Raw genomic sequence first — 55,261 nt, 5'->3', positions numbered from 1 at the left:
GCTGATCGGCACCTCGCTCGCCTGCACCGCGGCGGCGATCGCGATGTCGGTGGCGGCGCGCGCGGTGCCCGCGACTGTGCGCTCCACCGTGCTCGGCATCGTCTCGGGCGCGGGCTCGCTGGGCGCGCTGCTCTCGGCGCCGCTCGGGCAGATGCTCAACGAGGGATTCGGCTGGCGCGTCGGGCTCGCCGGCTTCGTGGTGATGTCGGTGTTGATGATCCCCGCGGCCTGGTATGCCGGGCGCGTCGACGCGGTTCCGCTGCCGAAGCCCGCGACTGACGAGATCGTGGACGCCACGGCGTTGATTGCAGCGAAGACCGCTTTCGGCAATGCGTCCTTCGTGGTGATGACCTGCGCCTATCTGGTTTGCGGCATGCAGCTCGTGTTCCTCACCACGCACCTGCCGTCCTATCTCGCAATCTGCGGCCTCGATCCGATGCTGAGCGCGCAGACGCTCGGCATGATCGGCGGCTTCAACGTGCTGGGCTCGCTGTTCTTCGGCTGGGCCGGCCAGCGCTGGAACAAGCTCGCGCTGCTCGGCGGCATCTACGTCCTGCGGTCGCTGGCGCTGGCCTGGTACTTCATGCTGCCGGCGACGCCGGCCTCGACCTTGCTGTTCGGCGCGATCATGGGCTTCCTGTGGATGGGTGTCGGCCCGCTGGTCGCGGGCGCGGTCGCCGAGATGTTCGGCCTGCGCTGGCAGGCGATGATCCAGGGCCTCGCATTCATGAGCCACCAGATCGGCAGCTTCCTCGGCGCCTACGGAGGAGGGGTGCTCTACGACGCGCTCGGCTCCTACACCATGGCCTGGCGCATCGGCGTGGCGCTGGGATTGGCCGGCGGCATCATCCAGGTCGCATTCGCGCTGATCCGGCCGTCGCAGCCGCCGGCGCCCGTGTTGCGGACGGCGTAGCGGGGCGGGCGTGTCCTCATGAGCCTCCGCTTTGGAGTTTACAGCGGACGCCGCGCTGCTTCGTCGTGATCGGCCCGCTTGTGACCCCAAACGGACATTTGGGCTCGCCGCTGAGCGCTAACGGCTCTATTTTGGAGCGCCGGTCTGGTTACCCGAACCGGTGGTCTGTTCGCTTTCCGGCCGGCCCGGAGGGTGCGCAGAAGCGCCCGGCTTGTCTTGATCTGCCACGAACCCGGACTGTCCGGAATTGCGTGTCTTGAGCCCCTTGTCCGCATCACGCTGCATCTGCTCGTTGGGCTCGCTAGTCTTGAGCCCACTGTCTACACCACGGTGCATCTCCTCCTTCGTTTGCTCACTAGGTGCGGCCTTTTGCTGTTGGGCCACTGCTTGGAAGGCAATCGCGCTTCCGGCAACGACTATCATCGCGAGAGTTGCTGTTCGCATGCTTTCCTCCAGTGTGATGCCCCGTCTCGCTAAACGCGCGGACTTCCCAGTGTTTCCTAGTTCCGATTGTTATTTCAGAAGGTACGCCGAACGATGGGATGGGATGGGCTCACATGTCGCCTTGGCTCATCTGCGACCTCGAAGGCCTTCAGGTCTGCGGCCGATGTTGGCGGTAAACCGGACATCTGGCGGGCGGCCGCTTAACGGGTACACGCCTAGGCAGGGCGGAAGCGCACGCCTTCGTCTCCATCGCGGCGGATAATTCAGCGGGCATCCGATCAAGGGAGCTGCCCGTTACTTACTGAAGTGTGTTCGCACTGTCCTGAGGGCGCGACCAAGAAGAAACTCGCCCGGCGAAGACGTGCTTGCGGAATTCGCGATGACGAAACCGGAGATGACAAAGAAGATTTCGACCCCGACCCAGCCGAACCATGTGTAGGGCGCCGCGGACGGGTAGAGAACATCGGCGGCGACGGTGCGCTCGAAACCCGGGACGCCAATCGACACCCATGCCCAGGACCAGAACATCTGGTGAAACATGGCGACGCCGAGGGCGGCCGCGAAGCGCAGCGGATCCAGCAACGGCAAATGGCTCTTCACGGGAATGGATCAGGTTCATACAACGATCCCGCTGGAGATATTGAAACCGGTCACGGCGCTCTGCGAGGTGGGTCACACTTGGTCTGTCCCGGGCCAAATGAATCAATTCCGCTCATTGATCGAACTCGGTCAATTTTGCTCGATCCCGCAATATGATTTGTCGCTGGGACTGCCCGATGAAGCTGAGAATGTCACGATCCCTGAGTTGTGACAGAGCACGTGACACCGTCTCCAGTGTCAGCCCCAGATAGTCGGCGATATCGCGACGGTTCATGGGGAGGCTCATCACTCCAGCGGCAGTCAAGCGGACGTCCATCTCGATCAAGAAAGCCGCGACTTTCTCGATTGCCGTTTTCCTCCCGAGTAACAGCATGTGAGTTTCGGCATGTTGAAGGCTGCCCGTGACAAGCCTGAGTACATTGTTGGTCGCGGTCGCACTGCCACGCTCCCGCTCGGCGACATTCTGGTGATCGGTCAGGCGGACAATCGTTTCCACAATCGCCTCAGCGGTAAATCGGTGAACTGAACCGTTCTCGACGCCGAAGATGTCACCCGGCAGGTGAAACGCCATGATCTGTCGCCGACCATCAGCCAACAATTTATAGCTTCGAACCGCTCCGCTCTTGACCTGGTAAAGATATTGGATCGGCTCCGCCTCTCCGAAGATCTCGGTGCCGCGTCGATATTTGAATTCGCTGCAAAACACAGCGTGCCCGACGAGCGCATTCAATTCGCTCGAGCTTGGCCGTTGAGGCACAATTTTTTGCTTTCTTACGAGCATCGTTCCTCCCCGGCGTTGCGCGGAACCAAGCTGAGGCTATGGGAAAGAACGGCAAGCAAGGTTGAGGGAGATCAAATTCGATTTGATGAGCGCAGCGGTACTGGAGCAAGGCGAAAAGAACAGCCGCCAGCGCTTGGGGCACTGGCGGCTCATCGGGGAAGTGACAGTGTTCGCTAGGCAGGCAGCATGGACTAACGGGTGCGTGCTGACCGCTTGAGATCGGCGACCTTGAACCTGTTGCCGGCCGCCAGGCTGCTGCACAACCAGTGGGCCTTGTTTCGGTTTTCGCCCAGGAACGTCTTGGTTTCGACGCAGTCCAGGTAGGATTTGTGGGTGATGGTGTCTCGGCAGGTCGGCGAGAAAGGTCCGTATTCTATGTTGCCGCCCGACTCGCTGCATCCAACCCAGGGCTCCTTGCCCTGTGGGAAGCTTGATGCGCAGCCACCGTTGCAGCTGCTGGCGACTTTCTCCAGGCTGGCAATTCTCCCCATCACAGAACCCGGCGCATACGAAGGCGTTCGCGCGGCTGACGTTTGAGCTGTTGAGGCAGTCCGACGCGGCGCAATTGTGTTTGATCCCAGCTCCGACACGTGCGGCCTTGCCACCTGTTTCGGTGCGTCGACCGTGACGGGGGGAATCGTGGCGGCGGAGCCGGTTGGGATTTGCGACGCTGCCGGCGCGCACAGCAAGACGGTCGACAAGACAGCCATGGTTGAAGGCACGACAAGGCTTGATGGACATTCCGCCCGGCAAGTGCACGGTAACATACATTTCGGAGCGAGCAACCGAGGGTTGATGGAATGTCCGCCCATGACTCGCCGCGCCGAGCTCAGCTCTCGTGCCCCGGATGCAGCGCAGCGTCACTTCGACGGTGCGCTGCCGAGCGTCCGGGACACGAGAGAGGGGCCAAAATAGAACGGGGCCCGAAAGGGCCCCGCAAAAGTCTTCTACGTTCCGCGATCTTGCTTACTTGATCTTGGCTTCGCGGAATTCGACGTGCTTGCGCGCGACGGGATCGTACTTCTTCTTGACCAGCTTGTCGGTCATGGTGCGCGAATTCTTCTTGGCGACGTAGTAGAAGCCGGTGTCGGCCGAGGACACGAGCTTGACCTTGATGGTGACCGCTTTGGCCATGTTCAGAACCTCAGGAATGAAGGGAATCTGGAGCCGGCCAAATGGCCCGCGTTGGCCGGCAACCTAGCCAGAAACGGCCTGATGTCAAGATTTTAGGGCTCGAAAACCGCTCAACTCGGCCTGATTACGCCTCGAAGAACCGGTTTTTAGGCCGTGGCAGGCCCAGATTCTCCCTCAAAGTGGGCCCTTCGTACTCTTTCCGGAAAATCCCGCGGCGCTGCAGCTCCGGGACCACCTTGTCGACGAAATCGTCGAGGCCGGCGGGCAGGAACGGGAACATGATGTTGAAGCCGTCGGAGCCGCGCCCGACCAGCCACTCCTCCATCTGGTCGGCGATGGTTTTGGCCGTGCCGACGAACGATAGCCCGCCATAGCCGCCGACGCGCTGGGCGAGCTGGCGCACGGTGAGCTTGTCGCGGGCGGCGAGGTCGACCATGCGCTGGCGGCCGCTCTTGCTGGCGTTGGTCTCGGGGATTTCAGGGAGCGGTCCATCCGGATCGAAGCCGGAGACATCCGTGCCGAGGATGACCGAGAGCGAGGCGATGGCGCTGTCGTAATGCACGCGGCTGTCGAGCAGCGCGCGCTTCTCCCTGGCTTCATCGACGCTGTCGCCGACCACGACGAAGGCGCCGGGCAGGATCTTGAGGTGTTCAGGGTCGCGGCCGACCTTCTCCATGCGGCCCTTGATGTCGGCATAGAGTTTCTGGCTGTCGGCAAGGCTGCCGCCGCCGGTGAAGACGGCTTCCGCGGTCTCGGCGGCGAGCTGTCTGCCGTCCTCGGAGGCGCCGGCCTGTACGATCACCGGCCAGCCCTGGACCGGGCGGGCGATGTTGAGGGGACCGCGCACTTTCAGATATTTGCCCTGATGGTCGAGCACATGCATCTTGGCGGGATCGACGAACACGCCGCTGTCGACATCGCGCACGAAGGCGTCGTCGGCAAAGGAATCCCAGAGGCCAGTGACGACGTCGTAGAACTCGCGGGCGCGCTTGTAGCGCTCGGCGTGCTCCATGTGGTCGTCGAGGCCGAAATTCAGCGCCGCATCCGGGTTCGAGGTGGTGACGATGTTCCAGCCCGCACGCCCGCCGCTGAGATGGTCGAGCGAGGCGAAGCGCCGCGCGACGTGATAGGGCTCGTCGAACGTGGTCGAGCCCGTCGCGATCAGGCCGATCCGCTCGGTGACGGCCGAGAGCGCCGACAACAGCGTGAATGGCTCGAACGAGGTGACCGTATGGCTGCGCTTGAGCGCATTGACCGGCATGTTCAAGACGGCGAGGTGATCGGCCATGAAGAAGGCGTCGAACTTGCCGGCCTCGAGCTTCTGGATCAGCGTCTTGATGTGGCCGAAGTTGAAATTGGCGTCCGGCCAGGCCCCGGGATAGCGCCAGGCGCCGGTGTGGATGCTGATCGGGCGCATGAACGCGCCAAGCTTGAGTTGCCGTTGTGCCATCGCCCGGTGTCCGTTCCTGGTGTCGTTGAGGAAGACATAGGCATGCCCAGGAACTCCGCCATCGGGGGAGGCGGGAAGATTATTTTGTTTTTCGATGTCAGCTCAGCACATTCGCGTCATTCCGCGGGGCGCGCCCGGAACGACGGAGGAGTCCCATCGAACCGATCCACGGCACACTCCGACCAAGCCATGACTTTCGCTCACGAGGAGACCTTCGATGGCAGGTGCAATGACCGTGGACGGGCGCATCATCCGCATCGACCGGCCCATGCCCTGGGTCGGGCGGCTAATGTCATTGCCCCTGCTGGCTGCGAGTTTCTATCTGCTGTGGAATGTCGCGCTCGGCCTGCGCCAGGATTTCTCCGGCTTCGGCAGGCTGGCCGACGATCTCGTGCCAGTGTTGGTGTTCACGGGGCTCGGACTGCTTGTCGGCGTCCCCGGCCTCATCCTGCTCACCTTCCGCACCTTCGTCGTACTGAACGATACGCTGCGCCAGATCGTCATCACCAGGCAGTTCGGCCCGCTGAACATTCGCAGGCATCGTGATCTCGCCGACTATCATTTCATCAGCATCACTGACGACTACGATCCTGAGCTGACGGCCTATGACGTCAATCTCTGCGGCAACAAGGGCACCGAGCCGATTACGTTGATGAGCTTCACCAGGCGCGAGGAGGCGGACAAGCTCGCGAAGGAGATCGGTCGCGTCCTTAAGTTGCCGGCGCGCGACTATGTCGGGACCGAGCCGGACGCGGACTGAGATTCCAGCTTTGACGCGTGTTCTTGAAACGCCTCAGCTCAAAATGTCCTTCTGCATCTTGCCGCCGTAGAAATGGAAGAACGGCACCGGCGCATCATGGCGGAGCGGGCCGGTCGCAAGGCGCGCGTCGAGCTCGTTGAGCACGTTGCGCGTCATCGGATGCAGATCGGCGAGCGGCTTTGAGCCGAGCTCGACCCAGACCAGCTCGACCAGCTCGGCATCGGCATGGATCACGCCATCGACGCGATGGGTGATCGCGGAGGCGTCCGCCGTGAAGAAGCGCGTGTCGAACCGCTTGACGCGGCCGGGCGGGGTGATCGCGCGCGCGATCAGGAACAGGCTGGAGGGATCGGGCAGCAGGCCCGCATCCGCGAACGGCTTCCAGGGGCCCTCAAGTTTGGCCTTGCCCTCGGCTTTGCGCCCGAGGCAGAGACCGGTTTCCTCGCAGGCCTCGCGGATCGCGGCGATCGCGAGCGACTTGGCACGTGAGGCCGGCGTCTTCGGGCTACCCTTGGCGAGATTGGCTTCCAGCTCGGCGGTGACAGGGGCGGCGCACGGCACACGGTAATCGTCCTTGTCGACACGGCCGCCGGGGAAAACGAACTTTCCGGGCATGAACACCACCTTGTCGTGGCGCTTGCCGACCAGGACCTTTGGAATGGCTCCGCTGCGATCGACCAGGATCAGTGTCGCCGCATCCCGCGGGCGGAAATAGGGATGATGGTCGGCTTCCTTGCCCTCGTGGATTTTTGCCTTTTCCGCCTGCGCCGTATCCGTCATTTCCTCACCCAAACCACTTCTTGTTTATTTTGCCTACACCGGCGGAATACCATCCGTCGGGTTCTCGTCAAACCCGTGCATGCGCAGAGCCCATTGCAATCCGACCACGGCTCCCTTCACCGGCTGCAGCAGTGCCAGCGAGGCGACGAAGGTGAAGGGCAGATAGGCCGCGAAGCTGATCCAGACCGGCGTGGTGTAGTTGGTCTCGATCCAGAGGACGGTGGGCACCACGATGTGGCCGACGATGACGATGACGAGATAGGCGGGCAGATCGTCTGCCCGATGCGGGGTGAAATCGAGGCCGCAGACCGAGCAATTGTCCGCGGTCTTCAGGAAGGCGCGGAACAGTTTTCCGTCGCCGCAGCGGGGGCAGCGGCCGCGAAAGCCGCGCTTCATGGCAGCAAAGACGTCGCGCTTCTCGACGAGGCCGGTCTCGCGGTTCCAGATCTTCGGGGCTGTGCTCACCATGCCTTGCCCTTCTGACCCTTGCCCTTGCTTTTTCCCTTGGCCTTTTTGCCCTTGCCGGGCTTCTTCGGCTTGTCCGGCTTGCGCTTCTTGTCGGGACTGCGCCCGGGGTGCGCCTTGAACGAGGGACGGCGTTGCGGACCGGATCCCCTGCGGCCGCGCGGCGCGGCCTCGCCGGACGATGACAGCAGCTCGAAGCGCAGCGCGCCCGCGATGGGAGCCGCTTCGATCAGGCGGACGTCGACGACGTCACCGAGCTGATGCATGGTGCCGCTGCGCGTGCCGACCAGGGCGTGGCGGCCCTCGTCATAGTTGAAATATTCCGTGCCGAGGGACCTTATCGGGATCAGGCCGTCGGCGCCGGTATCAGTGAGCTTGACGAACAGGCCGGCGCGCGTGACGCCGGAGACGCGGCCCTGGAAGCTCGAGCCGATGCGGTCGGCGAGGTGATGGGCGATCAGGCGGTCGACGGTCTCCCGCTCCGCTTTCATCGCGCGCCGCTCGGTCACCGAGATGTGGGCTGCGACTTCGCTCAACGTTTCCGGCGTCTCGGTGTCGGGCAGCGCGCCTTCGCCGAGGCCGAGCGCGCGAACCAGCGCACGGTGCACGACGAGGTCGGCATAGCGGCGGATCGGCGAGGTGAAATGCGCATAGCGGCGCAGGTTCAGACCGAAATGACCGTAATTCTCCGAGGAATATTCGGCCTGCGCCTGGGCGCGCAGCACGACCTCACTCACCAGCGGAAAATGGTCGTGGCCTTCGAGCTGCGCCAGCACGCGGTTGAACAGAGCGGGGCGCAGCGCGCCGCCTTTCGCGAACGGAACGTCGAGCGTCTGCAAAAACTCCGCGAGCGCGTGGACCTTTTCCAGAGTCGGCTCGTCATGCACGCGGTAGATCAGCGGCAGCGACTTCTTCTCCAGCATCTCGGCTGCCGCGACATTGGCGAGGATCATGAACTCCTCGATCAGCTTGTGCGCGTCGAGCCTGTCGGGCACGACGACACGGTCGACCGTGCCGTCCGGCTTGAGCAGGATCTTGCGCTCGGGCAGATCGAGATTGAGCGGATCGCGCTCGTCTCGCGCGCGCTTGACGCAGGCATAGGCGGCATAGAGCGGCCGCAGGATCGGGTCGAGCAGGGGGCCGGTGGTGTCGTCCGGCCGGCCGTCGATCGCGGCCTGCGCCTGGGCATAGCTCAGCTTGGCTGCGGAGCGCATCAGGATACGATGGAAGCTGTGCGAGCGTTTCCGCCCGTCGGGGGCGATGATCATCCGCACCGCGAGCGCGCCGCGCGGCTGGCCCGGCACCAGCGAGCACAGATCGTTGGAGATGCGCTCCGGCAGCATCGGCACGACGCGGTCGGGGAAATAGACCGAGTTGCCGCGATCGAGCGCGTCGCGGTCCAGCGCGGTGCCCGGCCGCACGTAGAAGCTCACATCGGCGATGGCGACATCGACGATGAAGCCGCCTCTGTTGTTCGGATCAGGATCCGGCTGTGCGTGCACCGCGTCGTCGTGATCCTTGGCATCCGGCGGATCGATAGTGACGAGCGGCACGTCGCGCCAGTCCTCGCGCCCCTTCAAAATGGCCGGCTCCGCCGCTTCGGCTTCGCGCTCCGCCGCGGGGCGGAATTGCAGCGGGATGTCGTGCGCGTAGATCGCGATCAGGCTGATCGCCTTCTCCGACTTGACCGAGCCGAGCTTCTCCTTGACCCGGCCTGACGCCAGCCCAAAGCCGCGCGAGCGGATGATATCGACGCTGACGAGATCGCCGTCCTGCGCGCCGTGTGTCTCGGTGGGCGCGATGTTCAGCTCGCGGTCGGCGGACTTCTTGTCCACGGGGATGATCCGTCCGCCGCCTTCGGGCAGGCTGCGGAAGACGCCGAGGATGCGGGTCTTGGTCTTGTCGAAGACCTTGATGATGTGGCCGCGATAGGCCGGGCCTTCGGTCTCGTCGGAGCGCTCGACGCGCAGCAGCGCGCGATCGCCGACGCCGGCCGCGGTGCCGGGCTTGGGCCGGCGCGGCATCGTGATGAGGATCTTTGGCGGTTCGCCGCTTTCGACCTCGTCCCATTCGGTGGGGGAGGCGACCAGCTCGCCGTCAGCGTCGCGGCCGGTGATGTCGGCGACCAGCGTCGGCGGCAGGCTGTCCGGCTCTGAAATCGTATGGCGCTTTTTCTTGACGAGCCCGTCGTCGGCGAGCTCGCGCAGCATGCGCTTGAGCTCGATGCGGTCGGCGTTCTTCAGGCCGAACTCGCGCGCAATTTCGCGGGTTCCGACCTTTCCGGGATTTGCCTTGATGAAGGCGACGATGGCTGCCCGGTCGGGAAAGCCACGGTCATTCTTGCGTTTCACTTAACCTCTATTTGGTGCCGGCACTCTTCTTGGCCGGAGCTTTGGCGCCAGCTGCCTTGGTCGGCGAAGTCTTGATGGCCGAAGTCTTGGCCGTCGACGACACGGCGGCGCGCGCCTTGCTGGTGGATTCGGATTTGGGTTTGGCCGCCTTCTTCGCGGCCGGCTTTTTGATTTTTGGCGCGGCGTCATCGCCGTCGGCGGCCTTCGCCGCAGCCTTCTTGGCCTTGGCCGGCTTAGCCGCCTTCTTCGGCTTCTTGCCGCCGCCCTTGGCCGCGCGCTCGTCGATCAGCGCGATCGCCTGCGGCAGCGTGATGGCGTCTTTCTCGATGTCGCTCGGGATCGTCGCGTTGACGCCGCCGGCCGTGACGTAGGCGCCGTAGCGGCCGCCCTTCACCGTGACGGTGCCGAGGGTCGGATGATCGCCGATCGCCCTGCCGGGATCGGCGCCGAAGCGGCGGCTCGGGCCCTTGGCGATCTTCTCCGCGATCAGCGTCACCGCGCGGTTGATGCCGATGTCGAACACTTCGTCGCCGGCCTCCAGGCTGGCATAGGTCTTCTCGTGCTTCACGAACGGCCCGAAGCGGCCGAGACCTGCGGTGATCGGCTCACCGGTTTCCGGATGCTTGCCGATTTCGCGCGGCAGCGACAGCAGCTTGAGCGCAAGCTCGAGTTCGACATCTCCAGGGGACGTCCCCTTCGGAATGCCTGCGCGCTTCGGCTTCTCGCCCTCCGCATAATCCTTCTGTTCGCCGAGCTGGATGTAGGGGCCGAACCGGCCGGCCTTGACCCAGACATCGCGACCCGTATCAGGGTCCTGGCCGAGCGAACGATCGGCCGTCGCCTCACCGTCGGCGGCGAGCTGACGGGTGTAGCGGCATTCAGGATAGTTCGAGCAGCCGACGAAGGCGCCGAACTTGCCGGCCTTGAGATTCAGCCGCCCGTTGCCGCAGCTCGGACACTGCCTGATGTCGCCGCCATCGGTGCGGGGCGGATAGATGTGCTGCCCCAGCATGTCGTCGAGCACGTCGAGCACCTGCGCCACGCGCAGATCCTTGATCTCGTCGACCGCGCCGATGAAGCCGGTCCAGAAATCCTTCAGCACCTGCTGCCAGGAGATCTCGTTGTTGGAGATGCGGTCGAGCTGCTCTTCCAGATTGGCGGTGAAATCATATTCGACGTAGCGGGCAAAGAAGCTTTCGAGGAACGCGACCACGACGCGGCCCTTGTCCTCGCCGTGCAGGCGCTTCTTCTCGAGCTTGACGTAGCCGCGGTCCTTGAGGACCTGGAGGATCGAGGCATAGGTCGAGGGCCGGCCGATGCCGAGCTCTTCCATGCGCTTGACCAGCGAGGCCTCGGAGAAGCGTGGCGGCGGCTCGGTGAAGTGCTGGGTGACGGCGAGCGACTGCCGCTTCAGCGCGTCGTTGGGGCTCATCGCGGGCAGGCGGCGGGAGTCCTCGTCCTCCTCGTCGTCGCGGCCTTCCTGATAAAGTGCGAGGAAGCCGTCGAACTTGACGACCTGGCCGGTGGCGCGCAGGTCCAGCGTGCGGCCGCCGACCTTCGCCGTGATGTCGACCGTGGTGCGTTCCAGCTCGGCCGATTCCATCTGGCTCGCGATGGTGCGCTTCCAGATCAGTTCATAGAGTCTCGCCTGGTCGGACTCGAGCTTGCGGCTCATGCTGTCGGGGCGGCGCGACATGTCGGTCGGCCGGATCGCTTCGTGGGCTTCCTGGGCGTTCTTGGCCTTGGCCTGGTACTGGCGCGGTGCGTCCGGCACATAGGCGTTGCCGTAATCCTCGCCGATCACCTTGCGTGCCTGGGTGATCGCGGACGGATCGATCTGCACGCCGTCGGTACGCATATAAGTAATGAGTCCGGTGGTCTCGCCGCCGATGTCGATGCCTTCATAGAGCCGCTGCGCGATGCGCATGGTGTGCGCCGGCGCAAAACCGTATTTGCGGCTGGCTTCCTGCTGCAGCGTCGAGGTCGTGAAGGGCGCCTGCGGATTGCGCCGGGCCGGCTTGGCATCGACCGCGGTCACGGCGTAGGCGGCTGCTTCCAGCGCCTTCTTGAAGTCTTCGGCTTCCGCGCCGGTGCCGATGTCGAGGCGCTGGATCTTCTTGCCGTCAGCGCCGACGAGACGGGCCTCAAAGGCGTCGCCGCGCGGCGTCAGCAGCGTCGCGATCAGCGACCAGTATTCGCGCGCGACGAACTTTTCGATCTCGAGCTCGCGGTCGCAGACCAGCCGCAGCGCCACCGACTGCACGCGGCCTGCCGAGCGGGCGCCCGGCAGCTTGCGCCACAGCACGGGGGAGAGGGTGAAGCCGACCAGATAGTCCAGCGCGCGCCGCGCCATATAGGCGTCGACCAGCGCACCGTCGATCTGGCGCGGATGCTTCATGGCGTCCGTGACCGCCTGCTTGGTGATGGCGTTGAACACCACGCGCTCGATCTTGTGGTCCTTGATCGCACGCTTCTCTTTCAGGACCTCCAGCACGTGCCAGGAGATGGCCTCGCCCTCGCGATCAGGGTCGGTGGCGAGAATCAGGCGATCGGCGTTCTTGAGGGACTTGGCGATGTCGTTGAGCCGGCCGGCCGCCTTGGGATCGACCTCCCAGATCATCTTGAAATTGGCGTCGGGATCGACCGAGCCGTTCTTCGCGGGCAAGTCGCGGACATGGCCAAACGAGGCCAGAACCTCGTAGGACGAGCCCAAATACTTGTTGATCGTCTTGGCTTTCGCCGGCGACTCCACAATGACGATATTCATGTAGTTCCAGTAACTTATGGGGAAATTTGGGGCCGAATTCGATGAGATTCGGGTCGGCCCTTTCGTCCCGAACATGGGTGGTGAGGCCCTCGCTGTCAAATCGAGGGGTGTTGAAAGCCATCCCGATGGGAAAAGTTTCATATCGAGAAAGTTGCAAAATACCACCTTTGAGTTGCGGCCGATGTCGGCGTAATGTTTCTGCGGGGCGATGGATTCGGGTGGGGGCTGGTGACTAAGCCAGGAAAGAAACGGGCGGGCGCCGCATCGCGCGCGGCTGGAGGCTCGCGTCACGAGGAACCGGGGGAGGGCGGCGTCGAGGAGGCGGTCGCCTTCATCGCCGAGCAGGTCGGAGCGCTGCGCAAGCTCGCCGAGCGGCACAAGCTCGACGTGCTGCACTATCTCCTGGGAATGACCAAGCTCGAGGCCGACGAGCATCTGCGGCTGCGGAGCAAGCGCAAGCTGTCGTGAGGGGTGTGGTCGCTAACCCGTCATCCTGAGGTGTGAGGCTTGAGATGCGAATGCATCGCAAGCCGAGCCTCGAAGGATGAGCGGCCTCGCTGATGCAGCCGGGCCGTCGCCCTTCGAGGCTCGCCGAAGAGGCGAGCACCTCAGGGGGACGGTGAGAGGTTGGGGCGCGCCGCTTCAACAATCGTCATTGCGAGCGCAGCGAAGCAATCCAGAGTCTTTCCGCGGTAAGATTCTGGATTGTTTCCGCCTTCGCCGGGGCTTCTGCGGACAAGTCGCTCCGTTCGCAATGACGGCGTCGTTAGCCGTTGCGGTTTGCCATTTTGGCCAATCGCTGACCGAGATATTCGGCCGTGGCGAGGTCGCCCTGCGGCAACGAGCCGTCAATCAAGTGTGTTGCCAAGCCAAGCTGGCTGCCTAAACGATTGCGGCCGCTCGGATCCTCCCCACCGGGAATATCCAGCCCGCACCAGAGCATACCGTGCTGCGCGGCCAGAATGGAAAAGTAGGACAGTGTGTGGAGTTGATGGCCGCTTGCGCAGGCGCCCGTGGTGAATCCGGCTGCGATCTTGTTGGCCCATTGTTGCCGGCTCCATCGATCACTTGAAGCATCGGCAAACGCTTTGAATTGAGCGGCTGGTCCGCCCATATAGGTCGGGCTGCCAAACGCAATTGCGTCGGCGCGGTCGATCGTCTCCAGTAAGCTCTCATTCTGGAAGCGGCCTGACAGGATGTCGTCGCCGGCGATGCGACAGAGCGTGACCTGCGCCTTGCCATCCGCTCCGCGCCCAACCGCATGCGCCAGCTTCTCGGTGGTGCCGGAGGTGGAAAAATAGACAATGGCGAGCAGGGGCATGGTGGCGCCACTTTGGTGGACCTCGCCATCCTTCACGCTGGCGATGTCTTGTACAAGTCCTGCCGCGCCACACTCGCTCTCCCTCCGGTGTCGTCCTGGCGAAAGCCAGGACCCATACCGCAAGGTCTATCGACCTGAGCGCGGTGCGAATTCCGGGTGACGAGCCTTCGCCAAACTCCTCCTTGGGGTAATGGGTCCTGGCTTTCGCCAGGACGACGTTGGAGAGATAGAGCGCCGCTATGCCATCGATCGCCGTCGCGGCGCAGGGCGCGGCTTCAGCGTGGTATCGGCTTGCTTCAGCAATCGCCCGTCCTCTGCGCGCAGCTCCAGCTTCTTCACCGGGCGGCCTTTCTCGCGATCGACTAGGATGGTCGCGATCTCCGACGGGCGATCGTCGAATTCCTCGCTCCATTGGCGCAGCGCTACCAACACCGGGAAGACTCCGCGGCCCTTCGGCGTCAGCACATATTCCTCGTAAGGGCTGCCGTCGGAGGCGGGGGCGGTCGCCAGAATGCCGTGGTCGACCAGCGCGCGCAGCCGGGTCGACAAGATGTTCTTGGCCATGCCTAGCTTGTTCTGAAACTCGCCGAAGCGGCGCAGGCCGAACAGCGCCTCGCGGATGATCAGCACCGACCACCGGTCGCCGATCGCTTCCAGCGATCGCGCGATCGGACACGCGTCGCCCTCGAAGCTCGTCCTTTTCACCACGGTCTCGTCCTTTCGCGATCGCACGGTCCCGTCGCCGTTCACGTGCTTGTGTGGTTGCATCATAAAACCAAATGCCCTAGATGGCAATCATAGTTTTATGATGCAACCACTGGAGGCGAACGTGAGACTGAAGAACAAGACGGCCCTGATCACCGGCGGCAATAGCGGCATCGGACTGGCGACGGCAAAGCTGTTCGTGGCCGAGGGCGCCAGAGTGGTGATCACCGGACGCAACAAGGAGACGCTCGAGGCGGCCGCGAAGGAGCTCGGGCCGAACGCGCTCGCGCTGGCCGCCGACGCCACCGACATTGCCGCGACCGAAGCTGCGATCAAGAAGGGCGCCGAAAAGTTCGGCAAGTTCGACGTCGTGTTCGCCAACGCCGGCATCGCCGGCGGCACGCCGCTCGGTTCGACCACGCTGGAGGATTTTCAGAGAGTCATCAGCACCAATCTGACCGGCGTGTTCTTCACCGTGCAGTCGGCGCTGCCTTATCTCAACGACAACGCTTCGATCATCCTCAACGGCTCGGTAATCTCCGTGCTCGGCATTCCCGGCTACTCGGCCTACGGCGCCGCGAAGGCCGGCGTGCGATCGATGGCGCGAACCATGGCCTCGGAGCTGTCGCCGCGCGGGATTCGCGTCAACGTAGTCGCGCCCGGTGCGATCCGCACGCCGATCTGGGGACCTGCGACCGCGACGCCCGAAGCCGAGAAGGAGTTCGAGAAGCGGATCGCGCTGACGACGCCGCTGGGCCGCATTGGTGAAACAGATCACGTTGCAAAGACGGTGCTGTTCCTCGCCTCCGACGATTCCGCGCATGTGCAGGGCCAGGAAATCTTCGTCGACGGCGGCGCGGTGGCCTCGCCGAGCGGCGCGCCGATCTATCGCGGCTGATCAATTGAAGTGAAAGTGAATCGGTCGGCACAGCAGCAAGCGGTTGCGCCGACCGGTTCCCACGTCTCGCGAGCTGTATTTTCTGAACCTTGCGTGAGACGTTGAACCTTCGCTTGCGCTGCCAAGACACTTTTACGGGCAGGGTCACGAAGACTCATTTTCAAGGGAGCCCGATATGCCAAAGGCAGCTCGTATTATTTCCCCGATTTCAGCACCGCGTATTTACACCGAAAACTCCGCCGTTCCCGCCAAGCGTTCCGATACCTCCGAGTTCATCGGGGTCGCTCTTTTCTCGGGCATCGGCCTGTTCGTTTCCCTCGTCGCCGTCATCCTCGGCATTCAGGGCGCCTGGTTTTAGCTTCGCCGATCGCGCACCGGTCGATCAGCCGCCGCGACGAGTTGCGGCGGCTGACGATGGTCCGTTCGCTCAGGCCGCGCGCAGCGTGGTCGCCGCCTGAAGCGCGCTTGCGAGGGACTTCTCGCGATGCTCGGGCCCGACCTGGATGCCGTCGGCACTGATGAATTCGGGATGAGCGATGCCCATGAAGCCGAATACGCCACGCAGATAGCTTTCGAGGTGCTCCAGCGACGCGGCGGGCGTGCCCGCGCCGTAATAGCCCCCGCGCGAGATCGCGAAGATCACGCGCTTGCCGCCGGCAAGGCCCTGCGGGCCGTTGGCCCCGTAGCTGAACGTCTTCCCCGCCACCAGGACACGGTCGATCCAGGCCTTGAGCTGGCTCGGAATGGTGAAATTGTACATGGGCGCGCCGATCACGACGATGTCGGCGGCAAGGAACTCCTCCAGCGCGGCCTTGCTGGCGGTGAGGTCGGGGCCGAGTTCCGCCGGCGCAGGCGCGCCTTGCGCGGCCGCCAGATGCGAGCCGGAGAGGTGGGCGAGCGGGCTCTGTGTCAGGTCGCGATAGACGATGTCGAGCGATGGCGTCGCCTGCCTGAGACGGTCGACGATGGCGGCCGAGACCTGCCGGGAAACGGAGTGGGGGCCGAGCACGCTGGAGTCGATGTGGAGAAGTTTCATTCGGGATCACCCTGGTATAAGTTTGTAACCAGAGCTACATGAGTGACTATCGAAATCCCCGCAAGAACGCACCTTTTTGAGCCATGGGCACATCCCTGAAACCTGCGCACATCGATTTGCCCGCCTCACCAAGGCCGGATCCCAACCATGCGGACTGCCGCGGCGTCGCCTCGATCCTCGCGCGCGTCGGCGACAAATGGAGCGTGTTCGTCATCATGATGCTGAGCGATGGGCCGAAGCGCTTCAACGAGCTCAAGCGCATGATCAACGGCATTTCGCAGCGGATGCTGACCCTGACGCTGCGCGGGCTCGAACGTGACGGCCTGGTCACACGCACGATCTTCCCGACCATTCCGCCGCGCGTGGATTACGAGCTGACCGATCTCGGCCGCGGACTGCAACAGCCGGTGAAGGCACTCGGCGAATGGGCGATCACGCATCAGGAGCAGATCGCCTCCGCGCGCACGCGCTTCGACGAGCGGAACACCCCTTAAAGCAGCGAGACCAAGCCACCGCCGTGGCGTTCGAGCCGGCCGGCGAGTTCGAGCTCCAAGAGCACGGTGCGCACGATGGCCGGCGAGGCGCCGGACATCCGCACGAGATCGTCGATCGTGACAGGGGCGGGGCCGAGCAGGCCGGTGATCTGATCGCGGTCGTATCCTTGCGGATCGCTTTCGAACGGCTCGCTGTCGGGCTCGCGCGCGGTACGCATCAGCGGCCGCTCCATGATCGGTGCGACCGCGTTGACGACGTCGGCGGCTTCGGTGACCAGCGTCGCGCCCTGCTTGATCAGATCATTGGTGCCGGCGGCGCGCGGATCGAGCGGCGAGCCCGGCACCGCGAACACTTCGCGGCCCTGTTCGGCGGCCATGCGCGCGGTGATCAGCGAGCCCGAGCGATGCGCCGCCTCCACCACGACCACGCCAAGCGCGGCGCCCGAGATCAGCCGGTTGCGGCGAGGGAAGTCGCGGGCGCGCGGCTCGTGGCCGAGCGGCATCTCGGAGATCGCAGCACCCTTGCGATCGAGGATCGAGGCCAGCAGATCGCCATGCTCCGGCGGATAGATGCAGTCATGGCCGCCGGCGAGCACGGCGATGGTGCCGCTCTCGACGCTGGCGCGGTGCGCGGCCTGGTCGACGCCGCGCGCGAGCCCGGAGATGACGACAAAGCCGGCTTCGCCAAGCTCGCGGGCGAGCTGACCGGCGAATTTCAAGCCTGCACCGGAGGCATTGCGCGAGCCGACGATCGCGATCATCGGCCGCATCAGCGTTGCACTGTCGCCGCGCACGGCGAGCAACGGCGGCGCATCGTCGAGCGTCGCCAGCCGCGCCGGATAGCCGTCCTCGCCGGGCGCGAGCCAGGCGATACCGAACTTGCGGCTCGCGGCGAGCTCGGCTTTCGCCTCGTCGGCGCCACAGATGCGCGCCGATCGCTGCGCACCGCCGCGGCGTGCGAGATCCGGCAGCCGCTCCAGCGCCGCGCGCGCCGTGCCGAAATGATCGACCAGCGACCGGAACGTGCGCGGCCCGACATTGTCGGACCGGATCAGCCGCAGGCGGTCGATCCTGTCGGCCTCGGTCAGCTCTACGCTGGGATTGATGGCGTCCACGGCAGCTCCTTGCAGGCACAGCATGGAACAACCTGAGGGCGTGGGCAACAGCGACGTGCGCTTGCACAGCTTCGGCGCGATGCTAAAAGCGATACCAATAAGAAGGGTATTGCCATGATCTCACTTGCCCACCTCCAGCGCCGCATCGAAGCGGGCGAGCTTTCGCCTGAGGACGCCATCGCCCAGTCGCATGCGGCGATCGAGGCGCGGGAGAAGGACGTGCGCGCCTTCGTCCGTCACGACAAATCCGCGAAGCCACAAGCCTCCGGGCCGCTGCGCGGCATCGCGGTCGGGATCAAGGACATCATCGACACCGCCAATATGCCGACCGAGATGGGCTCGGAGATCTATCGCGGCTGGCAGCCGCGCGCGGACGCGCCTGTCGTGATGATGTTGAAGCGGGCGGGCGCCACCATCATCGGCAAGACCACGACCACGGCGTTCGCCTCACGCGATCCGACCCCGACGCTCAATCCGCACAATCTCGGCCATACGCCGGGCGGCTCGTCCTCGGGCTCGGCCGCGGCCGTCGGCGCCGGCATGATCCCGCTGGCGCTGGGCACCCAGACCGGCGGCTCGGTGATCCGGCCCGCGGCCTATTGCGGGACCGCCGCGATCAAGCCGTCCTTCCGGATGCTGCCGACGGTCGGCGTCAAATGCTATTCGTGGGCGCTCGACACGGTCGGCCTGTTCGGCGCGCGCGCGGAAGATCTCGCGCGCGGGCTGCTGGCGATGACCGGCCGCACCGAATTCGCCGGCATCGTCCCGGCGAAGGCGCCGCGCATCGGCGTTATCAGGCAGGAGTTTGCCGGCGCCGTGGAGCCGGCCGCCGAAGAGGGGCTGCAAGCCGCGATCAGGGCGGCGACGCGGGCCGGCGCCAGCGTGCAGACCATCGATCTGCCGGAAGCGGTGCAGGAGGCCTGGCGCATCCATCCGATCATTCAGGACTTCGAGGCGCATCGCGCGCTCGCCTGGGAATTTTCCGAACGCCACGACGAGATCGCGCCGATGCTGCGCGCCAGTCTCGATGCGACGGTCGGTCTCACACCCAAGGACTACGACGACGCACGCCGGATCAGCCGCCGTGGCCGTCGCGAGCTTGGCGAGTTGTTCGAGGGGTTCGACGTGCTGCTGACCTATTCGGCGCCGGGCACGCCGCCGGCCAAGGAGCTAGCGAGCACCGGCGACCCCCGCTACAACCGGCTCTGGACGCTGATGGGTAACCCTTGCGTCAACGTGCCGGTGCTCAAGGCCAATGGCCTGCCGATCGGTGTGCAGGTGATCGCGCGCTTCGGTAACGACGCGCATGCGCTGGCGACGGCGTGGTTCCTGGAGCAGGCGCTGGCGAAATCAGGCTAGCGCAGGTTCGCGGGCGACGATGCGCTGGCCGGGTGCGGCCGGCGCTGCACTGTGATCGGTATCTTGCTTGAGCCAGCGCCCGGCGGCTTCGCGGCCGCTGCGGTGCAGCGCGCGAATGAAACCGCGCCCGAGATCGGTGGACGAGCGCTGCGCCAGGCCGTCGACGAAATCTTCCGCTGCGATCCTGGAGAGCCGCAGCGCCGATGCGGCCTGCGATTGCGCCCATTCCATCGCCGCGATCTCGGCATTGAGGGCGGCGTTGGCCGCGATCTGGTCCAGCCTGCGGTCGATCGCGGCGAGCGTGATCGGCACGTAGCTGTCGCGCGCCGGCGTGACCTGGACGAGCAGGATCTCGGTGCTCGTCGTATCCCGCACGAGCCGCAGCAGGGGCGGATTGCCGCCGAGGCCGCCGTCCCAATAAGCCTCGCCGTCGATCTCCACCGCGCAATGAACCAGCGGCGGACAGGTCGAGGCCAGCGCGACGTCTGCGGTGATCACGTCGTTGCAGAAGATCTGCTGCTGGCCGTCGCGGATCCGGGTTGCTGCGATCAGAAGCTTCGGGCAGCGCGGGTCGCGCAATGCGGAAAAGTTGATGTCGCGGGACAGCGCCTGCCGCAGCGGATCGAGATCGAACGGATCGAACTGGCCGGAGCGCAGCGTCGGACCGAATGCGACCGAGCTTCCTGCCGGCGAGAAGCCGCCGATCAGCATCAGCGATCGGAACGAGGCTTCATGCATCAGCCGGATCCAGAACCGGTTCAGCCGCGCGCGCGCACCTTCACGGCCACCCTCGGCGAAACCGGAAGCGAGCAGCAGCGCGTTGATGGCGCCGGCGCTGGCGCCGCTGATGGTGTCGATCGCGATCGATGGCTCTTCGAGCAGCCGCTCCAGCACGCCCCACGTGAAAGCGGCGAAGGTGCCGCCGCCCTGAAGCGCCAGCGACAATTTTTGCGGAGGCCATGGGTTGGCGCGGGGCCGCGCGGGTGCAATTGGTGCCGCAGCGATCACGGGCTCAATTGTCAGAGGAGCTTGCGCGATGCGAGCAGGCTGCGGCGTTGGTGGCGAAACGGGCACAGGCTTGGGAGCAGGAACCGGCGAGGGCGCACTAGACCAGATGTCCGTCGTCGAGAGCAGCCGGCTTGCCGCAGTGCCCTGCAAGCCATCTTCAACATGCGCGCTGACAATCTTCTCGCTCATTCTGAGCAACCGCGTAGAGCCATGCCCATGATCAGGGCCAAGGCCTGGAACCCGTTCGTCCATACAGCCGTGATTCGGCTGCAAGTTGCGAACACCATTTGCGATATAATGCAGAAGGGGTGCCGCGGTATCCGTGGATTCCCGGCTTATGCCTTCTCGCCGATCCGGCTTTCCTTGCCCGATTGCAGCCGCTTGATGTTCTCGCGATGAGCATAGAACAGCAGCAGCGTCAGCACCGCCGCCAGCGCCGCGAGTGCGGGCTGCCCGAACCACAGCAGGAACAGCGGGGTGATGAACGAGGCCACCAGGGCCGAGAGCGAGGAATAGCGGGCGGTGAACGCGGTCGCCAACCAGAGCAGGCAGAACACTACCGCCGCTGGCCAGAACAGCCCGAGCATGATGCCGATATAGACGGCGACACCCTTGCCGCCTTTGAATTTGAGCCAGACCGGGAAGAGATGGCCGAGGAAGGCGCCAAGCCCGGCTAGCATCGCGGCATTGGGACCGGCGATGTAGCCCGCGATCACGACCGCCACGGTGCCCTTGAGCGCGTCGAACAGCAGGGTCGCGGCGGCAAGGCCCTTGCGCCCCGTGCGCAGCACGTTGGTGGCGCCGATGCTGCCGGAGCCGATCGAGCGGATGTCCTGCGTGCCGCCGAGTTTCGTCAGGATCAGCCCGAACGGAATCGAGCCGAGCAGGTATCCGATGACAAAAGCCACCGGCAGGAACAATTCAAGCGCCATGTCTGCAAATTCCCTGTCTGCAAATTCCCTGGCAGCAGCTCCGCACGTCAGACATGCTCGTATACCGTCCGTCCGCCGACAATGGTGCGCACCACGCGGCCTGTAAAGCGGGCCTCGTCGAACGGGGTGTTCTTGCAGGGCGATTTGAGGTCGGCGGGATCGACCACCCAGGGAACATCGGGGTCGATCACGATGACGTCGGCGGGGCTGCCCGTGCGCAGGGTTCCGCCAGGCAATCCCAAAATCTCGGCCGGCCGCGTCGACATCGCCCGGATCAGCGTCTTGAGATCCAGCTCGTCGTTGTGCACGAGGCGAAGGCCCGCCGGGAGCATGGTCTCCAGCCCGATGGCGCCGGGGGCTGCTTCCGCGAAAGGCAGGCGCTTGACCTCGACGTCCTGCGGATTGTGGTCGGACATGATGACGTCGACGAGGCCGGAGGCGACGGCGGCGACCAGCGCGCGGCGGTCGTCCTCGGTGCGCAGCGGCGGCGACAGCTTCAGGAACGAACGGTAAGGGCCGATGTCGTTCTCGTTCAGCGCAAGGTGGTTGATCGAGGCCGAGGCGGTCACGGCCAGGCCGGCGTCGCGGGCGCGCCGGAGGATTTCGAGCGACTCGATGCAGGTCAGCGACGCCGCGTGATAGCGGCCGCCGGTCAGCGCGACCAGGCGCATGTCGCGCTCCAGCATCACGGCCTCCGCCGCGTTCGGGATGCCCATCAGGCCGAGCCGCGAGGCGAATTCGCCCTCGTTCATCACGCCTTCGCCGACGAGATCGCGATCCTCGGTGTAGTGCACGATCAGCGCGTCGAAATCGCGCGCGTAGGTCAGGGCGCGGCGCATCACCTGCGCATTGACCACGCTTTTGTCGCAGTCGCTGAAGGCGATCGCGCCGGCCGCCTTGAGCAGGCCGAACTCGGTCATCTCCTCGCCGCGCATGCCCTTGGTCAGCGCCGCCATCGGCTGAATGTTGACGATTGCGGTGTCGCGGGCGCGCCGCATCACGAAGTCGACGGTCGCCGAGTTGTCGATCACCGGCAAGGTATCAGGCTGGCAGATGATGGTGGTGATGCCGCCGGTCGCAGCCGCCTGGCTCGCGGAGGCAAAGGTCTCGCGATGGCTGAAGCCGGGCTCGCCGACGAAGGCACGCATGTCGATCAGCCCGGGTGCGACGATCTTGCCGGCGCAGTTGACGACGTCGGTGCCCTCGGGGACGCCGGCAGCGCCAATGCCGCGGCGGGTCTCCCGGATGATGCCGTCGGCAATCAGGACATCGCCGGGGCCATCGAAATCCCGGGAGGGGTCGACGACGCGGGCATTGGCAAGCAGGATGGGTCGGCGGTCGGTCAACATGAGCATCACGCGTTCGGCAGGTTGCGGGCGAGCGCTTCCAGCACCGCCATGCGCACGGCCACGCCCATTTCCACCTGTTCGCGGATCAGGGATTGCGCGCCGTCAGCGACCGCAGTGTCGATCTCGACGCCGCGGTTCATGGGGCCGGGATGCATGACGAGGGCGTCTGGCTTGGCGTAGGCGAGCTTCTTCTGGTCCAGCCCGAAATAATGGAAATACTCGGAGGTGGACGGCACGAAGGAGCCGTTCATGCGCTCGCGCTGGAGCCGCAACATCATGACGATGTCGGCGCCGTTGAGCCCCTCGCGCATGTCGCGCGCAACCTCGACGCCCATCCGCTCGATGCCGGGCGGCAGCAGCGTGGAGGGGCCGACGACGCGGACGCGGGCGCCCATCGCGTTGAGCAGGATGATGTTGGAGCGGGCGACGCGCGAATGCAGCACGTCGCCGCAGATCGCGACGACAAGGCCCTCGAGCCGGCCCTTGTTGCGGCGGATGGTGAGCGCGTCGAGCAGGGCCTGGGTCGGATGTTCATGTGCGCCGTCGCCGGCATTGATCACGGAACCGTCGACCTTGCGGGCCAGCAGTTCCACCGCGCCGGAGGCGTGATGGCGCACCACCAGGATATCCGGGTGCATGGCGTTGAGCGTCATGGCCGTGTCAACCAGCGTCTCGCCTTTTTTGATGGACGAGGAGGACACCGACATGTTCATGACGTCGGCGCCCAATCGTTTGCCGGCGAGCTCGAACGAGGATTGGGTTCGGGTGGAAGCCTCGAAGAAGAGGTTCACCTGCGTCCGTCCACGCAGGACGGTGCGCTTCTTGTCAACCTGGCGGTTGAGCTCGACATATTCTTCGGACAGGTCGAGGAGGCCGGTGATGTCGGCCGCGGAAAGGCCCTCGATGCCCAGCAAATGCCGGTGGCCGAGGACGAAGGTCGATTTCGATGTCATTAAAGCGAGAGCTATAGGCGGGGATGGCCGGGGGGGCAAGGGCCAAAGCCCGGGCGGGGAGTTATCCCCCGATCTGTCGGTCTTGTCGCTGGCGTGAGCTGTCCCCGTCTTCTCCGTCATGCCCGGCCTTGTGCCGGGCATCCACGTTCTTCGCGAGTATTTGTTGTAAAAAGGCGCGGATGGCCGGGACAAGCCCGGCCATGACGACTGGGATGTATTTCGTGAAGTTAATTCTGGCAGCGCTCCTGGCGCTAATGACGATCAGCACTGCCCACGCCCAATCGCTTCCCGGCGGTTTCGTCTATTTGCACGACATCGACCCCAGCATCATCCAGGACATCCGCTACGCCACCTCGAACAATTTCGTCGGCCGTCCGCTCGCCGGCTACGGCGCGGGCGAATGCGTGGTGAAGCGGGAGGTTGGGTTGCGGCTGAAGGCGGTCCAGCAGGAACTGGCGACGCAAAATCTCTCGCTGAAGATGTTCGACTGCTACCGGCCGGCGCGGGCCTCGCTCGACATGGTCAAGTGGTCGCAGAACGGCCACGAGACCGCCGCCGAGCGGCGCTACAATCCGAAAATTCCCAAGACCGAGCTGTTCCGCCTCGGCTACATCGCAAGCCGCTCGCAGCATTCGACGGGCGCGGCGCTCGATCTCACTCTGGTCGATCTCAAGGCCGACAATTCTGGCAAATACGACCCGTCAAAGGCCTACGCCGATTGCACGGCGCCGGTCGAGGGGCGATTGCCGGAGGGCAGCGTCGACATGGGCACCGGCTATGACTGCACCGACGTGAAAGGACACACCGCCTCACCATCAATCAGTCCGGACCAGCGCACCTGGCGCAAGCGGCTGGTGGCTGCGATGGCGAGGCAAGGCTTTGTGAACTATGCGAAGGAGTGGTGGCACTTTTCACTGCCGGGGGCGGGAGGGGCGGCCTATGATTTCCCGATCCAGCCGCGGCGGAACTGATTCCGCGCCGAGGACATGAGATGACCCAGCCCAGCTTCGCGACCCACGAGGTCTTCAACCAGTCACCGCCGTTCGAGGACGTCGATCTGTTCGCCGCGGACCAGCCGCTGGTCGCGGCGGTCAGGAGCAATGGCGGTGCGGCGGCCGAACGGGAGCTCTCGGAGTTCGGTAAGCATTGGGGCTCGGCTGCGATGGCCGATCGGGGGCGCGTCGCGAACGAGAACACGCCGAAGCTGCGCAGCTTCGATGCCAAGGGCAATCGGCGCGACCAGGTCGAATTTCATCCGGCCTATCATGAACTGATGGCCCACAGCGTCCGTGCCGGCGTGCACAATTCGACGTGGACCGCGGATGGAAGACCCGCGGGCGATGCCGCAGAGGTCGTCCGCGCGGCAAAATTCTACATGGCCGCGCAGGTCGAGACCGGCCATCTCTGCCCGATCACGATGACACGCGCCTCCGTGGCGGCGCTCGCGATGCAGCCTGATCTGCTCGCCAAGGTGATGCCGGTGCTGTCGACGAAAAGCTACGATCCCACCTTCGCGCGGTGGTGGCAGAAGCGCGGCATGACCCTCGGCATGGGCATGACCGAGAAGCAGGGCGGCACCGACGTGCGCGCCAACATGACGCGCGCGGTGCGCGACGGAGGCGCCTACCGCATCACCGGCCACAAATGGTTCATGTCGGCGCCGATGTGCGACGCCTTCCTTGTACTGGCCCAGGCGGACCAGGGACTGACCTGTTTCTTCATGCCGCGCTTCGCGCCGGATGGGGCGGTGAACGCGATCCAGTTCCAGCGGCTGAAGGACAAGCTCGGCAACCGCTCCAATGCGTCGTCCGAGGTCGAGTTCGTCGGTGCCTATGCGGAAGCTGTCGGCGAAGAGGGGAAGGGCATCCGCACCATCATCCAGATGGTGCAACTCACGCGGCAGGATTGCGCGATCGCCTCGGTCGGCCTGATGCGCTCGGGGCTCGCCCACGCGCTGCATCACGCCCGGCACCGCAGCGTGTTCCAGAAACATCTGGCCGATCAGCCCTTGATGCAGGCCGTGCTCTCCGACATGGCCTTGCACGTCGAAGCAAGCACAGCCTTGGTGATGCGGCTCTGCCGCGCCTTCGATCGGACGCCGCACGATCCGGCGGAGGCCGCCTACATGCGGCTGCTGACGCCTGCGATCAAATACTGGACCTGCAAGAGCGCGCCGCCGTTCCTCTACGAGGCCATGGAATGCCTCGGCGGCAACGGCTATGTCGAGGACGGCATTCTGGCGCGGCACTACCGGGAGGCGCCGGTCAACGCGATCTGGGAAGGTTCGGGCAACGTCATGTGCCTCGACGTGCTGCGCGCGCTCTCGCGCGAGGCGGAGGCGGCGATGGCGGTACTGGAATCGCTTGCCACCGAGACCAAAGGTTTGCCAGGAGCAGGCGAGGCGGTCTCGTTCATCGGCAAGACCTTCCGGCGCGCGGACGGCGAACGCGTCGCGCGCCTTGCGGTCGAGAAGCTGGCGCTGCTTGCGGCCTCGGCCGCGCTCAACGGCGTGTCGCCGCGCCAAGCCGAGCTGTTCGCCACCACAAGCCTCGCCGCCAATCACGCCAGCATGTACGGCGCGGTCGATCTCGAGAGTGGCGATGTACGCGCGCTGCTGGAGCGGGCGCTGCCGTGAGCCTCTCAAACGAAAGCGCTTTAATGGACTCCCTCAATCCCGATCATCCTCCGCTCACCGAGACGCCGGCGCCGCCGCGAGTCTGGAAATTCTGGGGTACGGCGCTGTGGGGCATCGCTATCTTCGCAGCCATGTTCGTCGGGCAGATCGGGGCCATCGTCTATCTGGTCTGGGTTGCCCGCGACCCCATCGACCTCGCATCGATGCAGCACGTCGGCGGCGAGCCGGCGTCGCTCGCGTTGTCGGTCACGATGGGCCTGCCGGCGACGCTGGCCGCCGTGTGGCTGGCGATCCGCATCAAGAAGGCCTCCTTCGTCGACTATCTCGCGTTGTATTGGCCGTCCTGGAAGCAACTCCTGTTCGGCGCCGTCGGGCTGATCCTGATCGTGGTGGCCTGGGAGACGATGTCGCGGAGTCTCGGCCGCGAAGCGACGCCGGGCTTCATGACCGATCTGTTGAAATCCGGCCGCGACAAGGGCGCTGCCGTGATGCTGCTGTTCGCCTTCAGCGTGGCGGCGCCCATGTCCGAAGAGGTTTTGGCGCGCGGCTTTCTCTACCGCGGCTGGTCGGCGAGCTTCCTGCGCGTCCCCGGCGCGATCATCCTCTCGTCGCTGGTGTGGACGGTCGTGCACCTGCAATACGACCTGTACTTCCTCGCCGAGGTCTTCTCCATCGGCCTGTGGTTCGGCTACATGCGCTATCGCAGCAACTCACTGTGGCTCACGATCGTGCTGCATGCGCTGAACAATCTGACGGCGGTGGTGCTGACGATGTGGTTGGGGAGTTAGGCCACCAGCGCGATCGCGATCGGCATGGTGATCGCCGCCAAAATCGTCTGCAGCGTGATGATCTGCGCCAGTAGTGGGGCATCGCCGCCCATCTGGCGGGCCAGCACATAGGCGCTGGTCGAGGTCGGCACCGCGGCGCAGATCGCGACGATGGCGAGGCTGTCGCCGGACAGTCCGAACCAGACGGCGAGCACCAGCGCGACCACGGGCATCAGCACCAGCTTGAACACCACGCCGATAGCTGCCCCCGTACTGGGGCGGAGCAGGCCTTCAAGATGCAGGCCGGCGCCGGTGACGAGCAGGCCGATGGCGAGCGAGGAGCGGCCGAGTGCGTCCGCCACCTCATGCCAGATCTTCGGCAGCGGCAGGTGGATGACATTGATGACGAGGCCGATCGCGCAGGCCCAGATCAGGGGATTGCGGACGACCGTCATGACAATCGCGCGCGCGGATTGCTTCTCCGGCGCTGCGTAGTGCGCGAGCACCGCGACGCTGAGGACGTTGACCAGCGGAATGATCGCCACCATCGCGACCGAGGCGAGCGCCAGCCCGACCTCGCCGAACATGTTGGCGGAGACGGACAGCGCCACATAGGTCTGCCAGCGGATCGCGCCCTGGAAGATCGAGGTGAAGGCGGGGCCGTCGATATCGAGCCGCGACAGGGCGGGGCGGAGCGCGAGGCAGAGCAGCGACATCGCCAGCGCCGACAGCAGCAGCGCGCCGCCGACGCCGGCCACCGGCACCTTGGACAGGTCGGCCTTCACCAGCGTCTGGATCAGCAGCATCGGAAACAGCACGAAATAGGTCAGCCGCTCCAGCCCGTTCCATTGCGTGTCGAGCCGCATCAGGGTGCGCTTCAGCACCACGCCGAGCACGATCAGGATAAAGACGGGGAGGAGCGCCGCGATCACGACGGCCATGGATCAGTCAGGCCCCGGGGCTGCGCGCAGATTGGCGAGGCGGTCGAGCGCGCCTTGCAGGATGAAGATCGCGGCGTGCTCGTCGATCACTTCGGCGCGCTTGGCGCGGCTGACGTCCATGCCGATCAGTTCGCGCTCGACCGCGGCGGTCGACAGGCGCTCGTCCCAGAGGCCGATCGGCAGCGCGGTCAGGCCGGCGAGGTTGCGGGCAAAGGCCCGGGTGGATTGCGCGCGCGGGCCCTCGCTGCCGTCCATGTTGATGGGCAGGCCGAGCACGAAGCCGACGGCCTTGCGTTCACTGGCAATCGCGAGCAGCCGAGCGGCATCCTGCTTGAACGCCTTGCGATGGATCGTCTCTACTCCGGTCGCCAACCGGCGGTCCGGATTGGACACGGCAACGCCGATGGTCTTGGTACCGAGATCAAGGCCGACCAACCCGCCGCGTTCGGGCCAGTGGGTTGCGGCATCGACGAGAGGCAGGATAAGAGCCGGCATGGTGTTAGCGCATATCACGCGTCGCGCTACGGAGTGAACCCGGAACATGGATGCGCTGACATTATTCGGGTTATTCGCCGCGACGGCGATGCTGGTCACTTATGCCCTGGAGGACCGCAGCCACTGGTTCGTACTGATGTTCGCAATGTCCTGCGTGCTCGGTTCGGCTTACGGCTTCCTGCAAGGCGCCTGGCCGTTCGGCGTCGTCGAGGCGATCTGGGCCGTTGTGGCGCTGCGGCGATGGCATCTCAGGCCGGAGAGAAAGGCCGGGCGAGGGCGTCTGCGGACGGCAGGGTCCTCGCCCGGGCATCGGATCAACGGATCGCGATCGGGTTGATCATGGCCTGCACGCCGCCGGTCCAGCGCGGCTGGCCCAGCACGAACAGGAATTCGTATCCCTTGTCCTTGGCAAGCGCGGCCGTATCCATGTTCTCCAGGATGTAGGTCCCGTTCATCGCGAGCAGGATCTGGTGCACCTCGAACACGTTCTTGGACTCGAACGGCAGCACCTCGAGCGCCCAGGTGTCGGCACCGATCGCGACGACGCCCTTACTGGTCAGGTATTTTGCGCCTTCGACGCCGAGGCCGGGCTCGCCGGCCGAATAGCGCTTGTCGTCCTTGCCGATCAGGCTGAGCCAGCCGGTGTGGAAGATGACGACGTCGCCCTGGCGGATCTCGACCCCCTGCTTCTTCGCGACCTCATCGATCTCCTTGACGTTGAAGGCGGTGCCTTCCTTCACGATATCGGTGTTGTAATAGGCGGCCATGTCGAGCAGCACGCCGCGGGTCACGATCGGCGGCACCTTCTCGATGCCGAGCTTCTTCAATCCGTTCGGATCGGCGAAGTCGGCGAGCTTGTTGCCGTTGTAGTAGACGTGCTCGACGCCGAGATGGCCGAGTCCGTCGATCTGGCTACCGATGCCGACCCAGGTGTCGAGGATGTCGTCATTGTAGGTGGCCTTGTTCGGGCCCAAACCCGGGATGCCGGCCTGTCCGGGTTGCACGATGGTGAGCTTGAATGCGCGCGGCGGATAGGCGGGCGTTTGTGGTGTAACGGGAATGCCGAGCGCGTAGGTCTTCCCGGTCTTCACCAGAGATGCGGCCTTCAGCACGAGCTCGGGGGTCATGTAGTTGGCGGCGCCGATCTCGTCGTTCGGCCCCCATTTCGATTTGGTCCAGTCTTGAGCGCTTGCTGATTCGATCGTCGCAGACAACGCGGCGACACAGCACAACACGAGCGTATTGCGCATCGATAGTCCTCCCGATGTTTTTGCCGATGTTTGGCTTCGTTATGATTTCGCGCTGGCCAGTCGCTCATCCTAACGTAGAAAAGCCGCGGGCTTCAAAACTTTTCGCGGTGCCATGCTGCGGCGGCTGAACGCAGCACTCGCCGCGCGCAGCGTCGGTTGAATCAAGTACGACAGATTTGTGACAGTGAATTTCGCGTCGTGGAACGCGCTGGCATCTCAGGCTGCGATGACTTCGTCGTCTTGCTTCAGGCAGGCGGCAAACCCGCTCAGCGCGCTGGTTTGATGTCCGGCACGACGCTGGATGAAGAGCGTCTCGACCTGCGCGTGCGAATGGCTCAGCGCGTGGATCGACACGCTGCCGTTGATCGCGCTGCGTTCGACCACGGCGCGCGGCAGCAGCGTCACGCCCATGTCGGCGGCGACACAGCCGATCATGCCGTCGAGCGTGCCGAGCTCGAAGCGCGCGGCTGACGGCCAGCCGAACTCGACAAAGATCTGTTCCAACCGCTGCCGGTAGGTGCAGCCGGTGCGGAACGCCAGCGCCGTCGGACCGGATTCCGGCGTGCCGGCGCGCAGCTCGGTGAGCGTGGCCCAGCGCCGCGCGCTGACCAGCACCAGCTCTTCGCGGAACGCGCTTGTCGCAATGAGATCGGCATGCGCGATCGGACCTGCGACAAAGGCGCCGTCGAGCGTGCCTTCGAGCACGCAAGCGACGAGGTCGGCAGTGGGCGCGGTGCGCAGGCTCAGCCGGACGGCGGGAAAGCGGTGATGAAAGTCCGCGAGCAATGGCGGCAGCCGCACCGCTGCGGTCGTTTCCATCGAGCCGATCGCGAGGGGTCCCTTGGGCTCGCCGTCGTCACAGGCCGCGAGCACGGCCTCGCGCGCCAGTGCGGACATCCGTTGCGCGTAGGGCAAAAGGCGCTTGCCCGCGCCGGTCAGGGTCATGCCGCGGCTATGCCGTTCGAACAGCGGCGTGCCGATCTCGGCTTCCAGCGCCTTCACGCGCTGGGTCACGTTCGACTGCACCGTGTTGAGCTCTTCGGCCGCGCGGGTGATGCCCCCGGTCCGGGCGACGGCGGCGAAGGTCTGGATGTCGCTGAGTTCCATAATATCGTTTCTCTTTCGAGATGGCAGCGTTCGCAAGAATTCAATTTTAGAGAATGGTATTCGCGCCTAGTCTCGCTGTCCAGACCAGGGAGGAGCCATGCCGATCGCGACGCCGCTGACCACGCTATTGGAGATTGAGCATCCGATCCTGCTGGCGCCGATGGACGTCGTAGCAGGCAGCCGCCTCGTGGCGGCGGTGAGCCGTGCCGGGGGCTTCGGCATCCTGGGCGGCGGCTACGGCGAGAGGATTTGGCTGGAGCAGGAGATTGCCAAGCTCGCCGGCATGAAAGCGCCGTTCGGGATCGGCTTCATAACTTGGAGCCTCGCCACGCGGCCCGAACTTCTCGACATCGCACTCGCCGCAAACCCATCCGCGATCATGTTGTCGTTCGGCGATCCCGCACCCTTTGCGGCCTGCATCAAATCCGCCGGTGCCCGCCTGATCTGCCAGGTGCAGGACGAGACGATGGCGCGCCAAGCGCTCGATGCGGGCGCCGATGTCCTGATCGCACAGGGGACGGAGGCCGGCGGTCACGGCGCCTCGCGCACCACGATCGATCTGGTCCCGGCAATCGTCGATCTTGCCGCGGGTCGAGTGCCGGTGCTAGCGGCCGGCGGTATTGCCGATGGGCGGGGACTTGCGGCCATGATGATGCTCGGTGCAAGCGGCGTGCTGCTCGGCACGCGCTTCTACGCGAGCCAGGAGGCCGATGGCGCGGAAGAGGCCAAGCGGCGCATCTGCGCGGCAGATAGTGGCGCAACGGTGCGGGGCATCATTTTCGATCTCTCCCGCAACAATGTCTGGCCCGCGCCGTTTACCGGCCGGTGCCTAGTCAACGATCACGCCAGACGCTGGATCGGCCGCGAGGTCGAACTGATGCAGAATGTCGCCGCAGTCGGGCCCGCCTATGCGGCTGCGAAGGCCGCCGGGAATTTCGACATCGCCGCGGTGATCGCGGGCGAGGCGGTCGGCCTGATCCATGATATTCCACCGGCGGCTGAAATCATCGAACGTATCGCGACCGAGGCCGAGCAACTGCTAGCCGGCCGGCGTAATTCCAGCGTGTCCGCCTAAACTGCGAGAGAACAACAATGTGGCCGAACCGTCGATTGATCGATCTCTTCAAGACCGAATTCCCGATCGTGCTGGCGCCGATGGCTGGCGTGATGGACGCGGAGCTGGTGATCGCCGTTGCGCAAGGCGGGGGGCTCGGCTCGCTGCCGAGCGCGATGCTGTCGCCGGACAAGGCGCGTGAGCAGGTCAACATCATCCGGCAGCGCGTCTCCGCGCCGGTGAACATGAATTTCTTCTGCCACACACCGGTCGAGCTCACGGCCGAGGCGGAGGCGCGCTGGAAGCAGCGCCTCGCGGGCTACTACAATGAGCATGGCCTCGATCCCGCCGCACCCATCAATGCCGCGAACCGCGCGCCGTTCGACGCCGGCTTCTGTCAGGTCGTGGAGGAGCTGAAGCCGGAGATCGTCAGCTTCCATTTCGGCCTGCCGGAGGCCGCGCTGCTCAAGCGGGTCAAGGCAGCAGGATGTCTCGTCATCTCCTCGGCGACGACGGTGACGGAAGCGGTCTGGCTCGAGCAGCACGGCGCTGATGCGGTGATCGCACAAGGTGCGGAGGCCGGCGGCCATCGCGGCATGTTCCTGACTGACAAGATCTCGGAACAGCCCGGCACCTTTGCGCTGGTGCCGCAGGTGGTCGACGCGGTGAAGGTCCCGGTGATTGCGGCCGGCGGCATTGCGGACGGCCGCGGCATCGCAGCCGCCTTCGCGCTCGGCGCGGCCGGCGTGCAGATCGGGAGTGCCTATCTGCGCTGTCCGGAATCCAAGGTCAGTGCGGCGGCACGCGCGGCGCTCGCCGAGGGGCGGGATGATTCCACCGTCATCACCAATGTCATGACCGGGCGGCCGGCGCGCGGCGTCCAGAACCGGCTGATGCGCGAGGCCGGCCCGATTTCGCCGGACGCGCCGCCATTTCCCCATGCCGCAACGGCGCTGGGACCGCTGAAGGCGGCTGCCGAAAAGCAGGGCAGGGTGGATTTCACAAATCTCTGGGCCGGGCAGGCGATCGCCTTGGGTCGCGAGGTCCCGGCAGCCGAATTGACCCGCGATCTCGCCGAATCGGCCCTGGCTCGCATGAAAGCTCTCGCCGGATAGGTCCGCCGCCGGTTGCGGCGCAAAAGCGGCCTCTGCTATACGGCACATAGGTTTTGCCGTGAGAGGCCTTATATAATGTCCGTCGACGCCGCTACCGTCCGCCGCATCGCCCATCTGGCGCGCATTGCGGTTTCCGAGGGCGAGGTTCCGCATCTGCAGGGCGAGCTCAACGCCATGCTCGCCTTTGTCGAGCAGCTCTCGGAGGTCGATGTCGAGGGCGTGGAGCCCATGACCTCGGTCACCCCGATGCAGATGAAGAAGCGGCAGGATGTGGTCAATGACGGCGAGATCGCCGGCGATATCGTTGCCAACGCGCCCGCGACCGAAGGTCACTTCTTCCTGGTGCCCAAGGTAGTTGAATAGTTCAATTCAGGACGCTGTCGATGTGCATGCTTTGCGACGACGAGAAGGCCTATCAGGCCTATATGAACTATCTCGACAAGATGGAGCGGCAGGGCAAGGCTGCCGATCCCAATGTCGCCGTCAATGCCGTGCTCGACGAGATCGAGGCGGCTGCGAAAGCGGCCGCCAAGAAAAACGTCACGCAAGACGACCCGGCCAACGACAAGTCCCTGTCTCCGTTCTTCTGCAGCCCGATCAATAAATGACTGATTTGACATCGCTGACGCTCGCCGAGGCCCGCAAGGGCCTCGCGGCCAAGACTTTCACGTCCCTCGAGCTGACCGACGCGCATCTGAACGCGATCGAAGCCGCGCGCGTGCTCAATGCTTTCGTCATGGAGACGCCGGACCAGGCGCGGACCATGGCGCGCGAAGCGGACGTCAGGATCGGGAAGGGCGATGCGGGGCCGCTCGCCGGCATTCCGCTCGGCATCAAGGACCTGTTCGCGACCAAGGGCGTGCGCACCACGGCGTGCTCAAAAATCCTCGGCAATTTCGTGCCGACCTACGAGTCCACCATCACCTCGCAGCTGTGGCGTGACGGCGCGGTGATGCTGGGCAAGCTCAACAATGACGAGTTCGCGATGGGCTCATCGAACGAGACCTCGTGCTTCGGCCCCGTCGGCAATCCCTGGCGGCGTGATGGCTCCAACACGACCCTGGTGCCGGGCGGCTCGTCCGGCGGCTCGGCCTCCGCTGTGGCGGCTCTGCTCTGCATGGGCGCGACCGCGACCGACACCGGCGGCTCGATCCGTCAGCCGGCGGCGTTCACTGCAACCGTCGGCATCAAGCCGACCTATGGCCGCTGCTCGCGCTGGGGCATCGTCGCCTTTGCCTCCTCGCTCGACCAGGCCGGTCCGATCGCGCGTAGCACGCGCGACGCCGCGATGCTGCTGCGCTCGATGGCCGGCCACGATCCGAAGGACACGACCTCGGTCGACATGGCCGTGCCGGACTACGAGGCCGCGATCGGCAGGTCCGTGAAGGGCATGAAGATCGGCATTCCCAAGGAGTACCGTCTCGACGGCATGCCGGCCGAGATCGAAAAGCTTTGGGAAGCGGGCGCGACCTGGCTGAAGGCGGCTGGCGCCGAACTCGTCGAGGTGTCGCTGCCGCACACCAAATACGCGTTGCCGGCCTATTACATCGTGGCGCCGGCGGAGGCGTCCTCCAACCTCGCGCGCTACGACGGCGTGCGCTTCGGCCTGCGCGAGCAGGGCCGGAACATCAACGAACTCTACGAGAACACCCGCGCCGAGGGTTTTGGCGCCGAGGTGAAGCGCCGCGTCATGATCGGCACCTACGTGCTCTCGGCCGGCTATTACGACGCCTACTATTTGCGAGCCCAGAAGGTGCGCACGCTGATCAAGAAGGACTTTGAGGATTGCTTCGCCAAGGGCGTCGACGCGATCCTGACGCCGGCGACGCCGTCGGCGGCCTTCGGCATCGGCGAGAAGGGCGGCGCGGACCCCGTCGAGATGTACCTCAACGACATCTTCACGGTGACGGTGAACATGGCGGGCCTGCCGGGCATTGCCGTGCCCGCCGGCAAGGACGCGCAGGGTCTGCCGCTCGGCCTGCAGCTGATCGGCCGGCCCTTCGACGAGGAGACGCTGTTCTCGCTCGGCGAGGTGATCGAGCAGGCCGCCGGCCGCTTCACGCCGGCGAAATGGTGGTGAACATGGCGGCGTATATCGCCAGCCTCGACGGCGCCGCGCCACCGCCGGATCTCAGCGCGCCGCTCGCCGGCTTGTGGTGGGCCGCCAAGGGTGACTGGGACCAGGCGCACAGAATCGTCCAGGACGAGAGCAGCCGCGAGGCCGCCTGGGTGCACGCCTATCTGCATCGCGTCGAGGGCGACCTCGGGAATGCCGGCTATTGGTACCGCCAGGCCGGCCAGCCCGTGGCAACGGATTTGCTTGAAGCAGAATGGCAACGCATCGTCGATGCGCTGGGTGGGAGTGCATCCGCATGAGCGAGCCTCGTTTCACGGGTCCGAAGGCGAAGCCGGAGGATTTATTCGGTCGTTTTCGAGAGATCGTTTCCGATCCGCTCAACCTCCTGATCGAACGCGTCCCGATGGCAGGCTGCGTCGAAGGCGACCAGGTCTATCTGCATAACGGGCTGAAGGTTCCGGGCATCGGGCCCGGAGCCTATTACGGACCTTTCAGCAGTGTGCTCATCATCAATCGCGGCGTCCACGAGCCGTTGGAAGAATATGTCTTCCAGGAATTGCTGAAGCGGCTGGGCGAAGCGCCCTCGATGGTCGAGCTCGGCGCCTATTGGGGTCACTATTCGATGTGGCTCAAGAAGGCGCGGCCCAAGGCCGAGGTCATCCTGGTCGAGCCGGATCCCGCTTGCCTGAAAACCGGCCAGGATAATTTCGCGCGCAACGGACTGCGGGCCGAGTTCGTCAAGGCCTTCGTTGGCAAGGGCAAATTCGAAGTCGACGCCTTCTTCAGGGACAGGAAGATCAAGCATCTCGACATCTTGCATGCCGATATCCAGGCCTTCGAAGTCGAGATGCTGCAGGGCGCGGAGAGCGTGCTTGCCAAACGCCGCGTCGATTATCTCTTCGTCGCAACCCATTCGCAGGCACTCCATCACGACGTCGTCGATCGTCTCAAGGCGCACGGCTACCGCGTCGAGATCTCCAGCGATTTCGAGGAGCAGAGCACGTCGTTCGACGGCTTCGTGTTCGCCTCCTCGCCGGAGGTCGACGCGCTGTTCGGAGAGATCGAGGTGATGGGCCGCCGCGAGATCGCGTTGCGCCAGCCCGCCGATGTACTCCGGTCGCTCAACGGGCTTCTCGAAGCGGGTGAAGCGCGAGCGGCCAAGGGATCAGTAGAGGAACCAGTCGAGCCATGAACGCACCTGCCGCACCCCACAAGCTTCTCAAGGGCTCAACCGGTGACTGGGAGATGGTCATCGGCCTGGAGGTCCACGCTCAGGTGACGTCGAACGCGAAACTGTTCTCCGGTGCCTCGACCGCGTTCGGCGGCGAGCCGAACACGCATGTGTCGCTGGTCGACGCGGCGATGCCGGGCATGCTGCCGGTCATCAACGAGGAATGCGTCAGGCAGGCTGTCCGGACCGGACTCGGGTTGAACGCGCAGATCAATCTGCGCTCGGTGTTCGACCGCAAGAACTATTTCTATCCGGACTCGCCGCAGGGCTACCAGATCAGCCAATACAAGTCACCGATCGTCGGCGAAGGCCAGGTCGTGGTCGAACTGGACGGCGGCAAGACCGCCACGATCGGCATCGAGCGGCTGCATCTGGAACAGGATGCCGGCAAATTGCTGCACGATCAGTCGCCGACGATGTCCTATGTCGATCTCAACCGCTGCGGCGTGGCGCTGATGGAGATCGTGTCGAAGCCCGACATCCGCGATGCCGAGCAGGCCAAGGCCTATGTGACCAAGCTACGCTCGATCCTGCGCTATCTCGGCACCTGCGACGGCGACATGGAGAAGGGATCCCTGCGCGCCGACGTCAACGTCTCCGTGCGCAAGCCGGGCGCGCCGCTCGGCACCCGCTGCGAGATCAAGAACATGAACTCGATCACCTTCATCGGCCAGGCGATCGAGTACGAGGCGCGGCGCCAGATCGGAATCCTCGAGGAGGGCGGCGCGATCGACCAGGAGACCCGGCTCTACGACCCGAACAAGGGCGAGACGCGGTCGATGCGGTCCAAGGAAGAGGCGCACGACTACCGCTACTTCCCCGATCCCGACCTGCTGCCGCTGGAGTTCTCGCAAAGCTTCGTCGACGAGCTGAAAGCTGAGCTGCCCGAGCTGCCGGACCAGAAGAAGACGCGCTTCGTCGCGGATCTCGGCCTGTCGGCCTACGACGCCAGCGTGCTGGTCGCCGAGCGCGAGAGCGCGGTGTTCTACGAGACCGTGCTGGAGAAGCTCGCCAACCGCGCGCGCGACGGTAAGGTCGCTGCCAACTGGGTGATCAACGAGCTGTTCGGCCGTCTCAACAAGGAAGGCCGGGATATTACGGACTCTCCGGTCGATGCCGCACAGCTCTCGGGGATCATCGACCTGATCGGCGAGGGCACGATCTCCGGCAAGATCGCCAAGGATCTGTTCGAGATCGTCTGGCAGGAGGGCGGCGATCCTCGCGCGCTGGTCGAAAGCCGCGGCATGAAGCAGGTCACGGATCTTTCGGCGATCGAAAAGGTTGTCGACGACATCATCGCGGCCAATCCCGACAAGGCGGCGCAGGTCAAGGACAAGCCGCAGTCACTCGGCTGGTTCGTCGGCCAGGTGATGAAGGCATCCGGCGGCAAGGCCAACCCGCAGAGCGTCAACGAGCTGCTCAAGTCCAAGCTCGGCATCTGACCTCGCGCGTTCGAACGAGGTGACGGACAGGCGTCGTCACCTCGCTTTCGGTTCGCGATGCGACGCTCGCGCGCATCCGCGGCGACGAACTTCATCCCGATCGAGCGCGATACGCCGACCGAATCGCCATCGCGTGATTCGCGCAAAACGGGGACTTGCACACGCTCCAACGAGCGCTCGCGCCGTTAATCATGAAAATATTTTCGTTGCCAAAAGTCGCGACTCAGAGTCCGCGAAGCGCCTTCGCGAGGCGCTCGCGCGATTGGCAGGATGCATCATTGCAACGATCGCGCGCGATGCACGCGTGCTGGAAAAGACTTGCTGCATAGTGTTTTTCTACAATCGCATCTTTTGCAAAGGTCGATGCCGCGGGCACTCTCCGCGATCGCAAGCACATCTCATGCAGTCCGTATGCATCGCGTTCGCCAGCGCAGGCGCGTTTCGCCGTCAACACTTCTTTAAGCGAGACGCTGTTTTTTTCGTTGTGTTGGTGTATTCGGGATGAGTGTGCACTCGATCCCCGACTGCATGCAGCGATTAAGCCATCTCACACATCGGAGGGCAACATGGCCAAGAAAGCTAAGAAGGCAAAGAAGGCGAAGAAGGCGAAGAGCGCAGTGAAGAAGACTGCGAAGAAGACCCGCAAGGTCGCCAAGAAGAAGTAACTTCGCTTTTTGAAGTTGCCGGCTCCTAGAGAGCCGGCACGTCATCAGCGCCTCTCAAAAGGTTCTGGTCGACGATAGAGGGTGTCGGCGAGACATCAGGTCAACGGTCGGATCGTTCTCTTCGCGGGTTCGCTCGCTAAGCCCGGTCCGGCAGAAGAAACGAGTTTTCTTCGTTCGGTGCGGTTCTCCGTAAGGGCTCCGCAATTTCACCGGCGGCCTTCGGGCCAACGTGGAATCTGGTCCTGACGTGTTCGCCGACGCCCTCGTTCTCATGAGGCCGGGGTATTGCCGGCATTCCCTTATCCCGACATTGTTGATCTGACCGCGGCGTGGCCGTTCTGCCCTTGTGCAGTCAGGGCTATCGCATATGACGTCTCAGCGTGCCTGAGCGAGCGCCTCGTCCTTCGCGACGGCCGCTTCGCCGGATGAGGCACAGCTGCATCCATCTGCGTTGATGCTGCCGCATCCTGATCCCTCATCCTGAGGGCCCGCCGCAGGCGGGCGTCTCAAAGGATGGCCGCTGTCGAGCTTCCAGCCATATGTTTCTTCATATGCGCGCCCTGCTCGAGCAGGGCGGCCGCGGCGCAATGGGGCGCCGTTCGCGCGCCGCTTGCGGTGAAACAATTGCTGTCTCTGGAATTCGGTGACGACAGCGGACGGGGACACCACAGGACGCGCCTCACCGTGCGCAATGGTTATCGTTCTCCCAAAATCCCAAGGTAAACCGAATCTGACGAATTGCAGAAGTGCCTGCAAAATGGGGACTTCTTGCATTTGTCGCGCGCGCCTGGCGCGGGCGCGTTTACGTCTGCTTCATCGCGATACTTAAACTGCCATTCAAATTTGCCCGCCATCATTACCTCCAACAAGCCGGCAAACGGCACGGGCAAGAAGCCTCGGGGATGAGTTGAACAGTTGATTGGACGGGAGCCGCGCTCGGGGGACGGGACGGCACAAAAAAAGGGGATGCGTTATGTTTCAGGGTACTTTCGATCTGGAGACCGCGACGCCGATCGACGCAGGCGCGCTGTCGGACGTGCTGTTCGAGCGCGGCCTCTATTGGGCGAGCGGACGCTCCGGTCTCGTCGATCTCGTCGCCGCGCACAAATGGTTCAATCTCGCCGCGCTCAAGGGCCGCAAGGACGCCGTGACGCTGCGCCAGGAAGTCGCCGGACAGATGTCGGATGCCGATATCTCGGCCGCCCAGCGCGAGGCGAGGGCGTGGGTCTCCGCCCACTGAGCGGTGAAGCACGTCCGAGCCCTCGTTTCGCAGGTGAAGCTGATTTGTGCTGAATCAGGTTCCCTCGTGGTCCGCCAAGCGGATCCCGTTCGGCACGAGGCTGTCACCCATGTCTTAGGTACGTTCCGTTCTTAGGTACGTTCCGTTACCCATGTCTTCGGGCCGGACAGCCGCGGAGTGGCGGAGAGGGAGGGATTCGAACCCTCGATACAGCTTGAGACCGTATGACGCTTTAGCAAAGCGTTGCCTTCAGCCACTCGGCCACCTCTCCGGTGCGAGCCTTATGCATCTAATTACTTGGGCTGGTCAATTTGGAAGCGTGTGTTTTTGCTCGAATATTCCCAGCGAATTCCGAAACCAAGCGGTTTGCTCCCGGCGCGAGAACGTAACGCCGCGATAACGGACGCAAAGCTGGAGGTTTTGGCGCTTGTATTAAGAGTGGTTCTGGCGCGGAAAAAAGCTCGCTTTACCCGCATAAATAATTGATTTTGTTTCAAAATTTGATCGGATGGCCCGCGCGGGGGACGACTGCCTTCGTTGCCGACCGCCTCTATCAAGCGATTCATTTGCAAGTGATTGATTTGATTTTCTCTTTCCGCGATTCGCCGCGCGCTATGGAGCGGTGATTGCCCTCAGATCGGCCGACGAGGTCCCGTGTCAGGCTGCGGAAGGGCGCTCTCACTATTAGTCGGGATAACTCGCTTGCCGGCCGAGGAGCCGCCCCGTCGCGCCAGGCGTCGCCGCAATCAGAGTCTGTCCTGGCGCGCTTTCGGTTGGAACGGCGCCCTGGAGATCATAGCGGCGAGGGGCTGCCGGGCTGGCACGCTTCGCCCGTCCCTCGACTGCCGGGCTACGCCGCTGCGGTCTCATCTTGCAATGTCGGGGCCGATGGTATGATTGACCGACGTCCCGAGGGAGGAATGGACTTGGCGGGTGAACTGCAGACCAAATTTCGACGTGCTGTCGAAGCCTTTCACGCCCATGATTTGGTCAAAGCGGAAAGAATACTGCAGCAGATCGCCAAATCCGCCAGGAACATCTTCGAAGTCGAACATCTCCTGGGCGTGGTGATGCTCGTACAAGGCCGATTTGCCGAGGCCGAAATGCATCTCAGGGCGGCCGTGGCCCTGAACGGAAGCAGCGACGAGGCCCTCAGCAATTATGGATATGCGCTCAAAGCGCTGAACCGGCCTCAGGAAGCCCTGGCCTATTTCACGCGCGCATTAGCGGTGAATCCGCGCAATCCCCTTTCGTATCACAACAGAGGCACGATCCTTGCCGAGTTCGCGCGAAGCTATGGCGAAGCGATTGAGCAATTCGACAAGGCGACATTCTACAATCCGAACTTTGCCGATGCCTACGCAAGCAAGGGCGGCTGCCTTGAAAAGCTCAGGCGTTACGAGGATGCCCTCGTCGCCTACGACAAGGCGTTGTCGATCAGGCCTGACCTGGAGACTGCATGGCTTGGTCGAGGCAATGCACTCCGGAATCTCAGGCGGTACGACGACGCATTTGCCACGTACGACAAGGCGCTGTCGGCCAGGCCGGACGTCCCGAGTGCATGGGTTGGCCGAGGTGAAGTTCTCACCGATCTCAAGCGCCACGACGAGGCGCTTGCCGCGTATGACAAGGCGATCTCGATCAAGCCTGATCTCGAGGGCGCGTGGGTTGCCCGAGGCCATCTTTTCTGGAGCCTGAAGCGCTACGACGAGGCGTCGGCAGCCTACGACAGGGCGCTCTCCATCAACTCCGGCCTCGAGAACGCGTGGCTTGGTCGGGGCAATGTGTTCTTCGATCTCAAACGCCTTGACGAGGCGTTCGCTGCCTTTGACAGGGCGTTGGCGATCCGCCCTGATCTGGCGGAAGCCTGGCTTGGCCGCGGTAATGTTCTCACCGAGCTCAAGCGCCGCGACGATGCACTCGCTGCGTACGACCGGGCGCTCTCGAGCAAGCCTGATCTCGCCGAGGCATGGCTCGGTCGCGGCAATTTGGCGTGGGGGCTGAAGCGCTACGAGGAGGCTCTTGCCGCGTATGACAAGGCGCTCGCGATCAAGGCCGACATCGAGGGGGCCTGGATTGGCCGGGGCAACGTCTTTATGGAGCTCGGGCGCTATGACGAAGCCTACATCGCCTTCGACAAGGCGGTGTCGATCAGGCCTGACCTCGAGGGTATCGAGGGTTTGCGTCTTCTTGCGAAGATGAACCTGTGCAATTGGGACAATCTGGACGAAGAGATCGGCCAATTGACGGCGGCAATACGGCTCGGGAAGGCCAATAGCTCTCCCTTTGCTTTGCTGTCCCTGACGGATTCTCCCGATGATCAGCTCAGCTGCGCCAGGACCTGGGTGAGGGCAAAGCTCCCGCATGTGTCCAAAACGGGGCCACGGGGTGAAATCCGTCGCCACGACAAGATCCGGGTCGGGTATGTTTCACCTGATTTTCGCAAGCATCCGGTCGGGTACCTCACCGCCGAGATATTCGAGAATCACGATCCCGACCGCTTCGAGACGTATGCGTTTTCAATCGGTCCTGACGACAACAGCGATCTGCGCAAGCGGCTCGAAAAGTCATTTCATCGCTTTGTCGATTGCGAGCACAAGCTCGACGGTGAAGTCCTGAAAGCGATCGACGATGCGCAGATCGACATTCTCGTCGATCTTGCAGGCCATACGCACAATGCCAGGCTGTCGTTGTTCGCATCCAGCGCGGCTCCGACCGCCGTCAGCTATCTTGGGTTTGCGGGGACGTTGGGGAGCAGGGAGCTAGTCGACTACATCATTGCCGATCAAATCGTGCTGCCGGATCAAAACAGCCAATTCTTCGACGAGAAAATCGTTCGCTTGCCCGGCAGCTTCATGCCGCGCGACAATCACGTCGGGACAATCGACGATGCTGCGCCCAATCGGGCCGATCACGATTTGCCGCAGGAATGGACTGTGTTTTGCTGCTTCAACAATGCCTACAAGATCAATCCGGCTGTCTTTGGCTCCTGGATGAACATCTTGAAGAGCGTGGACCAGTCGGTCTTGTGGCTGTCCGACGTGGGCGAGATCGCAAAATCGAATCTGCGGAAGGAAGCCAAGGGCCGGGGCGTCGATCCGGATCGCCTAGTGTTTGCAAGGCGCGTTGCGTCTTCGTCCGAACATTTGGCGCGCCATCGCCTCGCCGACCTCTTCCTGGACACGCTGCCCTACAACGCGCACACGACGGCCAGCGACGCGTTATGGGCCGGTCTGCCGGTGGTGACCCAAATCGGGAATAGCTTCGCCGGCCGCGTGGCGGCGAGCTTGCTGAGCGCTGTCGGCCTGCCTGAGCTGATCACGCGAACCCGTGCGGATTATGAGTCACTCGCGATCGAGCTGGCGCTTGATAAACAGAAGCTGGCGGATATTCGCGGACGCCTGCAGGGGAGCCACCTGACCGCATCACCGTTTGATGCGGTGCTCTACGCAAGGCGGTTGGAGACGGCTTACGAGGCTATGTATCAACGACATCAGGCCGGCTTGCCGCCGGATCATATCGACGTTCAAGCGCGCGGATGAGGACGGCCGTCGCGGCCTCCTGACCAGACCGGGCAACTCCGGAAGGCGCGCGCCGAGTCCCTGGATGATTCCCGATTCTGGCGCGTCAAAGCCGCAGAAGAGCTTCTCTGGGGATATTGGACTCTCGCCGGAACTTTTGGCGGCAGATGGAACCTGTCGAAATAATCGAACAAATTCAAAGCCTTACAAAGTCGTTCCGATCACATCTGCGTGTTATTTGTGCAACACCCGCCGGAAAACAAGCTGCATCGGCCGGTTCTGAAGCGTTCTGTTGTTGTGTGTGCAAGGACGTTCGGTAATTGTGACTGAGCGACGGAGGGGGGCATCCCGAGGTCGTCCCGTCTTAGGTGGTTCGCTTAAGTCCCTCGCGTTCAGCGGGTGTGTCCGAAGGCGCGAAGCGACTAAGCGGTGAATTTAAGGGACAAGGGAACCAACCTTAGGGTGTCTTCACCCAGCGGATCCGGAACCTTCCCTATGGCAAACTTGGAGGTTTAACATGAAGTTGGTTAAGAGCCTTTTGCTCGGTTCCGCAGCGGGTCTGATCGCTGTCGGCGGAGCGCAGGCAGCCGATCTCCCCGTGAAGGCCAAAGCGGTCGAATACGTGAAGATCTGCTCCCTGTACGGTGCGGGTTTCTACTACATCCCCGGCACTGATACTTGCATTAAGCTGGGTGGTTATCTGCGCGCTGAAGTCGCGCTGAACACCAACTCGGATTTCAGCGGCCAGTTCACCTCGAACGCTGGTGGTCGGAACCGTCTGACGAACTACTACACCATGCGCGCTCGTGAAGATCTCAACATCGACACGCGCACCGCGACCGAATACGGCGTTGTCCGTACCTTCTTCGACGGCGTGTTCTCCTGGACGACCGGCAACTACGTCGGCACTGGTTCGGCCACCGGTACCACCGCCTACAGCGGTACGATCGCGGCTGCGACCAACCCGGGCGCCACCACCACGGGCCTGTTCGGTTCGAGCTCTGGTTCGGTCAACGGCACTGACGGCAACACTTCGGCCGGCTCGCTCGGCGTGTACTACGCCTTCATCCAGTTCGCCGGCTTCACCATGGGTAAGGCCGTGTCGCAGTTCGACGCGCCCTGGACCAACTATCCCGGCAACAACTTCGACGGTCTCGTCGGCGGTTCCGGCACGGTCACTGGTGTCAACCAGTTCACCTACACCGCTGACTTCGGTCAGGGCGTGACGGCAGCGTTCTCGGCTGAAGATACCACCCAGTACTATCAGGCCGGCAACCTGAACATGACCGGCGCGTCTGCGGCCGGCATGCTCGGCGGCGCTTATGGCTCCAACGCCATCGGCGGCACCCGTTCGCCGAACCTCGTTGGTATGGTGCGTGTCGACCAGGCTTGGGGTCTCTTCCAGGCGTCGGTGGCTGCGCATGACAACCACGTCGGTTACTACGGCGGGTCCGAGGCCACTGGCCACCCCGACGACAAGTGGGGCTGGGCAGTTCAGCTGGCTCTGTCGATCAAGAACATCCCGACTGGTGCGGGTGACGTGATCAACATTTCGGGCGTCTACACCGACGGCGCCACCCGCTACAACTTCCAGAACCTGGCGGGCAGCACCTACTCGATGTTCGGCGGCTCGAACATTGCCTACGGCAGCGTTGGTTTCGCCACCGCTCCCGACACCGTGTACATCACGGGCAGCCAGCAGGAAACGATCAAGACCTGGGGCTTCCGCGGTGCTTACACCCATAACTGGGATCCATACTGGAACACCGCGATCTACGGTGCCTACGCTCAGGCGCAGTACGGCACTCTCGCCAAGACCACGCTCTGCGGCGCTGGTGGTGCTGGTGGTGGCGTGTTCGGTGCTGGGTTCGCCGGCGTGACCTCGTGTAACCCGGACTTTGCGATCGGCCAGGTGGGTATCATCACCCGCTGGACCCCGGTCAAGAACCTGACCTTCTCGGCCGACGTTGCCTGGACCCACCTCGACCAGAAGTACGCTGGTACGGTGACCCCGGCTGCCCTGATCGCTGCCCCGGCCAAGCCGGCTGCGACCTACGAGTTGCGGGATCAGGACTCGGTCGTTATGCTCCTCCGCGCTCAGCGCAACTGGTAAGTTCGGTCTAACGACCTGACAGAGAGCCCCGGCGGGAAACCGCCGGGGCTTTTTCTTTGTCCGGTGATAGTTGTCTTGCCTCTGCCCGTCGCGACCACGTTGAAGCGTCGCTGTCCGTTGCTCGATCGCTCGTCATGACCTGATCCAAGCTGCTGCGGGAGAGGGGATCTCTGCGTTGCACGCCATCCCGACGGAGCGCGTGGCTCTGACCGTCGCTGACGATGTGGACCTGCGAACGCCCGCCTATCTGATGTTCAGCCGGAAGGGATCGCCCCCCTCTTGGAGCCCCAGGGCAATGGAGAACTCGCCAATCTGATGGCGACACTGCGGCCCCGAAGCGTTTGGCAGCTCCACAAGATACTGACAGCTCCCAAGGGTCTGGCAGTCTCCAGCATTCAGGCAGCCCCAAAGCGCGTAGCGAGAAAGCCCGCCTGACGATCGCGCTCCAGAGCTCTTCTTTAGTGGCTCAAGTCTCGGCGACGATGGCGCTCGCCACTAATGGGCCTGGCACCGAGTCGGGGAAGGGTGACCGCTATTCCACGCTGCCGGCGCCGCGGCGCAAATCGGCCTCGATCTGCAACCGCGTGCCGCCGCCGAAGCGGGCGCGGTAGACCTGAAGGTTCTCCATGATCCGCTGCACGTAGTTGCGCGTCTCGGAGAACGGGATCAGCTCGACCCAGTCGACCGCGTCGACCTTGGGGTCGCGTGGATCGCCGTAGCGATCGATCCACTTCTTCACACTGCCGCGGCCGGCATTGTAGGCGGCGAAGGTCATGATGTAGGAGCCGCGATAGTCCTCGAGCAGCCCACCGAGCTCGGCCGAGCCGAGCGTGGCGTTGTAGGCCGAATCGTTCTTCAGACGCGCCAGATCGTAGGTCCCGCCGTGCCGCTTGCAGACATAGCGCGCGGCGTCCGGCGTCACCTGCATCAGGCCATAGGCCTGTGCCGGCGAGACCACACGGGGATTGAAGGCGCTCTCCTGCCGCGCGATGGCGTAGATGATGCTGCGCTCGACCTCGGGGCCGATCGGCGTGAACTGCGGAATGCCGTTGACGGGATAGGCATAGAAATCGAACGGCAGGCCGCGATTGAGCGCGGCCTTGCCGAGCAGCAGCATGCCGCGCGCGTCGTTGTGGCGCTGGGCGAGCTCGCCGAGGCCGGCTAGCGCTTCGGGATCGCCGTTCTCGCCCATGTCGGCGAGCAACGGTATCGCCATCTCGCGCTCGTCGAGTTCGTAGAGCAGCTGCGCGGCGCGCACGATCTCCAGCCGTTCGGCACCGCGGCTGCGCGGCGGAGCGTTGAGCTCGATCTGCGGCAGGCCGAGCTTGGCGCGTGCGAGCTGGCCGTAATAGCTGGTGGATTGCTCGGCGGCCCGCGCGTAGGCGTTGCGCGCCTCCTGCTGGCGGCCTGCAGCTTCGGCGGCGCGGCCCTGCCAATAGCCGGCGCGCGCCAGCGTGGTCGGATTGACGCTGCCGATCCCGATGCGGGCAAAATGCTGCGTGGCGGCCGCGGGATCGTTGAGGAAGCGCAGCGCGATCCAGCCGGCGGTGAACTCCTGCTCGGTCTTGTAGATGTCGCGCGAGGGCAGGGCGGCATCGCGCGCGATCAGATAGGCGCTGCGGAATTCCTCGGTGTCGATCATCTTGCGCGCCAGCAGGCGCCGCTCGATCCACCATTCGTCGAGATTGTAGAGCCGGCCCGGATCCTTCGGTGCCGACAGCATGAGCTGGGCGGCCTCCGCAAATTTCTCCTCGCGCCGCAGCAGCTGGATCTTGCTGAAGACGAAGCCGGGATCGCCGTGCAGCTCGCGCGGCACGGCGTCGAGCAGCGCACGTGCGTTCGGCGCTTTCTTGAGGGAGGCGATGCGGGCCTTGGCGAGTGCGACATAGCCGGCGCCGAGGCGCTTTGCAGCACGCAGTGCGGCCTCGTTCTCGCTGCCGTAGAGCAGCGTGTCCATCCGCGCCTTCTGATCGCCGGGCGTCAGCAGTGCGCCGAACTGGTCGAGTGCGTTGTTCTCGGTGTCTTCCGACATCGGGTCGCTGCGCCAGGCATCGCGCACCAGACGTTCGGCGTTGGCGCGGTCGCCGCGCGCCAGCATCGCCTTGGCGAGCGTGAAGCGGCCCTTGGCAGACACGGGGGATTCGTTCTCGAACCACGACCACGCGACCTGGTCGTCGCGCCTGTCGTCCCACATCGCGGCCTCCAGGCGCCGGCGCAGGAAGGTTTGCGACGGCCAGCTCGGATTGGCGGAGAGGAAGGCGCGGTAGCGCTCCACGGTCGCGCCATTGTCCTCGCTGCGAAGGATGATCCATTCCGCGAGTTTTCGCGCCACGGGATCCGAGATCGTGGCTGCCGCATTGGTGGCGTCGCCCGCCTTGCGCTTGCGCACGAGCTCGATCACGGTCTCCAGCGTGTCCTTGTCTGCTTGCGACGTCGAGGAGGTCGCGGCAATCGCGGCCGGTGTGACCGGCTTGCGCGGGGCGGCATGCTGGCGGGTCGCCGGAGCCAGGACAGGAGCCGCGACGGGCTTGGGAGCGGCCGGGGCAGTCGGTCTGACGGTGGCCGTCGCCGCCGGCGCGGGTGCGGTCTTCGGGACCGAGCCGCCAGCGGTCGGCTGAGATTTCGGCGCGGGAGCCGCTGCGGCGGGCTTCGGCTTGTCTTTGGGCTTGTCCTTCGCGGGATCCTTGCCGGCGTTCTTGCCAGCATCCTTGCCAGCATCCTTGCCAGCATCCTTGGCAGGCTTCTTCGCGGCATCCTTGGCGGGGGCACTGGTCGCGCCCTTGCTTGCGCCCTTGGTGGCGTCCTTCGAAGTCTCCTTGCCGGTTCCCTTGGGTGCCCCCTTCGCAGTGTCCTTGGCGGCAGGCTTGACGGCAGGTTTCGCGGTTTCCTTCCCGGTTTCCGCGATTGTCTCATTGGATTTGGCCCAGGCGGCGCAGCCGGCCGACAGCCCTGCCATCAGGCACACGATCAGACCGGTGGATCGCCATGCGGCGCGCGGAAAGGAGATCACGGCGTTTCGTCGCCCCGAATCAGTCAATTGGCTCAAGACCAGCTGTACAAGATCTGGCTGTATTTGATTGAATATGCGGACAAAATACCAACAGCCGCTTACCTTTGCCGGGTTTGCACCACCACCGCGGCAAAATCGCGGCCTAAACGGTGCGTCACGCCGAGGCGGGTCTTTTACCGGCGGGATAGACCCGATATGAATGCGGCTTGCTCGAGATCGCCGCGTACGGAGGAAGTCCATGGCAGCCAAGACGAAATTCCGGGGATCGTTCACCGCCTTGGTCACGCCGTTCAAGAACGGCTCGCTGGACGAGGCGGCGTTCCGCTCCCTGGTCAACTGGCAGATTTCAGAGGGCACCAACGGCCTGGTCCCGGTCGGCACCACCGGCGAGAGCCCGACGCTGAGCCATGACGAGCACAAGAAGGTCGTCGAATGGTGCATCGAGGAAGCAAAAGGCCGCGTGCCTGTCGTCGCCGGCGCCGGCTCCAACTCGACCAAGGAGGCGATCGAGCTCGCCCAGCACGCCGAGAAGGCGGGCGCGAACGCGGTTCTGGTCGTGACGCCTTACTACAACAAGCCGACCCAGGAAGGCATGTATCAGCACTTCAAGGCGATCAACGACGCGATCGGGATTCCGATCATCATCTACAACATCCCGCCGCGCTCGGTGATCGACATGTCGGTCGACACCATGGCGCGGCTGTGGGAGCTGAAGAACATCGCCGGCGTCAAGGACGCCACCGCCAGCATGGTCCGCGTCTCGCAGCAGCGCGCGGCGATGGGCGAGGACTTCAACCAGCTCTCGGGCGAGGATGCGACCATCCTGGGTTACATGGCGCATGGCGGCCACGGCTGCATCTCGGTGACCTCGAACGTCGCGCCGCGGCTCTGCTCCGAGTTCCAGGCCGCCTGGGCGAAGGGCGATCATGCCACCGCGCTGAAGCTGCACGACAAGCTGATGCCGCTGCATAATAACCTCTTCATCGAGAGCAATCCGGCGCCGATCAAGTACGCGCTGTCGCTGCTGGGCAAGCTGGACGAGACGTTGCGGCTGCCGATGGTGCCGGTCACCGAGCCGACCCGCGTTGCCGTGCGCAGCGCGATGGTTCATGCTGGCCTGATCAACTGACGCGCTAGGCGATCGGGGAGCTTTCATGGCGATCAAGGAAAGAGGCACGCGGATGCTCACGGAGTTCCGCGAGTTCGCCATGAAGGGCAATGTCGTCGACCTCGCGGTCGGCGTCATCATCGGCGCGGCCTTCGGCGCCATCGTCACATCGCTGGTCGGCGACGTGATCATGCCGATCATCGGTGCGGCCACCGGCGGTCTCGACTTCTCGAACTACTTCACGCCGCTTTCGAGCAAGGTCACCGCCGCAAATCTCGCGGACGCGAAAAAGCAGGGCGCCGTCTTGGCTTGGGGCAACTTCCTCACGCTGACGATCAACTTCATCATCATCGCCTTCGTGCTGTTCCTGGTGATCCGTGCCATGAACAAGTTGAAGCGCAAGGACGAGGCGGAGCCGGCCGCTCCGGCAAAGCCGTCGGCCGAGGTCGAACTGCTGACCGAGATCCGCGATCTCCTCAAGAAGTCTTGACGCGCGCGCTTCATCCAAACTGTTAGCGTCCTCGCGCATCTCGATCAGGTTTGTCTTCCATGGCCGACAAGAACGAACGTCCGATCAAGGTCATGGCGGAAAACCGCAAGGCCCGCTTCAACTATGCGATCGAGGATACGATCGAGGTCGGCATTGCGTTGACCGGCACCGAGGTCAAGTCGATCCGCAGCGGCAAGAGCACGATCGCGGAATCCTACGCCGATTCCAAGGACGGCGAAATCTGGCTGATCAACGCCACCATTCCGGAATATCTCCAGGGCAACCGCTTCAATCACGAGCCCAAGCGGCCGCGAAAACTGCTGCTGCATCGCAAGCAGATCAACAAGCTGATGGGTGCGGTCGACCGCGAAGGCATGACGCTGATCCCGCTCAAGCTTTACTTCAACGAGCGTGGTCGCGCCAAATTGCAGCTCGCGGTTGCAAAAGGCAAGAAGCTGCACGACAAGCGCGAGTCCGAGAAGAAGCGCGACTGGAGCCGGGAGAAAGGCCGCCTGATGCGGGCGAGGGGATAGCGGGATGACTCAGAGACACCTGCTCGAGGTCGATTGGACCCGGATTCCCGCACCCGCGGACGACGGCGGCGCCGCGCACCTGATAGGCATGACGCTGCCGCCGGTCAGCCTGCTCGCCACTGACGACACGTCGGTCGCGCTGTCGGCGCTACGTGGGCGGACCGTGGTGTTCGCCTATCCGCGCACCGGCGAGCCCGGCAAGATCGCGCTGGTCGACGATTGGGACATGATCCCGGGCGCGCGCGGCTGCACGCCGCAGACTTGTGCATTTCGCGATCTGTTCGCCGAGCTGAAGGCCGCCGGCGCCGCGCAGGTGTTCGGCCTCTCGACCCAAAGCAACGCGTACCAGACCGAGATGGCCTCACGGCTGCATCTGCCGTTCCCGGTGCTCTCGGACGAGAAGCTGGCGCTCACGCGCGCCCTGAATTTGCCGACCATGGGGGTCGCGGGCCTGACGCTGATCAAGCGCCTCGCGCTGATCGTCGACGACGCCAGGATCACGCATGTGTTCTATCCGGTCTTTCCGCCCGACCGGAATGCCGGCGATGTCCTGGATTGGCTGAAGGCCAACCCGGCCAAGGGCTCGTCTAAGGATTAATCGAGGTCGCTCTTCACCTTCGCGAACACGGAGCGGAACATGTCCGGTGTCAGCACGCGGGTGTTCGTGTTGTAGCGGGAGCAGTGATAGCTGTCGTAGAGCCTGAATGCGCCGGCCTGATGCACGGCGCCGTGGCCGAAGGGGGCTTGGGATCCCTTCAGGTTCAGCGGCTTGAGCACGGTGTCGTGCGCAATGCGCCCGAGGGCGACGATCGCGCGCAGGTTCGGCATCGTTGCGAGATTCGCCGCGAGGAACTGCCGGCAGGTGTTGATCTCGACCGGCAGCGGCTTGTTCTGCGGCGGCACGCAATGCACCGCATTGGCGATCCGACAGTCGACCAGCTTCAGGCCGTCGTCGGGACGTGCCTGATATTGGCCCTTGGCGAAGCCGTATTCGAGCAGCGTCGCGTAGAGCAGGTCGCCGGCATAGTCGCCGGTGAAGGGACGGCCGGTGCGGTTGGCGCCCTGCATCCCCGGCGCAAGGCCGACGATCAGCAGGCGCGCCTTGATGTCGCCGAAAGGCGCAACCGGCGCATTGTGCCACAATGGCTCGCGCGCGCGGTTCGCCTCGCGAAAGGCGACCAGGCGCGGACAGAGCGGACAGTCACGGTCGGGGACGAGGCTGAGAGGCTGGCGGCTTGACCGGGCCGCCTCACTCCTCGAAGTCGTCATCGCCCCTCGCCGGCGCCATCGTGGTTGCGCGCTGGAGGAACTGCGGAGCGTGGTGGCGCGCCTCGCGGTCGCCGCGGTCACGCGGGGCGGGGCGTTCCGACGGGTCGCGGCCGAGCTTTGACTGCAGCTCGACGAGGTCGGTGAAGACGTCGGCCTGGCGGCGCAGCTCGTCGGCGATCATGGGCGGCTGGCTCGCGATCGTGGAAATCACGGTGACCCGCACGCCACGACGCTGAACGGCCTCGACCAGAGAGCGGAAGTCGCCGTCACCCGAGAACAGCACCATCTGGTCGATGTGCTCGGCGAGCTCCATCGCGTTCACGGCGAGCTCGATGTCCATGTTGCCCTTGACCTTGCGGCGGCCGGAGGCGTCGATGAACTCCTTGGTCGCCTTGGTGACGACGGTGTAGCCGTTGTAGTCGAGCCAGTCGATCAGCGGCCGGATCGAGGAGTACTCCTGATCCTCGATGATCGCGGTGTAGTAGAACGCCCTCAGCAGCGTCCCGCGGCTCTGAAACTCCTTCAGCAGGCGCTTGTAATCGATGTCGAAGCCCAGAGTTTTCGCCGTCGCGTAGAGATTGGCTCCGTCGATGAAGAGCGCGATCTTGTCGGTAGAGGAAGGTGACATTCAGTTTGCTCGCGTAGAGTTCGTGATTGATCGTTTATTGTTGGCGCGGCGACAGCAAGCCGCGCACTTCTAAAGTCCCGCCGAAACCCGTCGAAACCGCAAATCCGGAGAAGTCGGGGCAATCAAGGTATAGTTATGGCCAACTTGCACAGACCCGGCGCTGCCGTCGCCGGCAGACCGCGAAACCACCCATCCCAGCCCCAATGTGGGGGTAGCAGAGCCGTTTGGCGAGGCCAAATCACAAATTGGCCTTGCGAAACCCTCCCGGCCCCTATAACTACCGGCATTCATCCACATATTTCGTCCCACCCACAACGGAGCGACAGTCGATGGCTCGCGTCACCGTAGAAGATTGTATCGACAAGGTCGACAACCGGTTTGACCTGGTCCTGCTGGCCGCCCACCGGGCCCGCATGATTTCGTCTGGTTCACAACTAACGGTTGACCGCGATAACGACAAGAACCCTGTTGTGTCTTTGCGCGAAATTGCAGAGACCACCATTTCTCCGGAAGACCTCCGCGAGGAACTGGTGCACTCGCTGCAGAAGTTCGTCGAGGTCGACGAGCCCGAGCCGGACACTGTGCCGCTGATCGGTTCCGCCGGTGCAAGCGTGGATGCAGACGATACCGAAGTCGCGGTTGAGCGCATGACGGAAGAAGAGCTCCTGAAGGGTCTCGAAGGCCTCGCGCCGCCCGAGGAGCAGCCCGAAGAAGACGAGTAAATCGTCCAGTCGCGCTCATCGACTTCTTTGTGATCTGATCAAAGGCCCGAACCGTCGTTCGGGCCTTTGCTTTTGTTGGCGTTTTCGTGGTTACCATAGCGTCGTCGGTTCGCGCCTGTCCCTGTCACTGAATTGATCGGACACGCGCGCGATCGGAGCTAAGATGTATACAACGGGCCGTGTCGTGGTCCGTTTGAAGGCAGGACGGCATGGTATATCGACGCCGCACACCAACGCAGATGCAGGCCGCAACCGAATCGGTTGCCGTGGCCCCGACTGCGCCGGTGGCGCGCCCGGCGAAGCCTCGCGCACGCATGATGCGTCAATATGACCTCGTCGAGCGCGTCAGGTCCTACAATCCCAACACCGACGAAGATCTGCTGAACCGCGCCTATGTCTACGCCATGAAGGCGCACGGCTCGCAGACCCGCGCCTCGGGCGACCCGTACTTCTCGCATCCGCTCGAAGTGGCGGCGATTCTCACCGACCTGAAGCTCGACGACGCCACCATCGTGGCTGCACTGCTGCACGACACGATCGAGGACACCGAAGCGACGCGGGCCGAGATCGACCAGATCTTCGGGCCCGAGATCGGCGCGCTGGTCGAGGGCCTGACCAAGCTGAAGCGGCTGGAACTGGTGTCGCGGGAGGCCAAGCAGGCCGAGAATCTGCGCAAATTGTTGCTGGCGATTGCCGACGACGTCCGCGTGCTCCTGGTGAAGCTCGCCGATCGCCTGCACAACATGCGCACGCTGGACTTCGTGCCGACGGAATCGCGACGGCGCATTGCCGAGGAGACGCTCGACATCTATGCGCCGCTGGCCGGGCGCATGGGCATGCAGGAGATGCGCGAGGAGCTGGAGGACCTGTCGTTCCGGACCCTCGATCCAGAAGCGTATTCGGTGGTGATGCAGCGGCTCGATGCGCTGGCCGAGCGCAACCGCAATCTGATCGGCGAAATCGAGGACCAGCTCTCCAACAATCTGCGCCACCGCGGCCTGGGGGCGCGGGTCTATGGCCGCCGCAAGAAGCCATTCTCGATCTGGACCAAGATGGAGCGCAAGTCGGTCGGCTTCGAGCAATTGTCCGACATCTTCGGCTTCCGCGTCGTCGTCAACGACATCGAGGCCTGCTACCGCGCGCTCGGCATCGTCCACACGAACTGGCCGGTCGTGCCCGGGCGGTTCAAGGACTACATCTCGACGCCGAAGCAGAACGACTACCGCTCGATCCACACCACCGTGATCGGCCCCGGCAACCAGCGCGTCGAGCTGCAGATCCGCACCGAGGCGATGGACCAGATCGCCGAGCGCGGCATCGCCGCGCACGTGTTCTACAAGGAAGGCGTGGGCTCGCCGACCGAATTCCTCAAGCGCGAGTCCAATGCGTTCGCCTGGTTGCGCCACACCATCGGCATCCTCTCGGAGAGCGCCAATCCCGAGGAATTCCTCGAGCACACCAAGCTCGAGTTGTTCCACGACCAGGTGTTCTGCTTCACGCCGAAGGGCAAGCTGATCGCGCTGCCGCGCCATGCCAACGTGATCGACTTCGCCTACGCCGTGCACACCGACGTCGGCAACAGCGCGGTAGGCTGCAAGATCAACGGCCAGTTTGCGCCGCTGTCCTCGGAGCTCCAGAACGGCGACGAGGTCGAGGTGCTGACCTCGGAAGCGCAAGCGGCGCCGCCGTCCGCCTGGGAAACGCTCGCGGTCACCGGCAAGGCGCGCGCTGCGATCCGCCGCGCCACCAGGACGGCGGTGCGCGATCAATATGTCGGTCTCGGCCGACGCATCGTCGAGCGCCTGTTCGAGCGCGCCAAGATCGAATATGCCGACGACAAGCTCAAAGGCGCGCTGCCGCGCCTCGCGCGGACCTCGATCGAGGACGTCATGGCGGCTGTGGGACGCGGCGAGATCAAGGCTTCCCACGTCGCACGTGCGATGTATCCCGACTACAAGGAGGAGCGCATCGCGCGCTACGGCGTCAAGAAGGGGCTTGCCGCCAAGCTCAAGGAGAAGTCGGAACCGCCGCGCAGCCCGGTCGCGATCCCGATCCGCGGCATCAATTCCGACCTGCCGGTGAAGTTCGCGCCGAACGGCGGCGCAGTGCCCGGCGACCGCATTGTCGGCATCGTCACGCCGGGCGAGGGCATCACCATCTACCCGATCCAGGCACCGGCCTTGAAGGATTTCGAGGAAGAGCCGGAGCGCTGGCTCGACGTGCGCTGGGACAT

Annotated in this window: 52 protein-coding genes, 1 tRNA gene and 1 pseudogene (2 of these 54 only partly in view); 28 read left to right on the top strand and 26 right to left on the bottom strand. The window is 64.2% G+C overall.

Going from position 1 to position 55,261, the window contains the following annotated elements:
- On the top strand, window positions 1-913 hold the 3' portion of the coding sequence (locus AC0L3C_RS07285; RefSeq protein WP_473407532.1) for an MFS transporter. 326 nt of this gene lie to the left of the window's left edge; 913 of the gene's 1,239 nt are visible here — the last part of the coding sequence; the start codon falls outside the window, past its left edge; its stop codon occupies window positions 911-913.
- Between the two features lie 126 nt (window positions 914-1,039).
- Here the strand turns inward: AC0L3C_RS07285 and AC0L3C_RS07280 are convergent, their stop codons facing one another.
- From AC0L3C_RS07280 to AC0L3C_RS07255, 6 genes are all read right to left on the bottom strand, one after another.
- Window positions 1,040-1,357, bottom strand: coding sequence for a hypothetical protein (locus tag AC0L3C_RS07280; RefSeq protein WP_354205504.1), 318 nt, complete (start codon window positions 1,355-1,357; stop codon window positions 1,040-1,042).
- A 294-nt stretch (window positions 1,358-1,651) separates the two neighbouring features.
- A complete protein-coding gene (locus AC0L3C_RS07275) occupies window positions 1,652-1,957 on the bottom strand; it encodes a hypothetical protein (protein WP_473407531.1) in 306 nt (101 codons plus the stop codon).
- A 112-nt stretch (window positions 1,958-2,069) separates the two neighbouring features.
- Window positions 2,070-2,738, bottom strand: a complete 669-nt coding sequence (locus tag AC0L3C_RS07270; protein ID WP_473259545.1) for a helix-turn-helix domain-containing protein — start codon at window positions 2,736-2,738, stop codon at window positions 2,070-2,072.
- A gap of 191 nt (window positions 2,739-2,929) precedes the next feature.
- Entirely contained in the window at window positions 2,930-3,229 is a 300-nt protein-coding gene (locus AC0L3C_RS07265; RefSeq protein ID WP_473259547.1) for a hypothetical protein, read from the bottom strand.
- Window positions 3,230-3,704: 475 nt separating this feature from the next.
- Entirely contained in the window at window positions 3,705-3,872 is a 168-nt protein-coding gene (gene rpmG / locus AC0L3C_RS07260) for a 50S ribosomal protein L33 (RefSeq protein ID WP_007603295.1), read from the bottom strand.
- A gap of 124 nt (window positions 3,873-3,996) precedes the next feature.
- A complete protein-coding gene (locus AC0L3C_RS07255; RefSeq protein WP_473407530.1) occupies window positions 3,997-5,322 on the bottom strand; it encodes an LLM class flavin-dependent oxidoreductase in 1,326 nt (441 codons plus the stop codon).
- A 217-nt stretch (window positions 5,323-5,539) separates the two neighbouring features.
- On the opposite strand from AC0L3C_RS07255, the gene AC0L3C_RS07250 reads away from it, so the two are divergent.
- Window positions 5,540-6,082: a hypothetical protein gene (locus tag AC0L3C_RS07250; RefSeq protein WP_473259551.1), complete on the top strand. Its 543-nt coding sequence runs from the start codon at window positions 5,540-5,542 to the stop codon at window positions 6,080-6,082.
- Between the two features lie 33 nt (window positions 6,083-6,115).
- On the opposite strand, the gene AC0L3C_RS07245 is transcribed toward AC0L3C_RS07250, so the two are convergent.
- Genes AC0L3C_RS07245 through topA form a run of 4 tightly spaced genes read right to left on the bottom strand, consistent with a single transcriptional unit; the run spans window position 6,116 to window position 12,445 of the window.
- Window positions 6,116-6,862 carry an NUDIX hydrolase gene (locus AC0L3C_RS07245; RefSeq protein ID WP_473295249.1) on the bottom strand — a complete coding sequence of 249 codons (747 nt, stop codon included), beginning with the start codon at window positions 6,860-6,862 and terminating at the stop codon, window positions 6,116-6,118.
- 33 nt (window positions 6,863-6,895) lie between these two features.
- On the bottom strand, window positions 6,896-7,330 hold the full coding sequence (locus tag AC0L3C_RS07240; RefSeq protein WP_473407529.1) for a DUF983 domain-containing protein: 435 nt from the start codon (window positions 7,328-7,330) through the stop codon (window positions 6,896-6,898).
- Window positions 7,324-9,678 (bottom strand): ribonuclease R, encoded by a 2,355-nt coding sequence (gene rnr, locus AC0L3C_RS07235; protein ID WP_473407528.1) that lies wholly within the window; start codon window positions 9,676-9,678, stop codon window positions 7,324-7,326. The genes AC0L3C_RS07240 and rnr overlap by 7 nt, the downstream gene beginning before the upstream one ends.
- A gap of 7 nt (window positions 9,679-9,685) precedes the next feature.
- Entirely contained in the window at window positions 9,686-12,445 is a 2,760-nt protein-coding gene (gene topA, locus AC0L3C_RS07230; RefSeq protein ID WP_473407527.1) for a type I DNA topoisomerase, read from the bottom strand.
- Window positions 12,446-12,673: 228 nt separating this feature from the next.
- On the opposite strand from topA, the gene AC0L3C_RS07225 reads away from it, so the two are divergent.
- A complete protein-coding gene (locus tag AC0L3C_RS07225; protein ID WP_007603303.1) occupies window positions 12,674-12,913 on the top strand; it encodes a hypothetical protein in 240 nt (79 codons plus the stop codon).
- 298 nt (window positions 12,914-13,211) lie between these two features.
- On the opposite strand, the gene AC0L3C_RS07220 is transcribed toward AC0L3C_RS07225, so the two are convergent.
- Window positions 13,212-13,802 (bottom strand): flavodoxin family protein, encoded by a 591-nt coding sequence (locus tag AC0L3C_RS07220; protein ID WP_473407526.1) that lies wholly within the window; start codon window positions 13,800-13,802, stop codon window positions 13,212-13,214.
- A 201-nt stretch (window positions 13,803-14,003) separates the two neighbouring features.
- Window positions 14,004-14,474: a winged helix-turn-helix transcriptional regulator gene (locus AC0L3C_RS07215; RefSeq protein WP_473260089.1), complete on the bottom strand. Its 471-nt coding sequence runs from the start codon at window positions 14,472-14,474 to the stop codon at window positions 14,004-14,006.
- A gap of 121 nt (window positions 14,475-14,595) precedes the next feature.
- On the opposite strand from AC0L3C_RS07215, the gene AC0L3C_RS07210 reads away from it, so the two are divergent.
- Entirely contained in the window at window positions 14,596-15,369 is a 774-nt protein-coding gene (locus AC0L3C_RS07210) for an SDR family oxidoreductase (protein ID WP_473407525.1), read from the top strand.
- A 175-nt stretch (window positions 15,370-15,544) separates the two neighbouring features.
- Window positions 15,545-15,727 (top strand): hypothetical protein, encoded by a 183-nt coding sequence (locus tag AC0L3C_RS07205; protein WP_027518388.1) that lies wholly within the window; start codon window positions 15,545-15,547, stop codon window positions 15,725-15,727.
- Window positions 15,728-15,796: 69 nt separating this feature from the next.
- Here AC0L3C_RS07205 and AC0L3C_RS07200 read toward each other — a convergent pair whose 3' ends face one another.
- Window positions 15,797-16,405: an FMN-dependent NADH-azoreductase gene (locus AC0L3C_RS07200; RefSeq protein ID WP_473407524.1), complete on the bottom strand. Its 609-nt coding sequence runs from the start codon at window positions 16,403-16,405 to the stop codon at window positions 15,797-15,799.
- Between the two features lie 83 nt (window positions 16,406-16,488).
- Here AC0L3C_RS07200 and AC0L3C_RS07195 point away from each other — a divergent pair, with 83 nt between their 5' ends.
- Window positions 16,489-16,899, top strand: coding sequence for a winged helix-turn-helix transcriptional regulator (locus tag AC0L3C_RS07195; RefSeq protein ID WP_473277913.1), 411 nt, complete (start codon window positions 16,489-16,491; stop codon window positions 16,897-16,899).
- Here the strand turns inward: AC0L3C_RS07195 and dprA are convergent.
- Window positions 16,896-18,038, bottom strand: a complete 1,143-nt coding sequence (gene dprA, locus AC0L3C_RS07190; protein ID WP_473407523.1) for a DNA-processing protein DprA — start codon at window positions 18,036-18,038, stop codon at window positions 16,896-16,898. The genes AC0L3C_RS07195 and dprA overlap by 4 nt on opposite strands.
- A gap of 90 nt (window positions 18,039-18,128) precedes the next feature.
- On the opposite strand from dprA, the gene AC0L3C_RS07185 reads away from it, so the two are divergent.
- Window positions 18,129-19,373 (top strand): amidase, encoded by a 1,245-nt coding sequence (locus AC0L3C_RS07185; protein ID WP_473407522.1) that lies wholly within the window; start codon window positions 18,129-18,131, stop codon window positions 19,371-19,373.
- Here AC0L3C_RS07185 and AC0L3C_RS07180 read toward each other — a convergent pair.
- The 4 genes from AC0L3C_RS07180 to AC0L3C_RS07165 form a co-directional block, all read right to left on the bottom strand.
- On the bottom strand, window positions 19,365-20,570 hold the full coding sequence (locus AC0L3C_RS07180; protein ID WP_473407521.1) for a patatin-like phospholipase family protein: 1,206 nt from the start codon (window positions 20,568-20,570) through the stop codon (window positions 19,365-19,367). The genes AC0L3C_RS07185 and AC0L3C_RS07180 overlap by 9 nt on opposite strands.
- A 146-nt stretch (window positions 20,571-20,716) precedes the next feature.
- The gene (gene plsY / locus AC0L3C_RS07175; protein WP_027518383.1) at window positions 20,717-21,313 is read right to left on the bottom strand and encodes a glycerol-3-phosphate 1-O-acyltransferase PlsY; all 597 of its coding nucleotides are present in this window, start codon (window positions 21,311-21,313) and stop codon (window positions 20,717-20,719) included.
- Between the two features lie 47 nt (window positions 21,314-21,360).
- Window positions 21,361-22,662: a dihydroorotase gene (locus tag AC0L3C_RS07170; RefSeq protein WP_473260091.1), complete on the bottom strand. Its 1,302-nt coding sequence runs from the start codon at window positions 22,660-22,662 to the stop codon at window positions 21,361-21,363.
- A 5-nt stretch (window positions 22,663-22,667) separates the two neighbouring features.
- Entirely contained in the window at window positions 22,668-23,615 is a 948-nt protein-coding gene (locus AC0L3C_RS07165) for an aspartate carbamoyltransferase catalytic subunit (protein ID WP_007603315.1), read from the bottom strand.
- A gap of 212 nt (window positions 23,616-23,827) precedes the next feature.
- On the opposite strand from AC0L3C_RS07165, the gene AC0L3C_RS07160 reads away from it, so the two are divergent.
- Genes AC0L3C_RS07160 through AC0L3C_RS07150 form a run of 3 tightly spaced genes read left to right on the top strand, consistent with a single transcriptional unit; the run spans window position 23,828 to window position 27,038 of the window.
- On the top strand, window positions 23,828-24,586 hold the full coding sequence (locus AC0L3C_RS07160) for a M15 family metallopeptidase (RefSeq protein ID WP_473407558.1): 759 nt from the start codon (window positions 23,828-23,830) through the stop codon (window positions 24,584-24,586).
- Between the two features lie 20 nt (window positions 24,587-24,606).
- Complete coding sequence (locus AC0L3C_RS07155) at window positions 24,607-26,250, top strand: acyl-CoA dehydrogenase family protein (protein ID WP_473407520.1); 1,644 nt, start codon at window positions 24,607-24,609, stop codon at window positions 26,248-26,250.
- A gap of 23 nt (window positions 26,251-26,273) precedes the next feature.
- On the top strand, window positions 26,274-27,038 hold the full coding sequence (locus AC0L3C_RS07150; protein ID WP_473277918.1) for a lysostaphin resistance A-like protein: 765 nt from the start codon (window positions 26,274-26,276) through the stop codon (window positions 27,036-27,038).
- Here AC0L3C_RS07150 and AC0L3C_RS07145 read toward each other — a convergent pair.
- Together AC0L3C_RS07145 and ruvX are read right to left on the bottom strand one after the other, a co-directional pair.
- On the bottom strand, window positions 27,035-27,958 hold the full coding sequence (locus AC0L3C_RS07145) for an AEC family transporter (RefSeq protein WP_473407519.1): 924 nt from the start codon (window positions 27,956-27,958) through the stop codon (window positions 27,035-27,037). The two genes, AC0L3C_RS07150 and AC0L3C_RS07145, sit on opposite strands and share 4 nt — an antisense overlap.
- Before the next feature lie 3 nt (window positions 27,959-27,961).
- Window positions 27,962-28,453: a Holliday junction resolvase RuvX gene (gene ruvX, locus AC0L3C_RS07140; RefSeq protein WP_473407518.1), complete on the bottom strand. Its 492-nt coding sequence runs from the start codon at window positions 28,451-28,453 to the stop codon at window positions 27,962-27,964.
- Between the two features lie 46 nt (window positions 28,454-28,499).
- On the opposite strand from ruvX, the pseudogene AC0L3C_RS07135 reads away from it, so the two are divergent.
- Window positions 28,500-28,709, top strand: a pseudogene (locus AC0L3C_RS07135) (hypothetical protein); the annotation flags it as partial.
- 58 nt (window positions 28,710-28,767) lie between these two features.
- Here the strand turns inward: AC0L3C_RS07135 and AC0L3C_RS07130 are convergent.
- The gene (locus AC0L3C_RS07130; RefSeq protein ID WP_473277920.1) at window positions 28,768-29,703 is read right to left on the bottom strand and encodes a cyclase family protein; all 936 of its coding nucleotides are present in this window, start codon (window positions 29,701-29,703) and stop codon (window positions 28,768-28,770) included.
- 216 nt (window positions 29,704-29,919) lie between these two features.
- On the bottom strand, window positions 29,920-30,810 hold the full coding sequence (locus AC0L3C_RS07125; RefSeq protein ID WP_473259590.1) for a LysR family transcriptional regulator: 891 nt from the start codon (window positions 30,808-30,810) through the stop codon (window positions 29,920-29,922).
- 97 nt (window positions 30,811-30,907) lie between these two features.
- Between AC0L3C_RS07125 and AC0L3C_RS07120 the strand changes: the two genes are divergently transcribed.
- The 9 genes from AC0L3C_RS07120 (at window position 30,908) to AC0L3C_RS07080 (ending at window position 39,634) form a co-directional block, all read left to right on the top strand.
- Window positions 30,908-31,885 carry an NAD(P)H-dependent flavin oxidoreductase gene (locus tag AC0L3C_RS07120; RefSeq protein ID WP_473407517.1) on the top strand — a complete coding sequence of 326 codons (978 nt, stop codon included), beginning with the start codon at window positions 30,908-30,910 and terminating at the stop codon, window positions 31,883-31,885.
- A gap of 17 nt (window positions 31,886-31,902) precedes the next feature.
- A complete protein-coding gene (locus AC0L3C_RS07115) occupies window positions 31,903-32,979 on the top strand; it encodes an NAD(P)H-dependent flavin oxidoreductase (RefSeq protein WP_473407516.1) in 1,077 nt (358 codons plus the stop codon).
- Between the two features lie 75 nt (window positions 32,980-33,054).
- On the top strand, window positions 33,055-33,342 hold the full coding sequence (gene gatC, locus AC0L3C_RS07110; RefSeq protein WP_473407515.1) for an Asp-tRNA(Asn)/Glu-tRNA(Gln) amidotransferase subunit GatC: 288 nt from the start codon (window positions 33,055-33,057) through the stop codon (window positions 33,340-33,342).
- Window positions 33,343-33,362: 20 nt separating this feature from the next.
- Window positions 33,363-33,587, top strand: coding sequence for a hypothetical protein (locus AC0L3C_RS07105; RefSeq protein ID WP_473248009.1), 225 nt, complete (start codon window positions 33,363-33,365; stop codon window positions 33,585-33,587).
- Window positions 33,584-35,059, top strand: a complete 1,476-nt coding sequence (gatA, locus tag AC0L3C_RS07100; RefSeq protein WP_473259598.1) for an Asp-tRNA(Asn)/Glu-tRNA(Gln) amidotransferase subunit GatA — start codon at window positions 33,584-33,586, stop codon at window positions 35,057-35,059. Before AC0L3C_RS07105 ends, gatA begins: the two co-directional genes overlap by 4 nt.
- Window positions 35,050-35,355 (top strand): hypothetical protein, encoded by a 306-nt coding sequence (locus tag AC0L3C_RS07095; protein WP_473407514.1) that lies wholly within the window; start codon window positions 35,050-35,052, stop codon window positions 35,353-35,355. Before gatA ends, AC0L3C_RS07095 begins: the two co-directional genes overlap by 10 nt.
- Window positions 35,352-36,248 carry an FkbM family methyltransferase gene (locus tag AC0L3C_RS07090; RefSeq protein WP_473277924.1) on the top strand — a complete coding sequence of 299 codons (897 nt, stop codon included), beginning with the start codon at window positions 35,352-35,354 and terminating at the stop codon, window positions 36,246-36,248. Before AC0L3C_RS07095 ends, AC0L3C_RS07090 begins: the two co-directional genes overlap by 4 nt.
- Window positions 36,245-37,729, top strand: a complete 1,485-nt coding sequence (gene gatB, locus AC0L3C_RS07085; RefSeq protein WP_473407513.1) for an Asp-tRNA(Asn)/Glu-tRNA(Gln) amidotransferase subunit GatB — start codon at window positions 36,245-36,247, stop codon at window positions 37,727-37,729. The genes AC0L3C_RS07090 and gatB overlap by 4 nt, the downstream gene beginning before the upstream one ends.
- A 1,638-nt stretch (window positions 37,730-39,367) precedes the next feature.
- Window positions 39,368-39,634, top strand: a complete 267-nt coding sequence (locus tag AC0L3C_RS07080) for a hypothetical protein (protein ID WP_007611206.1) — start codon at window positions 39,368-39,370, stop codon at window positions 39,632-39,634.
- Between the two features lie 178 nt (window positions 39,635-39,812).
- On the opposite strand, the gene AC0L3C_RS07075 is transcribed toward AC0L3C_RS07080, so the two are convergent.
- A tRNA-Ser gene (locus tag AC0L3C_RS07075) sits at window positions 39,813-39,905 on the bottom strand.
- Between the two features lie 655 nt (window positions 39,906-40,560).
- On the opposite strand from AC0L3C_RS07075, the gene AC0L3C_RS07070 reads away from it, so the two are divergent.
- Complete coding sequence (locus tag AC0L3C_RS07070) at window positions 40,561-43,176, top strand: O-linked N-acetylglucosamine transferase family protein (RefSeq protein WP_473259607.1); 2,616 nt, start codon at window positions 40,561-40,563, stop codon at window positions 43,174-43,176.
- Window positions 43,177-43,672: 496 nt separating this feature from the next.
- On the top strand, window positions 43,673-45,268 hold the full coding sequence (locus tag AC0L3C_RS07065; protein ID WP_473407512.1) for a porin: 1,596 nt from the start codon (window positions 43,673-43,675) through the stop codon (window positions 45,266-45,268).
- Between the two features lie 532 nt (window positions 45,269-45,800).
- On the opposite strand, the gene AC0L3C_RS07060 is transcribed toward AC0L3C_RS07065, so the two are convergent.
- Complete coding sequence (locus tag AC0L3C_RS07060) at window positions 45,801-48,224, bottom strand: lytic transglycosylase domain-containing protein (protein WP_473407557.1); 2,424 nt, start codon at window positions 48,222-48,224, stop codon at window positions 45,801-45,803.
- 292 nt (window positions 48,225-48,516) lie between these two features.
- Here AC0L3C_RS07060 and dapA point away from each other — a divergent pair, with 292 nt between their 5' ends.
- Genes dapA through AC0L3C_RS07040 form a run of 4 tightly spaced genes read left to right on the top strand, consistent with a single transcriptional unit; the run spans window position 48,517 to window position 51,007 of the window.
- A complete protein-coding gene (gene dapA, locus AC0L3C_RS07055; RefSeq protein WP_007603384.1) occupies window positions 48,517-49,407 on the top strand; it encodes a 4-hydroxy-tetrahydrodipicolinate synthase in 891 nt (296 codons plus the stop codon).
- Window positions 49,408-49,459: 52 nt separating this feature from the next.
- Complete coding sequence (gene mscL, locus AC0L3C_RS07050) at window positions 49,460-49,876, top strand: large conductance mechanosensitive channel protein MscL (RefSeq protein WP_473407556.1); 417 nt, start codon at window positions 49,460-49,462, stop codon at window positions 49,874-49,876.
- A gap of 59 nt (window positions 49,877-49,935) precedes the next feature.
- Window positions 49,936-50,409, top strand: coding sequence for an SsrA-binding protein SmpB (smpB, locus tag AC0L3C_RS07045; protein ID WP_027567292.1), 474 nt, complete (start codon window positions 49,936-49,938; stop codon window positions 50,407-50,409).
- 4 nt (window positions 50,410-50,413) lie between these two features.
- Window positions 50,414-51,007, top strand: a complete 594-nt coding sequence (locus AC0L3C_RS07040; protein ID WP_473407511.1) for a peroxiredoxin — start codon at window positions 50,414-50,416, stop codon at window positions 51,005-51,007.
- On the opposite strand, the gene AC0L3C_RS07035 is transcribed toward AC0L3C_RS07040, so the two are convergent.
- Both AC0L3C_RS07035 and AC0L3C_RS07030 read right to left on the bottom strand, forming a co-directional pair.
- Window positions 51,004-51,678, bottom strand: coding sequence for a uracil-DNA glycosylase (locus AC0L3C_RS07035; RefSeq protein ID WP_007603389.1), 675 nt, complete (start codon window positions 51,676-51,678; stop codon window positions 51,004-51,006). The two genes, AC0L3C_RS07040 and AC0L3C_RS07035, sit on opposite strands and share 4 nt — an antisense overlap.
- Window positions 51,659-52,306, bottom strand: a complete 648-nt coding sequence (locus AC0L3C_RS07030; RefSeq protein WP_007603390.1) for a LabA-like NYN domain-containing protein — start codon at window positions 52,304-52,306, stop codon at window positions 51,659-51,661. Before AC0L3C_RS07030 ends, AC0L3C_RS07035 begins: the two co-directional genes overlap by 20 nt.
- A 329-nt stretch (window positions 52,307-52,635) precedes the next feature.
- Between AC0L3C_RS07030 and rpoZ the strand changes: the two genes are divergently transcribed.
- Both rpoZ and AC0L3C_RS07020 read left to right on the top strand, forming a co-directional pair.
- Entirely contained in the window at window positions 52,636-53,028 is a 393-nt protein-coding gene (rpoZ, locus tag AC0L3C_RS07025; protein WP_007603391.1) for a DNA-directed RNA polymerase subunit omega, read from the top strand.
- Window positions 53,029-53,237: 209 nt separating this feature from the next.
- On the top strand, window positions 53,238-55,261 hold the 5' portion of the coding sequence (locus AC0L3C_RS07020; RefSeq protein WP_473407510.1) for a RelA/SpoT family protein. It continues 259 nt past the right edge of the window; 2,024 of the gene's 2,283 nt are visible here — the first part of the coding sequence; its start codon is at window positions 53,238-53,240; the stop codon falls past the right edge of the window.

It is taken from the genome of Bradyrhizobium sp. WSM4872 (assembly GCF_055811715.1).
The sequence above is the reverse complement of the archived record's forward strand: the minus strand, read 5'-3'. Positions and strand labels throughout refer to the sequence as shown.

Excerpts from the sequence above, each read along its gene's own strand:
- AC0L3C_RS07280 (WP_354205504.1), bottom strand. The coding sequence starts at position 1,357 with ATGCGAACAGCAACTCTCGCGATGATAGTCGTTGCCGGAAGCGCGATT.
- AC0L3C_RS07270 (WP_473259545.1), bottom strand. The coding sequence starts at position 2,738 with ATGCTCGTAAGAAAGCAAAAAATTGTGCCTCAACGGCCAAGCTCGAGC.
- AC0L3C_RS07265 (WP_473259547.1), bottom strand. The coding sequence starts at position 3,229 with ATGGGGAGAATTGCCAGCCTGGAGAAAGTCGCCAGCAGCTGCAACGGT.
- rpmG (WP_007603295.1), bottom strand. The coding sequence starts at position 3,872 with ATGGCCAAAGCGGTCACCATCAAGGTCAAGCTCGTGTCCTCGGCCGAC.
- AC0L3C_RS07255 (WP_473407530.1), bottom strand. The coding sequence starts at position 5,322 with ATGGCACAACGGCAACTCAAGCTTGGCGCGTTCATGCGCCCGATCAGC.
- AC0L3C_RS07250 (WP_473259551.1), top strand. The coding sequence starts at position 5,540 with ATGGCAGGTGCAATGACCGTGGACGGGCGCATCATCCGCATCGACCGG.
- AC0L3C_RS07245 (WP_473295249.1), bottom strand. The coding sequence starts at position 6,862 with ATGACGGATACGGCGCAGGCGGAAAAGGCAAAAATCCACGAGGGCAAG.
- AC0L3C_RS07240 (WP_473407529.1), bottom strand. The coding sequence starts at position 7,330 with ATGGTGAGCACAGCCCCGAAGATCTGGAACCGCGAGACCGGCCTCGTC.
- topA (WP_473407527.1), bottom strand. The coding sequence starts at position 12,445 with ATGAATATCGTCATTGTGGAGTCGCCGGCGAAAGCCAAGACGATCAAC.
- AC0L3C_RS07205 (WP_027518388.1), top strand. The coding sequence starts at position 15,545 with ATGCCAAAGGCAGCTCGTATTATTTCCCCGATTTCAGCACCGCGTATT.
- AC0L3C_RS07200 (WP_473407524.1), bottom strand. The coding sequence starts at position 16,405 with ATGAAACTTCTCCACATCGACTCCAGCGTGCTCGGCCCCCACTCCGTT.
- AC0L3C_RS07195 (WP_473277913.1), top strand. The coding sequence starts at position 16,489 with ATGGGCACATCCCTGAAACCTGCGCACATCGATTTGCCCGCCTCACCA.
- dprA (WP_473407523.1), bottom strand. The coding sequence starts at position 18,038 with ATGCTGTGCCTGCAAGGAGCTGCCGTGGACGCCATCAATCCCAGCGTA.
- AC0L3C_RS07185 (WP_473407522.1), top strand. The coding sequence starts at position 18,129 with ATGATCTCACTTGCCCACCTCCAGCGCCGCATCGAAGCGGGCGAGCTT.
- AC0L3C_RS07180 (WP_473407521.1), bottom strand. The coding sequence starts at position 20,570 with ATGAGCGAGAAGATTGTCAGCGCGCATGTTGAAGATGGCTTGCAGGGC.
- plsY (WP_027518383.1), bottom strand. The coding sequence starts at position 21,313 with ATGGCGCTTGAATTGTTCCTGCCGGTGGCTTTTGTCATCGGATACCTG.
- AC0L3C_RS07170 (WP_473260091.1), bottom strand. The coding sequence starts at position 22,662 with ATGTTGACCGACCGCCGACCCATCCTGCTTGCCAATGCCCGCGTCGTC.
- AC0L3C_RS07165 (WP_007603315.1), bottom strand. The coding sequence starts at position 23,615 with ATGACATCGAAATCGACCTTCGTCCTCGGCCACCGGCATTTGCTGGGC.
- AC0L3C_RS07160 (WP_473407558.1), top strand. The coding sequence starts at position 23,828 with ATGTATTTCGTGAAGTTAATTCTGGCAGCGCTCCTGGCGCTAATGACG.
- AC0L3C_RS07155 (WP_473407520.1), top strand. The coding sequence starts at position 24,607 with ATGACCCAGCCCAGCTTCGCGACCCACGAGGTCTTCAACCAGTCACCG.
- AC0L3C_RS07150 (WP_473277918.1), top strand. The coding sequence starts at position 26,274 with ATGGACTCCCTCAATCCCGATCATCCTCCGCTCACCGAGACGCCGGCG.
- AC0L3C_RS07145 (WP_473407519.1), bottom strand. The coding sequence starts at position 27,958 with ATGGCCGTCGTGATCGCGGCGCTCCTCCCCGTCTTTATCCTGATCGTG.
- ruvX (WP_473407518.1), bottom strand. The coding sequence starts at position 28,453 with ATGCCGGCTCTTATCCTGCCTCTCGTCGATGCCGCAACCCACTGGCCC.
- AC0L3C_RS07130 (WP_473277920.1), bottom strand. The coding sequence starts at position 29,703 with ATGCGCAATACGCTCGTGTTGTGCTGTGTCGCCGCGTTGTCTGCGACG.
- AC0L3C_RS07125 (WP_473259590.1), bottom strand. The coding sequence starts at position 30,810 with ATGGAACTCAGCGACATCCAGACCTTCGCCGCCGTCGCCCGGACCGGG.
- AC0L3C_RS07120 (WP_473407517.1), top strand. The coding sequence starts at position 30,908 with ATGCCGATCGCGACGCCGCTGACCACGCTATTGGAGATTGAGCATCCG.
- AC0L3C_RS07115 (WP_473407516.1), top strand. The coding sequence starts at position 31,903 with ATGTGGCCGAACCGTCGATTGATCGATCTCTTCAAGACCGAATTCCCG.
- gatC (WP_473407515.1), top strand. The coding sequence starts at position 33,055 with ATGTCCGTCGACGCCGCTACCGTCCGCCGCATCGCCCATCTGGCGCGC.
- AC0L3C_RS07105 (WP_473248009.1), top strand. The coding sequence starts at position 33,363 with ATGTGCATGCTTTGCGACGACGAGAAGGCCTATCAGGCCTATATGAAC.
- gatA (WP_473259598.1), top strand. The coding sequence starts at position 33,584 with ATGACTGATTTGACATCGCTGACGCTCGCCGAGGCCCGCAAGGGCCTC.
- AC0L3C_RS07095 (WP_473407514.1), top strand. The coding sequence starts at position 35,050 with ATGGTGGTGAACATGGCGGCGTATATCGCCAGCCTCGACGGCGCCGCG.
- AC0L3C_RS07090 (WP_473277924.1), top strand. The coding sequence starts at position 35,352 with ATGAGCGAGCCTCGTTTCACGGGTCCGAAGGCGAAGCCGGAGGATTTA.
- gatB (WP_473407513.1), top strand. The coding sequence starts at position 36,245 with ATGAACGCACCTGCCGCACCCCACAAGCTTCTCAAGGGCTCAACCGGT.
- AC0L3C_RS07080 (WP_007611206.1), top strand. The coding sequence starts at position 39,368 with ATGTTTCAGGGTACTTTCGATCTGGAGACCGCGACGCCGATCGACGCA.
- AC0L3C_RS07065 (WP_473407512.1), top strand. The coding sequence starts at position 43,673 with ATGAAGTTGGTTAAGAGCCTTTTGCTCGGTTCCGCAGCGGGTCTGATC.
- AC0L3C_RS07060 (WP_473407557.1), bottom strand. The coding sequence starts at position 48,224 with ATGGCAGGGCTGTCGGCCGGCTGCGCCGCCTGGGCCAAATCCAATGAG.
- dapA (WP_007603384.1), top strand. The coding sequence starts at position 48,517 with ATGGCAGCCAAGACGAAATTCCGGGGATCGTTCACCGCCTTGGTCACG.
- mscL (WP_473407556.1), top strand. The coding sequence starts at position 49,460 with ATGCTCACGGAGTTCCGCGAGTTCGCCATGAAGGGCAATGTCGTCGAC.
- smpB (WP_027567292.1), top strand. The coding sequence starts at position 49,936 with ATGGCCGACAAGAACGAACGTCCGATCAAGGTCATGGCGGAAAACCGC.
- AC0L3C_RS07040 (WP_473407511.1), top strand. The coding sequence starts at position 50,414 with ATGACTCAGAGACACCTGCTCGAGGTCGATTGGACCCGGATTCCCGCA.
- AC0L3C_RS07035 (WP_007603389.1), bottom strand. The coding sequence starts at position 51,678 with ATGACGACTTCGAGGAGTGAGGCGGCCCGGTCAAGCCGCCAGCCTCTC.
- AC0L3C_RS07030 (WP_007603390.1), bottom strand. The coding sequence starts at position 52,306 with ATGTCACCTTCCTCTACCGACAAGATCGCGCTCTTCATCGACGGAGCC.
- rpoZ (WP_007603391.1), top strand. The coding sequence starts at position 52,636 with ATGGCTCGCGTCACCGTAGAAGATTGTATCGACAAGGTCGACAACCGG.